Origin of the sequence: Rhodococcus sp. SJ-3 (assembly GCF_051918125.1) — a bacterium.
GTDB lineage: Bacteria > Actinomycetota > Actinomycetes > Mycobacteriales > Mycobacteriaceae > Rhodococcus.
Genome location: NZ_CM123306.1, coordinates 2,403,877 through 2,460,266, shown reverse-complemented (window position 1 = coordinate 2,460,266; position 56,390 = coordinate 2,403,877). Strand labels below are relative to the sequence as shown.

56 protein-coding genes and 1 tRNA gene (2 of these 57 only partly in view) are annotated in these 56,390 nt (G+C 64.9%); 21 read left to right on the top strand and 36 right to left on the bottom strand.

The genetic code is table 11. The annotated features are described in order from the left end of the window. Positions 1 to 311: the 5' portion of a Fe-S protein gene (locus ACTDXD_RS11325; RefSeq protein WP_440127115.1), read on the bottom strand. Its footprint begins 43 nt before the window's first position; only the first 311 of its 354 coding nucleotides appear in the window; its start codon is at positions 309 to 311; the stop codon falls past the left edge of the window. A gap of 144 nt (positions 312 to 455) precedes the next feature. Here ACTDXD_RS11325 and ACTDXD_RS11320 point away from each other — a divergent pair, with 144 nt between their 5' ends. Further along, the gene (locus tag ACTDXD_RS11320; RefSeq protein ID WP_440127114.1) at positions 456 to 1,532 is read left to right on the top strand and encodes an NAD-dependent epimerase/dehydratase family protein; all 1,077 of its coding nucleotides are present in this window, start codon (positions 456 to 458) and stop codon (positions 1,530 to 1,532) included. Between the two features lie 459 nt (positions 1,533 to 1,991). On the opposite strand, the gene ACTDXD_RS11315 is transcribed toward ACTDXD_RS11320, so the two are convergent. From ACTDXD_RS11315 to ACTDXD_RS11305, 3 genes are all read right to left on the bottom strand, one after another. Further along, positions 1,992 to 2,264: a GlsB/YeaQ/YmgE family stress response membrane protein gene (locus ACTDXD_RS11315; protein ID WP_440127614.1), complete on the bottom strand. Its 273-nt coding sequence runs from the start codon at positions 2,262 to 2,264 to the stop codon at positions 1,992 to 1,994. A 189-nt stretch (positions 2,265 to 2,453) separates the two neighbouring features. After that, on the bottom strand, positions 2,454 to 3,317 hold the full coding sequence (locus ACTDXD_RS11310) for an RNA polymerase sigma-70 factor (RefSeq protein ID WP_440127113.1): 864 nt from the start codon (positions 3,315 to 3,317) through the stop codon (positions 2,454 to 2,456). Then, positions 3,314 to 3,886 (bottom strand): carboxymuconolactone decarboxylase family protein, encoded by a 573-nt coding sequence (locus tag ACTDXD_RS11305; protein WP_440127613.1) that lies wholly within the window; start codon positions 3,884 to 3,886, stop codon positions 3,314 to 3,316. Before ACTDXD_RS11305 ends, ACTDXD_RS11310 begins: the two co-directional genes overlap by 4 nt. A 302-nt stretch (positions 3,887 to 4,188) precedes the next feature. Here ACTDXD_RS11305 and ACTDXD_RS11300 point away from each other — a divergent pair, with 302 nt between their 5' ends. After that, complete coding sequence (locus ACTDXD_RS11300) at positions 4,189 to 4,581, top strand: hypothetical protein (protein ID WP_440127112.1); 393 nt, start codon at positions 4,189 to 4,191, stop codon at positions 4,579 to 4,581. 30 nt (positions 4,582 to 4,611) lie between these two features. Here the strand turns inward: ACTDXD_RS11300 and ACTDXD_RS11295 are convergent, their stop codons facing one another. Together ACTDXD_RS11295 and ACTDXD_RS11290 are read right to left on the bottom strand one after the other, a co-directional pair. Then, on the bottom strand, positions 4,612 to 5,883 hold the full coding sequence (locus tag ACTDXD_RS11295) for a hypothetical protein (protein ID WP_440127111.1): 1,272 nt from the start codon (positions 5,881 to 5,883) through the stop codon (positions 4,612 to 4,614). Between the two features lie 48 nt (positions 5,884 to 5,931). Next, the gene (locus ACTDXD_RS11290; protein WP_440127110.1) at positions 5,932 to 7,503 is read right to left on the bottom strand and encodes an MFS transporter; all 1,572 of its coding nucleotides are present in this window, start codon (positions 7,501 to 7,503) and stop codon (positions 5,932 to 5,934) included. Between the two features lie 185 nt (positions 7,504 to 7,688). Between ACTDXD_RS11290 and ACTDXD_RS11285 the strand changes: the two genes are divergently transcribed. Then, positions 7,689 to 8,336, top strand: a complete 648-nt coding sequence (locus ACTDXD_RS11285; protein ID WP_440127109.1) for a PaaI family thioesterase — start codon at positions 7,689 to 7,691, stop codon at positions 8,334 to 8,336. A gap of 10 nt (positions 8,337 to 8,346) precedes the next feature. On the opposite strand, the gene ACTDXD_RS11280 is transcribed toward ACTDXD_RS11285, so the two are convergent. Further along, positions 8,347 to 8,988 (bottom strand): dihydrofolate reductase family protein, encoded by a 642-nt coding sequence (locus tag ACTDXD_RS11280; RefSeq protein ID WP_440127108.1) that lies wholly within the window; start codon positions 8,986 to 8,988, stop codon positions 8,347 to 8,349. 193 nt (positions 8,989 to 9,181) lie between these two features. Between ACTDXD_RS11280 and ACTDXD_RS11275 the strand changes: the two genes are divergently transcribed. Continuing rightward, complete coding sequence (locus tag ACTDXD_RS11275) at positions 9,182 to 10,477, top strand: hemolysin family protein (protein ID WP_440127107.1); 1,296 nt, start codon at positions 9,182 to 9,184, stop codon at positions 10,475 to 10,477. 114 nt (positions 10,478 to 10,591) lie between these two features. Beyond that, entirely contained in the window at positions 10,592 to 11,677 is a 1,086-nt protein-coding gene (locus ACTDXD_RS11270) for an alpha/beta hydrolase (RefSeq protein WP_440127106.1), read from the top strand. A gap of 8 nt (positions 11,678 to 11,685) precedes the next feature. Here ACTDXD_RS11270 and ACTDXD_RS11265 read toward each other — a convergent pair whose 3' ends face one another. Next, complete coding sequence (locus ACTDXD_RS11265) at positions 11,686 to 12,036, bottom strand: hypothetical protein (RefSeq protein WP_440127105.1); 351 nt, start codon at positions 12,034 to 12,036, stop codon at positions 11,686 to 11,688. A gap of 161 nt (positions 12,037 to 12,197) precedes the next feature. On the opposite strand from ACTDXD_RS11265, the gene ACTDXD_RS11260 reads away from it, so the two are divergent. Further along, complete coding sequence (locus ACTDXD_RS11260; RefSeq protein ID WP_440127104.1) at positions 12,198 to 12,674, top strand: polyketide cyclase; 477 nt, start codon at positions 12,198 to 12,200, stop codon at positions 12,672 to 12,674. A gap of 37 nt (positions 12,675 to 12,711) precedes the next feature. On the opposite strand, the gene ACTDXD_RS11255 is transcribed toward ACTDXD_RS11260, so the two are convergent. Next, the gene (locus tag ACTDXD_RS11255; protein WP_440127103.1) at positions 12,712 to 12,900 is read right to left on the bottom strand and encodes a ChaB family protein; all 189 of its coding nucleotides are present in this window, start codon (positions 12,898 to 12,900) and stop codon (positions 12,712 to 12,714) included. Between the two features lie 103 nt (positions 12,901 to 13,003). On the opposite strand from ACTDXD_RS11255, the gene ACTDXD_RS11250 reads away from it, so the two are divergent. Beyond that, positions 13,004 to 13,534: a putative immunity protein gene (locus ACTDXD_RS11250; protein WP_440127102.1), complete on the top strand. Its 531-nt coding sequence runs from the start codon at positions 13,004 to 13,006 to the stop codon at positions 13,532 to 13,534. A gap of 89 nt (positions 13,535 to 13,623) precedes the next feature. Here the strand turns inward: ACTDXD_RS11250 and ACTDXD_RS11245 are convergent, their stop codons facing one another. After that, positions 13,624 to 14,127 (bottom strand): NADPH-dependent FMN reductase, encoded by a 504-nt coding sequence (locus ACTDXD_RS11245; protein WP_440127612.1) that lies wholly within the window; start codon positions 14,125 to 14,127, stop codon positions 13,624 to 13,626. A 192-nt stretch (positions 14,128 to 14,319) separates the two neighbouring features. On the opposite strand from ACTDXD_RS11245, the gene ACTDXD_RS11240 reads away from it, so the two are divergent. Beyond that, positions 14,320 to 14,757 (top strand): carboxymuconolactone decarboxylase family protein, encoded by a 438-nt coding sequence (locus tag ACTDXD_RS11240; RefSeq protein ID WP_440127101.1) that lies wholly within the window; start codon positions 14,320 to 14,322, stop codon positions 14,755 to 14,757. A 40-nt stretch (positions 14,758 to 14,797) separates the two neighbouring features. Here the strand turns inward: ACTDXD_RS11240 and ACTDXD_RS11235 are convergent, their stop codons facing one another. After that, a complete protein-coding gene (locus tag ACTDXD_RS11235) occupies positions 14,798 to 15,277 on the bottom strand; it encodes a nucleoside deaminase (RefSeq protein WP_440127100.1) in 480 nt (159 codons plus the stop codon). A 113-nt stretch (positions 15,278 to 15,390) separates the two neighbouring features. Here ACTDXD_RS11235 and ACTDXD_RS11230 point away from each other — a divergent pair, with 113 nt between their 5' ends. After that, complete coding sequence (locus ACTDXD_RS11230; protein WP_440127099.1) at positions 15,391 to 15,762, top strand: hypothetical protein; 372 nt, start codon at positions 15,391 to 15,393, stop codon at positions 15,760 to 15,762. A 205-nt stretch (positions 15,763 to 15,967) separates the two neighbouring features. Here the strand turns inward: ACTDXD_RS11230 and ACTDXD_RS11225 are convergent, their stop codons facing one another. After that, complete coding sequence (locus tag ACTDXD_RS11225) at positions 15,968 to 16,120, bottom strand: hypothetical protein (RefSeq protein ID WP_440127098.1); 153 nt, start codon at positions 16,118 to 16,120, stop codon at positions 15,968 to 15,970. A 15-nt stretch (positions 16,121 to 16,135) separates the two neighbouring features. Between ACTDXD_RS11225 and ACTDXD_RS11220 the strand changes: the two genes are divergently transcribed. Beyond that, entirely contained in the window at positions 16,136 to 16,930 is a 795-nt protein-coding gene (locus ACTDXD_RS11220) for a hypothetical protein (RefSeq protein WP_440127097.1), read from the top strand. A 125-nt stretch (positions 16,931 to 17,055) separates the two neighbouring features. On the opposite strand, the gene ACTDXD_RS11215 is transcribed toward ACTDXD_RS11220, so the two are convergent. From ACTDXD_RS11215 to ACTDXD_RS11200, 4 genes are all read right to left on the bottom strand, one after another. Beyond that, on the bottom strand, positions 17,056 to 17,607 hold the full coding sequence (locus ACTDXD_RS11215; protein WP_440127096.1) for a PIN domain-containing protein: 552 nt from the start codon (positions 17,605 to 17,607) through the stop codon (positions 17,056 to 17,058). Position 17,608: 1 nt separating this feature from the next. Beyond that, positions 17,609 to 18,043: a helix-turn-helix domain-containing protein gene (locus tag ACTDXD_RS11210; RefSeq protein WP_440127095.1), complete on the bottom strand. Its 435-nt coding sequence runs from the start codon at positions 18,041 to 18,043 to the stop codon at positions 17,609 to 17,611. Positions 18,044 to 18,182: 139 nt separating this feature from the next. Further along, entirely contained in the window at positions 18,183 to 19,568 is a 1,386-nt protein-coding gene (locus ACTDXD_RS11205; RefSeq protein ID WP_440127094.1) for an FAD-binding protein, read from the bottom strand. 41 nt (positions 19,569 to 19,609) lie between these two features. Beyond that, entirely contained in the window at positions 19,610 to 19,747 is a 138-nt protein-coding gene (locus ACTDXD_RS11200) for a hypothetical protein (RefSeq protein ID WP_440127093.1), read from the bottom strand. Positions 19,748 to 19,991: 244 nt separating this feature from the next. Here ACTDXD_RS11200 and ACTDXD_RS11195 point away from each other — a divergent pair, with 244 nt between their 5' ends. Next, complete coding sequence (locus ACTDXD_RS11195; protein WP_440127092.1) at positions 19,992 to 20,843, top strand: hypothetical protein; 852 nt, start codon at positions 19,992 to 19,994, stop codon at positions 20,841 to 20,843. A 233-nt stretch (positions 20,844 to 21,076) separates the two neighbouring features. Here the strand turns inward: ACTDXD_RS11195 and ACTDXD_RS11190 are convergent. Next, a tRNA-Leu gene (locus tag ACTDXD_RS11190) sits at positions 21,077 to 21,159 on the bottom strand. A 203-nt stretch (positions 21,160 to 21,362) separates the two neighbouring features. Between ACTDXD_RS11190 and ACTDXD_RS11185 the strand changes: the two genes are divergently transcribed. From ACTDXD_RS11185 to pknB, 7 genes are all read left to right on the top strand, one after another. Then, on the top strand, positions 21,363 to 22,703 hold the full coding sequence (locus ACTDXD_RS11185; protein ID WP_440127091.1) for an FhaA domain-containing protein: 1,341 nt from the start codon (positions 21,363 to 21,365) through the stop codon (positions 22,701 to 22,703). Between the two features lie 156 nt (positions 22,704 to 22,859). Continuing rightward, positions 22,860 to 23,321 carry an FHA domain-containing protein FhaB/FipA gene (locus ACTDXD_RS11180; RefSeq protein ID WP_054713680.1) on the top strand — a complete coding sequence of 154 codons (462 nt, stop codon included), beginning with the start codon at positions 22,860 to 22,862 and terminating at the stop codon, positions 23,319 to 23,321. Then, positions 23,318 to 24,814 carry a PP2C family protein-serine/threonine phosphatase gene (locus ACTDXD_RS11175; protein WP_440127090.1) on the top strand — a complete coding sequence of 499 codons (1,497 nt, stop codon included), beginning with the start codon at positions 23,318 to 23,320 and terminating at the stop codon, positions 24,812 to 24,814. Before ACTDXD_RS11180 ends, ACTDXD_RS11175 begins: the two co-directional genes overlap by 4 nt. Next, complete coding sequence (locus ACTDXD_RS11170; RefSeq protein ID WP_169689110.1) at positions 24,814 to 26,262, top strand: FtsW/RodA/SpoVE family cell cycle protein; 1,449 nt, start codon at positions 24,814 to 24,816, stop codon at positions 26,260 to 26,262. Before ACTDXD_RS11175 ends, ACTDXD_RS11170 begins: the two co-directional genes overlap by 1 nt. Continuing rightward, entirely contained in the window at positions 26,259 to 27,743 is a 1,485-nt protein-coding gene (locus ACTDXD_RS11165; RefSeq protein WP_440127089.1) for a peptidoglycan D,D-transpeptidase FtsI family protein, read from the top strand. Before ACTDXD_RS11170 ends, ACTDXD_RS11165 begins: the two co-directional genes overlap by 4 nt. Before the next feature lies 1 nt (position 27,744). Then, positions 27,745 to 29,331, top strand: a complete 1,587-nt coding sequence (locus ACTDXD_RS11160) for a serine/threonine-protein kinase (protein WP_440127088.1) — start codon at positions 27,745 to 27,747, stop codon at positions 29,329 to 29,331. Beyond that, the gene (gene pknB, locus ACTDXD_RS11155) at positions 29,328 to 31,247 is read left to right on the top strand and encodes a Stk1 family PASTA domain-containing Ser/Thr kinase (RefSeq protein ID WP_440127087.1); all 1,920 of its coding nucleotides are present in this window, start codon (positions 29,328 to 29,330) and stop codon (positions 31,245 to 31,247) included. The genes ACTDXD_RS11160 and pknB overlap by 4 nt, the downstream gene beginning before the upstream one ends. A 78-nt stretch (positions 31,248 to 31,325) precedes the next feature. On the opposite strand, the gene ACTDXD_RS11150 is transcribed toward pknB, so the two are convergent. Both ACTDXD_RS11150 and ACTDXD_RS11145 read right to left on the bottom strand, forming a co-directional pair. Next, positions 31,326 to 31,988 carry an aminodeoxychorismate/anthranilate synthase component II gene (locus ACTDXD_RS11150; RefSeq protein ID WP_169689341.1) on the bottom strand — a complete coding sequence of 221 codons (663 nt, stop codon included), beginning with the start codon at positions 31,986 to 31,988 and terminating at the stop codon, positions 31,326 to 31,328. A gap of 22 nt (positions 31,989 to 32,010) precedes the next feature. Then, positions 32,011 to 32,736, bottom strand: coding sequence for a DUF881 domain-containing protein (locus tag ACTDXD_RS11145; RefSeq protein ID WP_440127086.1), 726 nt, complete (start codon positions 32,734 to 32,736; stop codon positions 32,011 to 32,013). Between the two features lie 104 nt (positions 32,737 to 32,840). Here ACTDXD_RS11145 and crgA point away from each other — a divergent pair, with 104 nt between their 5' ends. Continuing rightward, complete coding sequence (crgA, locus tag ACTDXD_RS11140) at positions 32,841 to 33,107, top strand: cell division protein CrgA (protein ID WP_440127085.1); 267 nt, start codon at positions 32,841 to 32,843, stop codon at positions 33,105 to 33,107. A gap of 85 nt (positions 33,108 to 33,192) precedes the next feature. Next, positions 33,193 to 33,663 carry a PH domain-containing protein gene (locus tag ACTDXD_RS11135; RefSeq protein WP_440127084.1) on the top strand — a complete coding sequence of 157 codons (471 nt, stop codon included), beginning with the start codon at positions 33,193 to 33,195 and terminating at the stop codon, positions 33,661 to 33,663. Here ACTDXD_RS11135 and ACTDXD_RS11130 read toward each other — a convergent pair. Both ACTDXD_RS11130 and ACTDXD_RS11125 read right to left on the bottom strand, forming a co-directional pair. Further along, positions 33,648 to 34,574, bottom strand: a complete 927-nt coding sequence (locus ACTDXD_RS11130) for a rhomboid family intramembrane serine protease (protein ID WP_440127083.1) — start codon at positions 34,572 to 34,574, stop codon at positions 33,648 to 33,650. The two genes, ACTDXD_RS11135 and ACTDXD_RS11130, sit on opposite strands and share 16 nt — an antisense overlap. 11 nt (positions 34,575 to 34,585) lie before the next feature. Next, positions 34,586 to 35,113: a peptidylprolyl isomerase gene (locus ACTDXD_RS11125; protein ID WP_440127082.1), complete on the bottom strand. Its 528-nt coding sequence runs from the start codon at positions 35,111 to 35,113 to the stop codon at positions 34,586 to 34,588. Positions 35,114 to 35,228: 115 nt separating this feature from the next. Between ACTDXD_RS11125 and ACTDXD_RS11120 the strand changes: the two genes are divergently transcribed. Beyond that, on the top strand, positions 35,229 to 35,687 hold the full coding sequence (locus tag ACTDXD_RS11120) for a hypothetical protein (protein ID WP_440127081.1): 459 nt from the start codon (positions 35,229 to 35,231) through the stop codon (positions 35,685 to 35,687). Positions 35,688 to 35,689: 2 nt separating this feature from the next. Here ACTDXD_RS11120 and ACTDXD_RS11115 read toward each other — a convergent pair whose 3' ends face one another. The 15 genes from ACTDXD_RS11115 to ACTDXD_RS11045 form a co-directional block, all read right to left on the bottom strand. Further along, complete coding sequence (locus ACTDXD_RS11115) at positions 35,690 to 36,367, bottom strand: response regulator (protein WP_440127080.1); 678 nt, start codon at positions 36,365 to 36,367, stop codon at positions 35,690 to 35,692. After that, on the bottom strand, positions 36,364 to 37,491 hold the full coding sequence (locus ACTDXD_RS11110) for a sensor histidine kinase (RefSeq protein WP_440127079.1): 1,128 nt from the start codon (positions 37,489 to 37,491) through the stop codon (positions 36,364 to 36,366). Before ACTDXD_RS11110 ends, ACTDXD_RS11115 begins: the two co-directional genes overlap by 4 nt. After that, on the bottom strand, positions 37,488 to 37,829 hold the full coding sequence (locus ACTDXD_RS11105; RefSeq protein WP_440127078.1) for a hypothetical protein: 342 nt from the start codon (positions 37,827 to 37,829) through the stop codon (positions 37,488 to 37,490). The genes ACTDXD_RS11110 and ACTDXD_RS11105 overlap by 4 nt, the downstream gene beginning before the upstream one ends. A gap of 385 nt (positions 37,830 to 38,214) precedes the next feature. Beyond that, the gene (locus ACTDXD_RS11100; RefSeq protein ID WP_440127077.1) at positions 38,215 to 40,050 is read right to left on the bottom strand and encodes an acyl-CoA dehydrogenase; all 1,836 of its coding nucleotides are present in this window, start codon (positions 40,048 to 40,050) and stop codon (positions 38,215 to 38,217) included. Positions 40,051 to 40,187: 137 nt separating this feature from the next. Continuing rightward, the gene (locus tag ACTDXD_RS11095) at positions 40,188 to 41,192 is read right to left on the bottom strand and encodes an enoyl-CoA hydratase/isomerase family protein (protein ID WP_440127611.1); all 1,005 of its coding nucleotides are present in this window, start codon (positions 41,190 to 41,192) and stop codon (positions 40,188 to 40,190) included. 60 nt (positions 41,193 to 41,252) lie between these two features. Continuing rightward, the gene (locus tag ACTDXD_RS11090; protein WP_440127076.1) at positions 41,253 to 42,311 is read right to left on the bottom strand and encodes an LLM class flavin-dependent oxidoreductase; all 1,059 of its coding nucleotides are present in this window, start codon (positions 42,309 to 42,311) and stop codon (positions 41,253 to 41,255) included. Beyond that, positions 42,304 to 42,951 carry an acyl carrier protein gene (locus ACTDXD_RS11085; protein WP_440127075.1) on the bottom strand — a complete coding sequence of 216 codons (648 nt, stop codon included), beginning with the start codon at positions 42,949 to 42,951 and terminating at the stop codon, positions 42,304 to 42,306. The genes ACTDXD_RS11090 and ACTDXD_RS11085 overlap by 8 nt, the downstream gene beginning before the upstream one ends. Beyond that, the gene (locus ACTDXD_RS11080; protein ID WP_440127074.1) at positions 42,948 to 46,001 is read right to left on the bottom strand and encodes an AMP-binding protein; all 3,054 of its coding nucleotides are present in this window, start codon (positions 45,999 to 46,001) and stop codon (positions 42,948 to 42,950) included. Before ACTDXD_RS11080 ends, ACTDXD_RS11085 begins: the two co-directional genes overlap by 4 nt. 5 nt (positions 46,002 to 46,006) lie before the next feature. Then, positions 46,007 to 50,392, bottom strand: a complete 4,386-nt coding sequence (locus tag ACTDXD_RS11075) for an amino acid adenylation domain-containing protein (RefSeq protein WP_440127073.1) — start codon at positions 50,390 to 50,392, stop codon at positions 46,007 to 46,009. A gap of 16 nt (positions 50,393 to 50,408) precedes the next feature. Further along, a complete protein-coding gene (locus ACTDXD_RS11070) occupies positions 50,409 to 51,326 on the bottom strand; it encodes a TauD/TfdA dioxygenase family protein (RefSeq protein WP_440127072.1) in 918 nt (305 codons plus the stop codon). Between the two features lie 8 nt (positions 51,327 to 51,334). Further along, on the bottom strand, positions 51,335 to 52,249 hold the full coding sequence (locus ACTDXD_RS11065) for an SAM-dependent methyltransferase (protein WP_440127071.1): 915 nt from the start codon (positions 52,247 to 52,249) through the stop codon (positions 51,335 to 51,337). Then, positions 52,249 to 52,455: an MbtH family protein gene (locus ACTDXD_RS11060; RefSeq protein ID WP_247848495.1), complete on the bottom strand. Its 207-nt coding sequence runs from the start codon at positions 52,453 to 52,455 to the stop codon at positions 52,249 to 52,251. The genes ACTDXD_RS11065 and ACTDXD_RS11060 overlap by 1 nt, the downstream gene beginning before the upstream one ends. Next, positions 52,452 to 53,228, bottom strand: coding sequence for a thioesterase II family protein (locus ACTDXD_RS11055; protein ID WP_440127070.1), 777 nt, complete (start codon positions 53,226 to 53,228; stop codon positions 52,452 to 52,454). The genes ACTDXD_RS11060 and ACTDXD_RS11055 overlap by 4 nt, the downstream gene beginning before the upstream one ends. Next, positions 53,225 to 55,588 carry an alpha/beta fold hydrolase gene (locus tag ACTDXD_RS11050; protein ID WP_440127069.1) on the bottom strand — a complete coding sequence of 788 codons (2,364 nt, stop codon included), beginning with the start codon at positions 55,586 to 55,588 and terminating at the stop codon, positions 53,225 to 53,227. The genes ACTDXD_RS11055 and ACTDXD_RS11050 overlap by 4 nt, the downstream gene beginning before the upstream one ends. After that, on the bottom strand, positions 55,581 to 56,390 hold the 3' portion of the coding sequence (locus ACTDXD_RS11045) for a cytochrome P450 (RefSeq protein WP_440127068.1). Its footprint extends 393 nt past the window's final position; only the last 810 of its 1,203 coding nucleotides appear in the window; its start codon lies beyond the right edge, outside the window; its stop codon occupies positions 55,581 to 55,583. Before ACTDXD_RS11045 ends, ACTDXD_RS11050 begins: the two co-directional genes overlap by 8 nt.

The window sequence follows — 56,390 nt, the reverse complement described above, 5'->3', positions numbered from 1 at the left end:
CCGACGGCGTAGAACAGTGGACGCGGCGCAGGCTCGCCAGAGCGTCGCTGGCGGGCACTGCCCATGCCGATGACACCCCCGAGAATCACGAGGACCACGAGTTTGACGCCGAGCTTCGTGTAGTCGAGTTCGATTCCTGCAGGCCACGGCGCGGCCAATGCGAAGCCGGTGACGAGCGACAACAGTAGCCCGTAGTCCATCACGCGGGTCATACGGAATCGCCGGGCCACTGTTTCGGTGACCCATCCGCCGAATGTGACTGCGAAGCCGACGATATGAAGAAGTACAACAACGTCGCGAAGCAGATCCATTCGAATATCCTTGCATTATTGGTGGGTATGACTCGGCCAGAGCATCTTCGGCTGTGACATATACAGGACAGTCAAGACCTGCGGGGAGGGTAGTGGTTCATCAACACCACTGGTTGACGCAGGCCATCGCGGGTACCCGGAACCATGACCGAAGACCCGAAAGCCAACCTGCCGAACAAACACGTCGTGGTGACCGGCGCGACCGGGAATGTCGGCACCGCCGTCGTCCGAGCGCTCGGCACCGACCCGAGTGTGGGCTCGGTGCTCGGTGTCGCACGACGTGACACCGACTGGACTGCACCCAAAGCACAATTCGCGGCCGTCGACATCGCCGTGGACGATCTCGATTCGACATTGCACGGCGCCGACGCCCTCGTGCATCTCGCCTGGCTTTTCCAGCCGACGCACAAAGCGGAGGCGACGTGGTCCAACAACGTGCTCGGCACGATTCGAACGTTGACCGCGGCCGCAGCAGCGGGGGTATCGACCATCGTGGTCGCGTCGTCGGTGGGCGCCTACTCCCCGGGTCCACGGGATGATCGCAGGGTCGACGAGAGTTGGCCCACGCACGGGTGGCCCGGCGCAGCGTATCCACGAGAGAAAGCGTATCTGGAACGGTGGCTCGACGCTTTCGAGCTCGGCCACCCCGATATCAGAGTGGTGCGCATGCGGCCGGGTTTCATCTTCCAGCGCGGGTCCGCGTCGGCACAGCGGCGGATCTTTGCGGGACCCTTCGTGCCGGGCTCACTCCTGCGCACCATCCCTGTCGTCCCCGACATGCCCGGGCTACGCATGCAGATCGTCCACGCCGATGATGTCGCCGAGGCCTACCGACTCGCCGTCGTACGCCCCGTCCGCGGAGCGTTCAACATCGCTGCAGAAGATTCGGTCGACGCGCGCACTCTGGCCGATGTACTCAGCGCACGTGTCGTCGCTGTCCGCCCGGGACTCGTACGGTCGGCAGTCGCCGCCGCGTGGCACGCCCACATCGCGCCGGCCGAACCCGGATTGCTCGACACCGTACTGCGCCTGCCATTGATGGATTGTGCCCGCGCGCGTGCTGAACTCGGCTGGTCCCCGGCTCATGCGCCTGCTGACATCCTCGATGAGTTCGTCGAGGGGCTGCGCGCCGGTGCCGGACTTCCCACCCCGCCTCTGGCGCCCGACTCGCCGCGGGGCCGGATAAGGGAAATCGCCACGGGAGTGGGCGTCCGTCCCTGATCCACTTCGTTGCCGACACGCATCGGCCACAGCGGTCGAATCAACCGCTGTGGCCGATGATCGTGCAGATCGACACTCTCAGAGGAAAACCCTCCGATTCCCTCTAGCGGAGTGCGATTACTGCAGCGTTCCGAGTAGCTGTGCACTACCGCTGGAGAGCGTACCGAGAATGGCATCGAGGTTGTCGATTACTGCCTGCAGGATTTCGGTCATTCTTCCTCCTCGTGTAGATACGGACTCGGTCCGCATTCATTTCTTCTGCATCAGGGCCGTTTCCCATCTGCACACATCGCGTACCCAGACCGTTCGCCCAATCACCTACACGACAGAAAAAGGAGGGTGATCTATTTCACAGACAATACAAGTTTCATTCGTGTTGCCACGCAGGTGCGCACTCCGGACAAGAAAATCGCCGTGGTCGACATCGAGTCGGCCACGGCGAGTTTCAGGCAGCAGAGATCAACGACGAACGCCACGCCCCGTGACTGCCTTGACGAGGAACAGCAGAATAACCGCCCCGAGCAAGCACGTCAGGAAGCTGAAGATCAGTCCGCCACCCTCGACGTCGACTCCGAGCAGATTCAACAGGAAGCCGCCGAGCAGTCCACCGATGATGCCGACGACGATGTTGAGGAGAATGCCCTGTTGGGCGTCGGTGCCCATGAATTTGCTACCGATCCAGCCGGCCAGGCCGCCGATGATGATCCAGCCGATAATTCCGAGTCCGAGCATCGCTACAAGTCCCTTCTCGTGCATCAAGGCAAGCGATGTCCGGCACAGATCCACTCCGTGCCGGACATCGACAGCGTCCTCGCTGTATACCCATCGAAGAGCGGACTACACCTGTTTGCGCAGATTTTCGGGTACGCGGTGTTCGTGGAGCACGAAGCCCGCACAGGTCGTGAGTTGCCCGGCGACGTCTCACCGCCGCAACTCCACCGTCTCGTTCATGCGTCCCAGTTTGTGCGGATTGGCGATCCCGTAGATGTGGGTGATCCTGCCGTCGGCAACCACCACACTCACCACGACCGTGGCGCCGTTCGCAGTCAGGCGTGCACCCGCCATGCCGTTGATCCGAGTGGCAGCCACCTCGAAACCCCGAAGCTTCGGGTAGCGAACCAGCAGCGAGGCGAGCCGCCGCGCTCCGACGACCGGCTTCTTCGATGCCGGCGCCACTCCACCGCCGTCCGCAATCGCGACGACATCCGGGGCGAGGACCTCCATCAACGCCTGGATATCGCCCGTCGTGACTGCTGCCAGGAACTTCTCGACAATCACAGACTGCTCGCCCGGATCGACCTCCATCCGGGGTCGTCGCGCGGCGACATGTCTGCGGGCACGGTGAGCGATCTGCCGGACCGATACCGGCGTCTTCTCCACCGCAGCGGCGATCTCCTCGTACGGAGTATCGAAAACCTCACGCAATACGAAGACCGCACGTTCTGCCGGTGCGAGTGTCTCGAGCACGGTGAGCATCGCGATGGAGAGGCTGTCGGCCAGTTCGAGATCTTCCGCAACATCGGGGGTGGTCAGGACAGGCTCGGGCAGCCATTCTCCGATGTACTCCTCGCGTCGCCGCGCCGATGTCCGCAACTGGTTGAGCGACAGACGAGTGACGATCCGGACCAGGTAGGCGCGGGCGTCGCGTACCTCTGTCCTGTCCGCGGCATCCCATCGCAGCCATGCTTCCTGGACGACGTCCTCGGCGTCGGCTGCCGAACCGAGCATCTCGTACGCGACTGTGAAGAGCAGGCCGCGGTGGGCGACGAACGGATCGTCGGTCATGACTTCGACGCTACGGCGAGCGGCTCGAGAGCGCAGCTCGCCGCATATTCCTCCGAACTCACACCGAGCGCGATGTTGGAGCGCGTCGCGAAGTTCGAGAACGCGATGTGGGCCGTCAACTCGACCAGTGCGGCCGGACCGAGTGTATCGAGCAGGCGGGCCGACAATTCGTCGGTGACGGTCGGCGGGGTAGCGCTCATCGCCTCGGCGTACTCCATCACGTCACGTTCGAGTGGTGTGAACACCTCGGACTCACGCCACCGCGGTGTCTCACGCGCCTTCTTCTCGTCGAGACCCTTGTTGTGTGCCTCGAAATACCCGTAATCGAGACAGAATTCGCATCCGACGAACGCCGCCGCCGCCATGTTGGCGAGCGACTTCAGATTCTCGTCGCACCGGTCCCATCGCTTGATTCTGCGGCCGACACCGAGACTGAAGTTCATCACCTTTCGGTTGTGCCACAACACGGCTACACCGTCGGGTACGTTGCCGACCATGCGTCGCGATATGGCCTTGACGAGTCCGCCGTAGAGTCCGGTCATTTCCGCCGGCGGGATTCTGGTGGTCATCATTCCTCCGATCGAAGTGGTGTCGACATGAAGACACCGGAGATGCCTCGAATGTGACACGCAGTTCGAAATTCGAAGGCTCGATGACGTAGTGCATCGTCGGGGCACCGAATGTGCCCGGCCGGTGTAATGAATTCTGCATCGTGCACGATGTGGAGGGCATGAAAATTTCACATCGATTGACTTCAGCTGCAGCTGCCGGACTCCTTGGCACTGCAATGTTCGTTGCGGCACCGGGCGTGGCCAGTGCCGCCGACCCATGCATGCTCGGGTGGTCGAATGTGGGACCGCGATCCTGCGCTATGAACGATGTCGGGACAGCGCCGGTGTTGACGTTGGGAAATGGCATCTGCGCAGGCATATTGAGCGCGTCCGGCACCGCGTACGACGGTCCGCTGTACGAGTATTCGAACGCGCCCGGTTCCACTCACTCCGTGGAACTGCGCATCACACAGGGGTTCTCACCACTGGGTGAGTGGGCGCCGACATTCCTGGCCTGCGACGTCACTGCCATCATCGATTGGCGAAATTTCGATACCGGGCAGAGCGGTTCGGTGAGCCACTTCGTTCCCGCGCGCCACTCGAGCACCACTCCGATGGTCGTGCAGGTACATACGGGTCCGGGGCGGGTCCAACTCACTCTCCGGACCGACCGGCCGAACATCCCCGTGTCGACCGAAGTGATCGTGCCCTGACGCCTGCAATACCGGGCGCCGGGCCATCCATCACACAGTGTTGTCCCGGCCCGGCCTCCGGTACTGCAACCACGCCATAGCGGCACCGCACGCAATCACCGACGCCACCGACGCAGCGACCGTCATCACCGTCCACGTGCTCGGCACATCTTCCGGAAAGGCCTGATTCGCTTCGGTGAGCGGGGTGTATGCGGTCCATCCGAACTGGATCATCAACGGCAGCGCCATCACGGCCGGCAGCGTCAGCGACGTCGCAGTCACAGTTGCGGTGGAGGGCAGGGACGAGACGATCGTGTATGCGGCAGCACACGGTAGGACGAAGATCGTCGATACGAAATGCATGTTGTCCCATGGTGCCCGCTCGAAGATCGCCGTCGCCGCGACGAGCGCCAGCACTCCGATCCCGACAAGCGGCACCGGATAGCGGCGGCCGAGCCACACACCGAGAGCCACCAGTGCCGACGGGATCAACAGGATCGGCCACGCGCCCGGGGTCAGCTCCTCTGCTGCACGAGCCGAGACGAGCAGTGCAGCAGCGGCGAGAAGCAGCTTTCCGGAGCGGTTCCGCAAGCTCAGTGCCGCGATGATCACGATCGGCACGATCAGGATGCCCAGAATCCATCGCCCCTGCCCGAAGTCACTCGTCGGCGTGTACAGGGCACGGTCGAACGACCAGTACAAGATGATTGCGACGAAAGGGATTCCGACTCCGGCCACCAGCTCACGCGTGTCCCACGCCCGTGCGTCGTCGCCCGTATCGATACCGCCGATCACCGCTGTCACGATCGTGAAGACAGCGACGGCAATCGCCGAGGTCAACCACACGATATTCGCTGGTTGCTCACTCACCTCGACGTACGCGGCCCAGCCGGGGGACGCGGCCGCAAACCTTCGGTATTCGGCGATCGGCGACGCCGTCAACAGACCGGCGACCACAGCACCGGAAAGGACGCTCTGCCGAGACAGCAGTTGTGGTCCCCTGCATATCGTCAACAGGCCACCGAGAATCAGGCCCGCGCCGATCGTCGCGGGATAGGTGTCGTAACGCCATGCTCCGGGCAACGCGACGATCGCCACGAGCAGAGTCCCTGCGAGGACCGCGATTGCCACCTGGGAGCGGCCACGGCACACCGTTGCTACGAGTATCGCCACGATCGAGCCCGCCGCGACCGCTGCGACATCGGAATCGAACACCGCGTTCGAGCCGAAGTCGATGTAGGTGTCGACGCTGGGCTCACCCAGTACGACACCTGATGCAACACCCCCGGCGACGATGAGGACGTATCGCAAGGCAGAGACCATGCCGCCACCTTCGCCGAACTGCCGGTTCGGGCACCGACGACACGCCGTTCAGGCCTCACGCGCATCCTCTGCGGCGTAACTCGCCAGTAGCTCGCGCTCGGCGTCGCGCTTCGGGAATGCGAAGAACACAAGTACCGCACCGAGGAGGACGATGGCGATCGCTGCCGCGTATGCGCGTGTGTCGCCGTCGAGGAATGCTGCTCGGGCTGCGGCGATGATCTGCTGCGCGTACTGCGGATACCGTTCAGCGATGTTCGCCGCACCCGCGAACGATTTCTCCAGTGCGGCCTGCGTCGGTTCGCTGACCGACGACGCCTGCGGATTCGCGGCAATCGTGGCTGCGAACGATGCCGAATACCCCGCTGTGAGCAGCGCTCCGAGAATCGACTGCACGATGGCGCCACCGAGGTCGCGCTGGAGATCGGCTGTTCCGGAGGCCATGCCCGCGCGCGACACCGGCACCGAGCCCGTCAGCGAGTGGGATGCCGGTGTGCCTGCCAGGCCGACACCTGCGCCGAGGAACATGAAACCCAGGGCAACAACCCAGTAGCGGGCATCGGCGTCCCACATCATCAGAGCCACCACCAATCCGAGCACGATTGCGACGTATCCCAGCAGCAGCGTGAACCGAGCCCCGTGCGACTCGACGAGCTTCGCCGACTGCGGCGCCACCAGCACCATCACCAACGCAGCGGGCAGCGCGGCCGATCCCGCGGCGAGTGTCGAATACCCGAGGACGTTCTGCAGGTACTGCTGGCTGATGTACATCGTCCCCATCAGCGTGCCGAACACGATGATGCCCGCAACAGCCGCGACCCAGAAGGTCCGACGCCGCGCGATCCGCAGATCGAACAGCGGATTCCGCGCCCGCAGTTGACGGATCACGAAACCCACACCCGAGGCGACAGCGATCGCGAGCGCAGACACGGCGACGGTGGTCATTCCGTCCACCGGAGCAAAGTTGATACCGATGACGAGTGATCCGACCAGGACTACCGACACGATTCCGCCGAGGTGGTCGACGGGGTCCGTCGACTCGTTGACATGGCTCGGCACGATCGCGATCGTGAGGCCGAGCGCCACGAGTGCCAGCGGGATCGTCACGAGAAACACCGATCCCCAGAAGAAGCCTTCCAGCAGCGACCCGGCGACGAGCGGCCCGAGCGCGGTGAGACCACCGCCGATCGACGACCACAACGCGATTGCTCGGGTCCGGCCCGCTCCGGACCACAGCGCCGTGATCAGCGCCAACGTCGTCGGATAGGCGAGCCCAGCCGACACTCCCCCGATCACCCGGGCCAGAAACAGGATCCCCTCGTTCGGTGCAAGGCCGGCGACAAGCGACGCGGGCACCGACAGCGCCATGCCGAGGAGCAGCATGCTCTTGCGTCCGTAGCGGTCGCCGATGGCGCCGAGATAGAGGACGGACGCCGCCAATCCGAGCGAGTATCCGACCGCGATGAGGTTGAGACTGGTCTGAGTCGCATCGAAGGCTTTCCCGATATCGGGCAGTGCGACATTCGCAACGGCGAGGTTCAGGTTCGCGACCGCCGCGACGAGGATCAACGATGCCAGCACCAATGGTGCGCGAGTGGGACGGCCCTGGTCGGGTGTGGTCACAGAACAATGGTGCGCGCACCGTGCGGTTTCAGGTTGCGGTTCGCGCCAGTTCGGCACTCCGGACAACCGTCGCGGTCAGCGCGAATGCTTCCGCTCCCGATCAGCGGAAGTTGCCCGGCGACCGTTGCGGTCAGGACCTACCGTCGGTCCTCGTACAGCGCAGGGATTGTGGAGAAGGGGTGACCATGGCATCGACTGCCTCGGCAGAGACCAACGAAGGTGTCGCGACCTGCGCCCCACCCACAGGCCATGTGATCGAGGAGGTCGCGGACGCAACGCGACGTCTCATGGCGGCGGTGTTGCGCACTGGACGCGACAACCCACACCTCGCCCGCATCCGCGACACGCTGCACGAGATCGCGGACACGCTCGACGAGCACTCCCCCGACCTCGACACGCGATTGGTCGAAATGTGGAAGGGAAACGGACCGACGCGCCACAGTCCTGTCACCGGCGTCGACAATCCGATCGCACCGCCGCTGCAGTTCCGGGGATACGACGACGGATCGATCCGCGGCGAAACCACGCTCGACCTGCCGTACCAGGGGCCACCGGCAAAGGTGCACGGCGGTGTGTCTGCGCTCCTACTCGATCACGCTCTCGGTAACGCGAACGACTTCGCGGGCGAGCGTGGCATGACAGCGCAGCTCACGGTCCGGTACCACCGCGTGGCGCCATTGTTCGAACCGCTGACGGTCGCTGCCCGTCAGGTGTCGCGCGACGGCCAGAAAATCCATACGATCGGCGAGATCAGCACGTCCGACGGGGAGGTCTGTGTGTCGGCCGAAGGGCTTTTCATCGCCGGGTATCTCGCGCGCCCCCGCGCGGAGTGATTCGTCCGCATCATTTCCGCCAGAACACGTGGTGAGTGACACCGCTCGGACTGGGTACGACGTCCAGGTGGAACCTGTCGCGCAACTCGTCGGGTGATTCCCAGAGCCGGAGACCTCGTCCGTACTTCACGGGCGACACGGCTACATGCATGGTGTCGACCAGATCGGCGTCGAGGAACTCTTTGATCGTGGTGACGCCACCGCCGAGGCGCACATCCTTCCCTTGTGCGGCCTCGCGTGCCTGCTCGAGGACGGTTGCCGGGTCGCTGTTCACGAAGTGGAACGTGGTGTCGCCGAGCGTGAACGACGGGCGCACATGATGGGTCATGACGAACACCGGCGTGTGGAACGGAGGCTCGTCGCCCCACCATCCGAGCCATTCGTGGTCGGTCCAGGGGCCACGTTGCGGACCGAACTTGTTGCGGCCCATTATCTCGGCCCCGATGTTGTGCGTGAAGTCGCGTGTGAAGTAGTCGTCGAGACCGCGGCTTCCACCGGGGTCCGTGCGGTTGGGCCAGCTCGCTGTGGCGCCGGCCCACGCGAACATGTCACCGTGGTCGAGGCCGAACGGATTCTCGAAACTCTGGTTCTCGCCCGCAGCGATACCGTCGCTGGACACGCCGAAATTCTGAACTCTCAGCAGCTGGCTCACCGTGATCTCCGTCTTCTCTTCCGATAGTCGTGACAGGTGAGACCTCCGGCGTCCGAAAAACTCATCGCACTACTGCGTCGAACGCGGCCCCCTGAACCGTGATTTTCCTACACTGGGACCACCGGCAAGGAGAGACGGACATGGACGACGCACCCGGACCTGCCTACTTCCGCCCCGGCCGGAAGCGGTCTGCATGACCTCCAACATCGCCGCAAACTTTGCCTTGGTTCTGATATTCGTGCTGATCGGCGGCGTATTCGCTGCCACCGAAATCGCGTTGGTGTCGCTGCGCGAGAGCCAGCTGCGTGAGTTGGCCCGGCGCGGCGGACGCGGCGAGCGCACCGCCGCCCTCGCTCGCGACCCCAACCGGTTCCTCGCCGCAGTTCAGATCGGTGTCACCGTCGCAGGCTTCTTCTCGGCTGCCTATGGCGCCTCCACTCTCGCTCCCGATCTCGCCCCGGCCTTGCAGCACTGGGGGCTGTCCGACACCGCGGCGAACGCCGTTGCCCTGATCGGTACCACCTTGGTCATCTCCTACCTGTCGCTGGTGCTGGGCGAACTGGTTCCCAAGCGCATCGCCCTGCAACGCGCCACCGGAACGGCACTGGCCGCTGCCCCCACCCTTGATCGATTCGCGACCGTGATGCGTCCGGTCATCTGGTTGCTGTCGGTGTCCACCGACGCCTTGGTGCGCGTGCTCGGCGGCGATCCGTCCCGCAAGAACGAGGACGTCACCCGCGAAGAACTCCGCGAACTCCTGGTCGGGCACGAAGCACTGCCCGAAGACGAACGCAGTGTGCTCCGGGAGGTCTTCGACGTGGGGTCACGCCGGTTGACCGAGGTGATGCGTCCACGTACCGACGTGGACTTCCTCTCTGCCCGCACCCCGATCCTCGAGGCCCGCAATTTCGCCCTGGACAAGGCGCACAGTCGTTTTCCTGTCACTGCCGACACGGTCGACGATGTGATCGGCTTCGTTCACATGCGTGATCTCATGCTCGCCGACGCGGACACGCACTCCGGTACCGTCGGTGACCTCTGCCGGCCGATCCTGGCTTTGCCCGGCTCCATACCGGCCTTGGCAGCGTTGACGATGATGCGGCGCGACAATGCTCAGCTCACACTTGTCGTCGACGAGTACGGCGGCACCGCGGGAATCGTCACTATCGAGGACATCGTCGAAGAGATCGTCGGTGAGATCGGCGACGAATTCGACCCCACCGACGACCCGGATTCGGCCGAAGCTCCTGCTCGGCAACCACCGTTGCATCAGGAAATCGACGGCCAGCTGCACATCGACGACTTCGCCCGCGATACCGCAATCACCCTGCCCGATGGGCCCTACGAGACCGTGGCCGGTTTCGTTCTGGATCGCCTGCAACACCTTCCCCGCCTCGGGGAGAGCCTCACTGTCGACGGCCACCGTCTGACCGTCAGCGAACTCGACGGCCGCAGGGTCGTCCGCTTGCACCTGACTCGGCGCCACTGACGAAGCGCCGGATGCGTTCGGTCGACCCGCGAGAGCACGGTGCGTGGTGCATCATGGCTGCATATCGATCCTCGGGCTCCTCGCGTGCCCGCCGGCACCAGCGAGAGGACCGCGATGCTCAGGACCGCCGTCGTTGCAGCAGCCATTGCAACGTTCCTGGCCGCAACCGCAGGTAGTGGCATCTCGTTCGCACAGGACCGCGACGCCACCGACCCGATCGTCACGGCGCAAGCGTTGCTTGCCGACCCGGTGTCGCCGGACGGATCCCGGATCGTCTCGAGCGAAATCGACGGACAGCATCTGACACTGCAGGTCTATTCCGCGGCGATGGACAAGAACATCCCGGTCCGGGTCCAGCGGCCACGGGACGCCTCCCAGGCCCGGCCCGTGCTGTATCTCGTCAACGGCGCCGGTGGCGGTACCGATGCTGCGACATGGTGGGCCAATACCGACGTCGGCGATTTTCTGGAAACACAAGATGTCAACGTGGTCATGCCCATCGGCGGCGCGTTCTCGTATTACACCGATTGGAAACGGGAAGATCCCAATCTCGGTCTCAACAAGTGGCAGACGTTCTTCCTCGACGAGCTTCCTCCGCTGATCGATGCCGCGCTGGGTACCAACGGCGTACAGGCCATTGCCGCGAATTCGATGACTGCCACCGCCGTGTTGCAGTACGCGATCGCCAAACCGGGCTTCTACTCCGCAGCAGCGGGTTACAGCGGATGCGCACAAACGTCGGACCCCATCGGCAAGGAGTTCGTCAAACTCGTCGTCGAGACATGGGGCGGCGGCGACGTGCGCAACATGTACGGCGAAGACGACGATCCGGCATGGGTGGAGAACGATCCGGTGGTCAACGCCGAGGGTCTGCGCGGAACCAAGCTGTTCATCTCCGACGCCACCGGCCTGCCCGGCCCGCACGAAACCCTCGGCAATGAGTTCACGGTCGTGGAACCGGATGCGAGTGTCGAGGATCAGGCGCTTGCGCTGGCGAACCAGGTCGTGGTCGGCGGTGTGATCGAGGCGGCCGTGCATTGGTGCACGACGAACCTGCAGAACCGCTTGAACGAACTCGACATTCCCGCGACGTTCGACCTGCAGCCTCGAGGTACCCATTCTTGGGGGTACTGGCAGGACGCTTTCCATCAGTCGTGGCCGCTGCTCGCCGATGCGCTGGGTCTGCCACCGGCACAGTGACCGTCCGATCAGCGCGTTCGGATCTCACTGAGGTCCGTGCCCACCGGGAAAGGCAGAGTGAACTCCTGCCCGACATCACCGACAGCATCGGATACCGCGGTCGTGACGATCACACGGTCGTCGTAGAGGTGCCTGATCCGCACCGTATGACCGTCGTAATGGAACCGGTTCATGAGGAATCGAAGACCACGGTCTTCGAGCACTTCCTCGGCCATCGTCCAGTCGGAGACCGGCTCGAGGGGTCGGCCCAGGCGGTCGATGGGAATCATCTCCGGCTCCTGTGACTCCAGGTCGATCCAGCCGATGACTTCACCGTCCTCGCGGCGGTGCGGAATCCAGTGGCTCGGAACAGCGCTCATACACCTCACCGTATCGGCATCGGCAGGTGTCCGTTGATCGCAGTGCGTTCCATTGCCACATCGGCTTCATTCGATTCGTCGACAGTCTGTACGTCCAGCAGCGTGAAGCCACTGTGACGTAGACAGGTGCACATTCGTCGTCGATCTGACAACATCCTCGAGTGACCAATGAGCGGATTGAAGTACAGCGCACCATCAAAGCCGATCCCGCGTCGATATTCTCGGTGCTCTGTGATCCCCAGGGACACGTTGCCATCGATGGTTCCGGAATGTTGATGGATGCAGAAGGCGACGTCGTGCGGGCCGTCGGCGACAGTTTTGTCGTGCACATGGATCGGGAAGCTCTCGGCGACTTTCCGATGGGCGAATACGACGTGACAGTGAATATCGAGACTTTCGTTCCGGACCGTGAAATCGCCTGGACCATCCTGGGGACCATTCGCCCGCAGATCGGGCACATCTACGGGTACCGCATCGAACCGGCCGAAGGCGGCTCTCTCGTGACCTCGTACTACGACTGGTCCGATATCGACCCGAAATGGCGTGAGGCGGGAATCTTCCCCGTCATCGCCGAAGGATCCCTGAAAGCAACCCTCGGTATCCTCGCGCGCACGGTACGCCGCGGATATCCGCGCTGATCGGGTCGTTCATCCTCGCCGAGGGCGCTGTCGAATATCAATCCTGCTTCGGTACCCAATGGTCGTTCTCGAGGTCGTACTTCTCCTTGACCGCCCCGTAGGCTGCGCGCTCGGCCTCCTCGCCCTCCCCGACCCGCTTGACCGCTGCTTCATAGGCGGTACCGTACAGTTCCTGCACCTCCTTCGACGATCGGCGGACCGTTTGCGGGAGTTCGTATCGATCCACTGGGACATCCCTTCGTCGACGACGGACATGCTGTCACCCATTGTGGGTCGGCCGGCGCCGGCGCGGTGCCGATCGGGCGAGTTCGACGAGGGAGGGCCGAGCCATGACGTCGGTGACAGGCGACTTCGAACTGACACACGATGAATTGCGTGTGGTTGCTCGCTACGTCGCCGAGTCCGCCCAGGAGGTGCTCCCCCGGTTCGAGGCCGTCAAGCCCGACGATCCTCGACCTCGCGCTGCCTTGGACGCTGCCTGGGAGTTCATCGGCGGTGCGCGCCGAACCAAACTTCAGCGCATCACCTCGATGGATGCGCATCGCGCAGCCGCGGACGCTCCCACCGAGGTCGCGCGACTGGCCGCACAAGCCGCAGGCGACGCCGCCGCCGCGGCCTATCTGCATCCCATCGCGAAAGCCCACCAGGTCGGGCACATCCTTCGGGCGGCAGCCAATGCGGCACGTATCGCAGAGATCGAGGCCGGCGACGACCCGGCCGTCGGACACGAGATGATCGAGAGAGCGCGCATGCGAGCAACTCCGGTGTTGATCGACGTCCTGTGCCGGTATCCAGCGGCACCGACAGGCAGAAGCCGTGCTGCACAACTCATGGCCGTTCTGGACGTCGCATTGCGCTGAAGCAGCGCGGATCGTCGTGCACATCGCTCAACACACTTATCCCCAGGTGTGGAAGAACGGACAAACGCGACCAAGTGGTCGAAGTGCGTTCAAGACGCCTCCGTGCGGACTGCCGCAGTCACCGCCGGCGACCAGCGTCCGGCGTACTCGGCGATGGAGTTGTCCGTCGTATAGGTCGAGTCGAGGAGATACAGCCCTGGCGCCGGTGTCGTCGCACCCAGTTCCACCAGTACCGGCTTGAGCAGCAGGTCTGGCGCCAGTGCATGCGCCGGGCCTGCGCCCAGCATGAGCGGCACCGCGACGACATCGCGCAATCCGTCGCCGGTGGCGAATTGATCGAGGAACAGTTTCAGCACACCGGTGTAGGTTGCCTTGAACGTCGGACTGGCGAACACCACCAGAGCGGCCTCGGAGACAGTCGACACAGCGGCGGCGACGTCCTCGTCACCCCACCCGAGAAGACCTGCACCGAGGCTGATCACGTCGATCACGTGGTCGGGTTCCCGGCCGGTCAGTGCGGTAGCGAGCCGAACTCCGGCATCGAGAGTTCGGGAGCCGGGCTTGGGATTACCCGCAACGACGACGATCGACATGTTCACCTTCCAATCCTTCGGACGCCACCTTCGGGAGACGAGGGCACCCGCCATCCTCCACTTCCACCGTGCTCCCCGGAACGTTTTCATTCGCCTCGAATACAAATCGGCCCACAGCACACCGGCGATTCGGCTAGTTTGTCAGCGCAGTCCCGGCGCATTCTCAGCACAGCACGAACACGAGGGCGACAGATGAGCGACGTGAACCTCAGCAAGCAACATCCGGCTGCGTACGAGCAACTGGCGAGTCTCAATGAGCAGGCCGAAACCGCAGTGAAAAACGCGGGTCTGGATCCGCTCCTGGCCGAACTGGTCAAGATCCGAATATCGCAGATCAACGGTTGCGCATTCTGCTTACGGATGCACACGCGCGACGCGCTCGACAAGGGTGAGACGAGCGACCGGCTGGCCGTGGTCGCGGCCTGGTGGGAGTCTCAGTACTTCACAGCTCAGGAGCGGGCCGCGCTCGCCCTCGCCGAGCAGGTCACCCGGCTGCCCGTTCCGGAGACGGACGCCTGGGACGACGGATCGTTGAACGCCGAACAGGCGTCAGCGGTGAGCTGGCTCGCGATCGTGATGAACGCGTGGAATCGGGTGGCGATCACCAGCCACTACCCCGTGGCGCCCTGATGTCTGCAGCGCAGACGATTCCCGAACTTCACCACACTTTTCACTCACCGAGGTGGCATCGGCGATGCAACCGACGGATCGCGTCCTCCAGTTCCGGTGCCGGACCCTCGACGATGACGCCGGGCGCAACCTCGTGGATCGACAGGGGCTGCACCGGCGCCGCAGGAACGCCCATGTCCTCGAGCCACCCGGTGAGCTGCCGGGACGATGCGACGTAGACGATTCTGCCGAGACCGACCCACCCGTGCGCAGCTGCGCACATCGGGCAGTGTTCTCCCGAGGTGTATACGGTTGCGCCCGCACGACTGTCGGGCGTCATGTTCTCCGCCGCCCACCTGGCAAGTGCGAATTCAGGATGCCGAGTGCGGTCGCCGTCGGCGACTCGGTTGCGATCTTCCGCCAGGACTCGACCATCCGCGCCGACAAGTACGGATCCGAATGGCTCGTCGCCGGCCATCAGTGCTTCCTCAGCGAGTTCGATGCATCGATGCAGGTGTGCAAGATCAGCGTCGTTCACCACTGTAGTTACCCCTTCGTCGCACTCGATGGTGCCCGAGGACCACCGTAGATGCCACTGGGATACTCGGGTAGAACCACTCAGGACATCGCGTCGACAGCACCGACAATGAACATATGACCTCGATGAGCCACAGCCGCGGCGGCGAAGACCCGCACAGCTCCGCTCCCGCCACGATCGATACCGCCGTGACCGTTCTGTTCGTCATCGTGACCATAGTTTTCGCGGCCGTCGCATTCTTCGTGTCTCTGCTCTTCCCGATGGGGATGGATTCGTGCGGCCCCGACGGTTGCCAGGAGGGTTACCTCACCGCCGCATTCGCAGTCACGTGGGGAGGAATCGCTGTGGCCTGCATCGGCACTGTCGCGGGTATCGTCCTTGCCGCGCGACGACGAACACGCATGTGGGTGTGGCCGCTCCTCGGTGCCACGACGATCACGGTGGTACTGATGGTCGGCCTGAGCCTCGCCGAGCGCGCGGGCGCGTGACCGCCGGAAGATCTTTCGCGCCAGCAGGCGGGTGACGCGACTGGCGATGACTCGGTCGAACATCCGGCCGTTGGCAGATCAGGAGTGCGCTTTTCGGCACATACATCTTCGTGCCGCCGCATGGCATCTCCCAGTGCGGAGACACTTCCTCACCGCTACCCGGTCGTCATATCCCGATAGACCATCTCGGCCAACGCTTCTGACCTCACATCAGGATCTGCTGTTTGAGTTGTTCAGCGATCTGCGCCAACTCGCTGATGCATTGAGGAAGGGTTTCCACTACGCGGCGGACTTTTTCGTCATCGGCGGCGATGAGCGGCGCCGCCCGACCAGCTGTGGCCACCGAGATCAGCGCCACGGCTCCACTTCACCGATGTACGACGAAGCCGACGCATCACCGCAGGATACTCCCGCGTGTGGTTTCCGCAGCCACCCCGGTCGTCGCGCTGAGATCAATCCGGTAGCCGATTCGCCCGCCCCTCCCAAGAAGAGGTGGACAGTACCGACCGCCGCAACATCCGAGGAAGCACTTGCCAAGCAGCGGTGTCGCGATAACGCCTATCGCAACGATCTGTACAGGAGGCGGTACGACCCGAGCGTCCGGCCGATCAACGAGTACGTCGACACGTTGCGGGCCGAGCGTCGCGTGTCCATTCCGTATATCGCGCCGACCTACGGTGGCGTCGACGCGCGGTTGCTCACGCTCATGCAGGACCCGGGCCCGAAGACCGACCCGACCAATATCGACGGATCCGGCATGATCTGCCTGGAGAACGTCGACCTCACGGCCGCTCGGCAGAAGTTCTTCTTGGATGAAGCCGGCATCCACATTTCGGAGATCGTGTCGTGGAATGCCTACCCGTGGCCGAAGCCGCACCCCCAGACCGACCGATCGGACCGTGAGGCAGCCGAGACGCTGCGCGGATTCCTCCTGCTGATCCCGAACCTCGAGGTTGTGATCCTCAACGGCACTGTTGCCAAGCGTATTTGGTGTGTCCTCAAGGAAATCGACCCGGCGTGCATGGCAGGCATCTCGTCGTACCCGACATTTCACACGAGCGAACGAGCGGTCAATCCAACCCAGAGGTCGCTCGAGTACATCGCCGAGGTCCACAAGGACCTGAGCAACAAGTACGCAGCCGCCACCCGCCAGTTGCACAGCGTGTGAGTCCATCGATCCTCACACGCCGGAATGCGTCGACGGTGCCCCTAGGAGAAACACAATGTCGACGGCTCACCCTCCACCAGATCTTGCCGTGGAACCATCGTGCTCGTGGGCGCGCATCGTGGGTCTCAGCGGCGCAACGCAGCTGCGGAGATCGGCAGGCCCGCTGCTGCGAGACGGTCGCATACGTCGGCGGGGGTGCTGGGCGGGTTGCGCCACGCCGCGGCAGTCGCGCTGATCGCCTGGTGCACCCGCGCACCGTCGAGCGTGAACAGATCCATGACGAACTCATCGGGGTGCAGAGCTTCCATGCCGAACTGGGAAAGTTCGGTATCGGGGAAGTCGCGCAGGTTCGCGGTGACGATTACCTGCGCGCCGCAGCGGATCGCCGCGGCGAGTACATGCCGGTCGTCCTCGTCGGGCAGCGTCAGCGCCGGGATGAGTGTCTCGTACCCGGTGACCACGCAGTCCGGCACCGCTCGGTTCATCAGCTCCCGCAGCCTGGCCAAGGTGTCGGCAGGGATGTCCGGTCGGTCGGCGGCGAGATTGCGGAACGTCTCGTCGAGAATCCGGTCGGTCCACCTGGCGTGCACCAGTCCGGTCTGGGCCAGGCGAATCAGCACGTCGCGAAGCACGTTCGGGTACAGCACATTCGCGTCGTAGAGCACGGTGAAGGTCACGTCAGTACAGTCCGAGGTCCTCGGACAGCACGGCCAGCTCGTCCGCAGCCCCACGCGCGTCGCGCTGCTGGGTACGCCGGTACTCGAGAAGCGACGACGCCAGGATCCGGCGATGCCGGCCCACCAGTCGATACCGGATAAGGCCCTGGTCGAGGAGCTTGATCACGTGCGGGCGTGAGACGTTGAGCAGCTCGGCGGCCTGCTGGGTGGTCAGCTCCGCATGCGCAGGAACCACGGTCACGCCCTGGCCGGCCGCCATGTTCGCCAAGACGTCTTTTATCAATTCCAGAGCCGCACTCGGCAGGTGAACGGACTCTGTTGTCCCGGCGACGGTGACGTCAAGCGTGCCGGGACCAGGTTTGATGTCCCGCAGGGCATTGAGCGCCTGTCGTGCCTGTTCCTGCTCCACGGCACTGGGATGTTCGATCGCGGACATGCACACCTCCTCCAAATGAAATATACGCAGCAAGTGAAATAAACGCAAAGGTGGGCAATCTTCGACTCGCGAGTCCGCCCCGGCGGAAGTCGGCCTGGCTCGCTGTGGCGGATTCCTGAGTGTGCTGTTTGACGATCGCCTAACAGGAGACCAGGCGGAGTCGGCGTGCCTGGTCGGAGACGAACACGCGCTCGGGGTCGATACGATCCCTGGTCGTCCGCCATTCATCGAGCCGCGGGTACATCCGCGCAATGCGATCCGGGGTGCTGCGTGAGTCCTTCGCGAAGTAGAGACGGCCGCCGAGATCAAGGACCCGTTCGTCGAGTTCGTCGCAGAACCTGCCCAGGCCCTCGCGGATCGGGAAGTCGAGGCTGAGCATGTAGCCCGGCTCTGGCCACGACAACGGGGCCGGATTGCCTTCACCCATGCGCTTGAACACGTTGAGAAACGACCGGTGCCCTGACTCGGCGATCAGGCGGATGACGTCCCCGAACGGCTGTTCGGCGCCGAACGGGACCGAGAACTGGTACTGGAGGAACCCTCCCGGGCCGTACGCCCGGTTCCATTCTCCGAGCAGATCCAGCGGGTGATAGAACTGCGTCAGATTCTGGATTGTGCCCCGGCCGTGCTTCGGGTACATCCGGTACGCGGCTTCGGCCGCGATCCTCGTCGTTACCCGGTTGACCATGCCGCTCGGGAAGATATCCCGGACGGTTAATAGTTGGGGGGCGTTGAACCGCAACGGATCCCGGCGAAGCTTCGGCGGCAGTTGGTCTAGCGTTGCCAGCGACCCGCGGGTAAAGCCCGCCCGGCCCAGCTTCCGGCCGGTGGAGATCGTGTCGGGAACCGACATCGAGTAGTCGTAGCCCTCGTCGGATCCGCCGGTCAGCAATTCCATCGTCTCGTCGAGGGTCGCGGTGCGATCGTGGTCAGCGATGAAATACGCGGTCTCTGTATGCTTCATCCGTACACGTGCCCGCACGACGATGCCGGTCAAACCCATCCCGCCGACCGTGGCCCAGAACAGATCCCCGTCTTCACCGGTGGGCGTCAGCGTGCGGATGGACCCGTCGGCGGTGAGCAGATCGAGGGATTCGACGTGGTTGCCGAAGCTGCCGTGCGAGTGGTGGTTCTTGCCGTGTATGTCGGCTCCGATGGCACCGCCGATCGTGACTTGTCTCGTGCCAGGCAGCACCGGGACCCACAGGCCGTGTGGGAGAACGGCTCGCATCAGGGTGTCAAGACTGACTCCAGCCTCGAGATCAACGATTCCCGAGTCGGGGTCGATGCCGTGGATGCGGTCGAGGGCGGTCATGTCCACCACGAGGCCGCCAGCGTTCTGGGCGGGGTCGCCGTAACTGCGCCCGAGGCCGCGGGCGATGACCCCGCGTGGGCCTGCCCTACGTACGGCCTGGGTGATCACGTCGAGGTCGGGGGTCGAGAGTACGTCTGCTGGTGTCGCGGCACGCCTACCCCACCCGCTCAGAGAACGCCGTTCGGTTCTGAACTCGGTCGTCACGGTCACCCGGCCCACGATAACCACACCACGCTGCACCACCACTGGGCTCAGGCTTGGCAGATCGTGACGCTCGTGGCAGGCAGTGGTCCGATGAACGTTTCAAACCGTCCGCCCAGCACGTCGAGGTCTATCCAGATGGGCTTGGGCAGCTCGTACACGGCTGCAACGGACGCCGGATCTCTCATGGGAGTCGACCGTAGCGTTCACGAACTGTCGCCGGTACCTCGGTGATGCGGCGGAGGTCGTGACCCCGGCACGGCAGATACATTTGTGGTCTAGCGGTTAATGGCGTCGCGACTGCAGTCAGACAGTGCGTCGCATGGGAGGTCGAGTGAAAACGGTCGTCCTACAGCCGGCTTCCAGGTGTGCACATCACTGCACCACCGAGCTGCGCTTCGTGGTCGACGAGTCAGCTGGCTGCGTCTTCGTATGACGTCGGAGAAGCCGAGCGAGAAGCGGGCACGATTGGCCCTTGAATACGTGGGTTACGAGCTGGGCCGGGTACTGGAGGAGGGCAAGAAGACGCCCGATTACCGAGGGTCGCATCAGGAGTCTCCTGGAGAAGTAGTGGTCGAGGTTAAGGAGGTGACGAGCCAGGACTACCAGCAGCTACGGAAGGAATGGGACCGCCGGGGCAGTCACTGGCCATCGGAGGAGCTCGAGGGGCTGTGGATGGTCATCATTCCGACCTTCAACACGAGCGACGAACTCGATCGCGAGAGGGTGCATCGTGCGCAACCATCTGTGAAAAATCTCGCCGAGCAGCTGTTGCCACATCTGAAAATGCTCGAGACATACGGCATCGATAACTACTTCAAGTCCGATCCCAGGACTAAGGATGCGAGTAGCGCGATCTATCGCCTAGTTCGTGGCGGTCATTGCAGCAGAATGGACCCCATCTCGGGTCCGCCTGGTTTCGGGAGGGGCGTCATGCTAGCCGGTTTGGGGATGGAGCACCAGCACTCCGTCGATCCGGATCTGATGGTTGAGACGCTGAATCAGTGGATGACGATTAGGGGCAGGAATCTGCGGGAGTCGCTCGCCGGTGAGCAAGGGGAGAGGCACGGATTCCTCGTAATCGACGCGTTGAGGATGCCGGCGACACGCTGGGCTGCCGAACGAGGTCTCGACTTCAGACCCACGATTCCGCCTGACCTGCCTGAAGAGATCGACGTTCTGTGGGTCCTTGTCAACGAACTGCTGCTTCGCTTCGACCGCCAGACAGGCTGGCAAGCTCAGCTCATATCAGCAGTAGACTACGAAACTTTTGTTGCAGAGTAGCTGCCGGGTTCGAGGTTCCACTTCTCCATCCGCCGTGACTCGTTATCGGCGAGCAGTCGTGCGTCGCAGGTACGCCAGCACGGGAGTCTTCTTGAGGACAGGGTGCGGAACACACCGCATTTCCCGCAGCCCGTAACGCGTCAATCCCCGGACTACTTGCCAACAAAAAACGAGGTCACGATCTCTTTCGAGTTCGTGACCTCGTTCGTCGCAGTTCGTGGAACTGCTCACTGTGGGCGAAGGGGGACTTGAACCCCCACGTCCCGAAGGACACTGGCACCTGAAGCCAGCGCGTCTGCCATTCCGCCACTCGCCCGAGCAACGCAGAAAACAGTAACACAGCGCCTACCGAATCACCGATTCGCGAGGTCAGAGCAGCTTTTCGGGCTCCGGCCCCGTACCTCGACATGTCAGGTTGAACACGCGGAGTAATCCGCCCGGTCGAATCCGAGCAAAAATGGATACCATGCAGTAGCGAGATCTGCACCCACGACACGCTGGACCGGAAAGGGGGTCGTCATGGGTATCGCCCAACGCTTCGAGCGAAAGCTGCAGGCAGCAATCGGCGACGCGTTCGCCCGCGTCTTCGGTGGTGGCGTCGTCCCCCAAGAAGTCGAAGCTGCCCTCCAGCAAGAGGCCACCGACGGCGTCCAGCAGCTTGATCGTGGCCACACGCTGGCCCCGAACAAGTACGTCATCACCATCAGCGACTCCGATCACGAGGCCTTGGCGGCGGATCGGGACTTGACTGTGAAGGCGTTCGCGCGTCACCTTGAGGACTTCATTCGCGAACAGGGATGGCAGACATACGGTGAGATCCAGGTTGTATTCGAGTCGTCTTCGGCACTGCACACCGGGCAGTTCCGGACACGCGGCTCGGTCGACCCTGAGGCAGGGCGTCCACAGACGCACGTCCCGTCACAGCGGACCCCGCAGAACCGTCCAACAGTGACCCCCGAACCAGGAGTTGGCTCCATGACGCAGAACCCCGGCTACGAACCAAGCCGTGACCCCGCCGAGGCGGAAGCACAGTACGCACGAAACGGTCACGCGCACGGCGGCCAGGATCAGCGCTACGCACAGGGCTACAACGGTGGTTACGCCCCTCAGGGCGGCGGGTACGACGACCAGGGCGGTTACGACCAGCAGGGCGCGTACGGCGCCCAAGGCTACGAGCAGCCGGCCTACGACCAGCAGAACTATCAGCAGGCGTACGACCAGCAGGGATACGGCGCCCAGGGCTACCAGCAGGACCAGGGTGGCTACTCACAGGACCAGGCATACGGCCAGGACCAGGCATACGGACAGCAGGCCTACAGCCAGGACTACGGCCAGCAGGGCTATGCCGATCAGGGCTACGCCGATCAGGGCTACCAGCAGCAGGGATACGCAGCGGGCGCCGGATACGACCAGGGCTACGCAGACCCGGGTTACCAGCAGCAGGCGTACGGCCAGCAGGGTTACGCCGATCAGGGCTACGCAGATCCCGGCTACCAGCAGGCCGATCAGGGCTACCAGCAGCAGGCATATGCGGGCGGCGGTTACCAGCAGCCTCCCGCCGCAGCCGGACGTGTCCTGACCGCGACCCTGCAGCTCGAAGACGGCAGCGGCCGCTACTACCAGCTCCGCGAAGGCAGCAACATCATCGGACGCGGGCAGGACGCTCAGTTCCGCCTCCCCGACACGGGTGTGTCCCGCCGCCACATCGACATCCGCTGGGACGGGCAGGTCGCGATGCTTTCCGATCTCGGTTCGACCAACGGCACCACCGTCAACAGTGCTTCGGTTCAGGACTGGCAGCTCGCCGATGGCGATGTGATCCGCGCAGGCCACTCGGAAATCCTCGTTCGTATCCTCTGACCAGCGGAAAAACCGGCTCACCGGATCCACAGATCTCATCCGCAGCACGAGCTGCGGATCTGATTCTGCATGGAGTCGGTCGATGTCCGTATTGTGAGTGACCGCACCGAACCGGACGACCGCGCGCCGGTCGCACATGCCGAAGGAGGACATGCCGTGCAGGGGCTGATTCTGCAGCTGAGCCGGGCAGGTTTCCTTCTGCTCCTGTGGCTGTTCGTTTGGGCAGTGCTGCGAGCATTGCGCTCGGACATCTATGCCGGTTCTGCGCGACCACTACCGCGCTACTCCCCCAAGCAGTCGGTATTGCCGTCGCTCGGCCGCAACAAGACCGCCAAGTATCTGGTCGTGACACAGGGTGCCCTCGCGGGCACGAGGATCACGCTCAGCACGCAACCGGTGATGATCGGTCGCGCCGACGATTCGACACTCGTGCTCACCGATGACTACGCGTCCACCCGGCATGCGCGACTATCTCCGCGCGGGTCCGATTGGTACGTCGAAGACCTCGGCTCGACGAACGGAACGTACTTGGACCGAGCGAAAGTCACCACTGCTGTCCGCGTACCCCTTGGCACTCCTGTGCGCGTGGGTAAGACCGTGATCGAGCTCCGCCCGTGACACTTGTACTGCGCTACGCCGCCCGCAGCGACCGCGGCCTCGTTCGCTCCAACAACGAGGACTCCGTCTACGCCGGTGCGCGCCTGCTGGCCCTGGCCGACGGAATGGGTGGTCACGCCGCCGGCGAGGTCGCCTCGCAACTGATGATCGCCGCGCTCGCACATCTCGACGACGACGAGCCGGGAGGAGATCTCCTCGGCAAACTCGACGACGCGGTGCGAGAGGGCAATGCCGCGATCGCCGATCAGGTCGAGGAAGAACCCGAACTCGACGGCATGGGCACCACGCTCACCGCCATCCTGTTCGCAGGAAGCAAGCTGGGCCTGGCGCATATCGGCGACTCCCGCGCTTACCTGCTGCGCGACAATCAGCTCACCCAGATCACCCGCGACGACACGTTCGTGCAGTCACTGGTCGACGAAGGTCGCATCACTGCGGAACAGGCGCACACGCATCCGCAGCGCTCGCTGATCATGCGCGCGCTCACCGGGGCAGAAGTGGAGCCGACCCTGACGGTGCGCGAAGCGCGCGCCGGGGATCGTTACCTGATCTGCTCCGACGGCCTGTCCGATGTGGTGAGCGACGAGACGATCGCGAACACCCTGGGCGAGGGCGGCCACGACGAATGCGCCGACCGGCTCATCGAACTTGCATTGCGCAGCGGCGGCCCCGACAACATCACCGTGGTGGTCGCCGACGTCATCGATCTCGACTACGGGCAGAGCAACCCCATCGTCGCCGGAGCAGCATCGGGTGAGGACGAGGACGAAGCTCCCCGGCCGAACACCGCCGCCGGTCGCGCCGCCGCCATGCGGCCGCCCCGCGCCACACCCAAACGCGTCATCAACAAAGCGCCCGAAGAGCCGAAGAAGCGTCGTAGCCGCTGGTGGGCTCCGCTCATCGCGCTCGTGGTGCTCGGTCTGATCGCCACAGGTGGGTACTTCGGTCGGCAGATGATCCAGAACAACTACTACGTCAGCGCCGATGACGCGCGTGTCACCGTGCTGCGCGGACTCCCCGGCAACATCTTCGGTTACTCGCTGCAGGAACCAGCACGTATCGGGTGCGTGACCGACGAGGGTGAGCTGACCCTTGTGGATCCGGCCGACGCGCAGTGTCGCGTGATGATGGTCGACGACCTTCAGCCCGCCGCGCGAGAGCAGGTTCGTGCCGGTCTTCCGTCGGGGACGCTCGACGAGGCGAGCGTGCAGATGGCCCGCCTCGCGCAGCAGGATCTGCTTCCGGTGTGCAAGGTCGAGGAGCCGGCTCCTGCCCCGGCCCCGGAACCCACACCATCTGCGCCCGGCGAACCCACACCGGGAGCACCCGTGCCCGGTGAGGCACCTGCCCCGCCTGCCGAGCCCGTCCCGAATGAGGCAGCACCCGCACCCGGTGAACAGGCGCCCGAAAACGGCGGAATCGAAACGACGGCGGCGCCGGAACCGGCGCCCGTACCCCAGGTCCCCGGCCAGAACTGCAGGGTGGGCGCCTGATGTCGGTGACCCATGGTGCGGGGGCTTTTCCCAGCCCCCCGGGTGGTTTCGCTCCGGCCCCTGCTCAATCCACGAAGCGCAACACCGAACTGGGACTGCTGCTCGTCGCGATCGGCATCACGACGGTGTCGATGATGCTCGTCGAGGCCTCTCTCGAGCAGGCGCTCACGCTCGATCTCGCGAAGTACGGACTCGCGTATGCCGGGTTGTTCCTCGTCGCGCACCTGGCGGTGAGGCGGTACGCCAAGTACGCCGATCCACTGCTGTTGCCGATCGTCGCGTTGCTCAACGGTCTCGGCCTCGTGCTGATCCACCGGCTCGACCTGGCCGACCAGGAAAACGCGCGCTACATGGGTCTGCCGATGCCGTCGCCCGACGCGAACCAGCAGGTGCTGTGGACCGCGATCGGCATAGCCCTTTTCATCGCTGTCCTCGTGTTCCTCCACGACTACCGGCTGCTTGCCCGCTTCAGCTACACCCTCGGGTTGATCGGGCTGATCGCCCTCGCGATCCCCGCCTTGCTGCCGTCGCAGTTCTCCGAGGTCAACGGCGCCAAGATCTGGATCAGGCTCCCGGGCTTCAGCATCCAGCCAGGTGAATTCGCCAAGATTCTGCTGATCATCTTCTTCGCCTCCGTCCTCGTGGCGAAACGTGATCTGTTCACCACGGCAGGCAAACACTTCCTCGGCATGGATTTTCCCCGTGCGCGAGATCTCGGCCCGATCCTCGCCGCGTGGATCATCTCCATCGGCGTCATGGTCTTCGAAAAAGACCTGGGCACCTCGCTGTTGCTGTTCACCACCGTTCTGGTGATGCTCTACATCGCGACGGAACGCGTGGGCTGGCTGATCATCGGATTTTCGCTGCTCGCGGTCGGCTTCGTCTTCGCGTACCAGATGTTCGGTCACGTCCGCGTCCGCGTCCAGACGTGGGCCGACCCACTCGCCGACTACAGCAACACCGGATATCAGATTTCGCAGTCGCTGTTCGGTCTGGCCACCGGCGGTGTCGCAGGCACGGGTCTCGGCAGCGGGCGGCCCGCCCAGGTGCCGTTCGCGAAGACCGACTTCATCATCGCCGCGATCGGTGAGGAACTCGGCCTGATCGGGCTCGCCGCGATCCTGCTGCTGTTCCTCATCCTCGTCATCCGCGGCTTGCGCACCGCTCTCGCCGTGCGCGACAGTTTCGGCAAACTCCTCGCCGCCGGTCTGTCGTTCACCCTCGCCGTCCAGTTGTTCGTCGTGGTCGGCGGTGTCACCAAACTGATTCCCCTCACGGGCCTGACCACGCCGTTCGTTTCGTACGGCGGGTCGTCGCTGCTCGCGAACTACTTGCTGCTCGCTCTGCTGATGAAGATCTCGCACGCCGCACGCGAACCCGTGCAGCCGCGTAAGAAACCGATGACGCCCATCGCGGAAGCGCAGACGGAAATGATGGGGCGCGAATGAACACTCCGCTCCGCAAGGTCGCGATGGCCGTGATGTTCATGGTTGTCGCCCTGCTCACCAACGCCACCTACGTGCAGGTCATCAAGGCAGACGATCTGCGCACCGACCCGCGCAACTCACGGGTGTTGATCGACGAGTACTCACGTCAGCGCGGTCAGATCTCGGCTGCCGGGCAGGCGCTGGCCGTGTCGATCCCCACCGACAGTCGCTACAAGTACCTGCGTGAATATCCGTCGACACCCGCGCAGCCCATGAGTCCGCTCGCCTACGCGCCGGTCACCGGGTTCTACTCGATGCAGTACGGCAGCACTGGCCTCGAACGCAGCGAGGACGAACTGCTCAACGGCTCCGACAACCTGCTGTTCGGTCGTCGGCTGTTCGATCTGGTGTCGGGACGCAACCCACGCGGCGGCAATGTGGTCTCGACGATCGATCCGGCCATGCAGCAGGTCGCGTACGACGAACTCACCTCCAAGGGATACACCGGGTCGGTCGTGGCCATCGAGCCTGCGACCGGCAAGATCCTCGCGATGGTGAGCACGCCGAGCTACGACCCGAACCGGTTGTCCGGCCACGACGGCGCCGCAACGTCGGCGGCGTGGGACGAACTGAACGCAGACCCCGACAAGCCGATGCTCAACCGAGCAATCTCTCAGACCTACCCGCCGGGTTCGACGTTCAAAGTGGTGACGACGGCGGCTGCTCTCGACTCGGGTGTCACCCCGGACGATCAGTTCACTGCCGCCCCGAACATCACCCTGCCCGACAGCACGACCACCCTCGAGAACTACGGCGGCGCTGCCTGCGGCGGCGCTCCCACAGTGTCGCTTCGCGAAGCATTCGCGCGCTCGTGCAACACCGCGTTCGTAGAGATGGGCATCAACACCGGTCGTGAGGCCCTGGTCGACCAGGCGGAAGCTCTGGGCATCGGAGAGACCATGGATATTCCGTTGCCTGTCGCGGAGAGCACCGTCGGGCAGATCGCCGACGGGGCTGCGCTCGGGCAGTCCACCATCGGACAGCGCGACGTCGCGCTGACTCCACTGCAGAACGCGGTCATCGCCGCGACCGTCGCCAACGGCGGCGTGCGCATGAAGCCGTATCTCGTCGAACGTCTGGAGGGGCCCGATCTCGCACTCCTCGCGGAAACCAAGCCCGAATCCCTCGGGCAGGCCATCGACCCCTCGGTCGCGGCAACACTGACCGATCTGATGATCGGCTCCGAAGAATGGTCGGGTGGACAGGGTGCGATTCCCGGTGTTCAGATCGCGTCGAAGACCGGCACCGCCGAGCACGGCAGCGACCCGCGCAACACCCCACCTCACACGTTGTACATCGGGTTCGCACCCGCTCAGCAGCCCACAGTGGCGGTGGCCGTGATCGTCGAGGACGGTGGTGATCGCGCTCTCGCCGCTACCGGTGGTTCGGTGGCTGCGCCTATCGGACGGGCCGTGATTTCGGCCGGAATACAGGGAGGCTGACATGGCTTTGTACAGCGGCGCCATGGTCGCCGACCGCTATCGCCTCACGCGACTGATCGCCACGGGCGGTATGGGTCAGGTCTGGGAAGGCCTGGACACACGGCTCGACCGTCGTGTCGCGGTGAAGGTTCTCAAGGCCGAGTTGTCGCACGACCAGGACTTCCTGACCCGATTCAGGTTCGAAGCGCGCACCACGGCGCAACTCAATCACCCGGGCATCGCCGGGGTGTTCGATTACGGCGAGACGACCGACGAGGAAGGACAGTCCGTCGCCTATCTGGTGATGGAGCTGGTACACGGCGAGCCGCTCAATGCGGTCCTCTCGCGTGTGGGCAGGCTGTCGTTGCCACAAGCCCTCGACATGCTCGAGCAGACCGGCCGGGCTCTTCAGGCCGCGCACAATGCGGGTGTCGTGCATCGCGACGTCAAGCCCGGGAACATCATGATCACCCCGACCGGCCAGGTGAAGATCACCGACTTCGGTATCGCGAAGGCAGTCGACGCATCGCCCGTCACGCGTACCGGGATGGTCATGGGCACCGCGCAGTACATCGCGCCGGAGCAGGCTCTCGGGCAGGAGGCGACATCGGCGAGCGATGTGTATTCGCTCGGGGCCGTCGGCTACGAGGTGCTGTCGGGACGGCGCCCGTTCCTTGGCGAGAGTGTCGTCACGGTCGCGATGAAGCACGTGCAGGAAACTCCCGCGCCGCTGCCCGCCGATCTCCCGCCCGAGGTCCGCGACCTCATCGACATCGCGATGACGAAGGACCCGAAGTACCGCTACTCGAGCGGTGGCGAATTCGGCGATGCCGTGTCGGCCGTGCGGTCCGGCCGGCCCGCGCCGCCGCCGGGCAATGTGCCGCCCGTGACGAGCGCCAATCGAGTGTTGCCTCCGGGTGTTCCTGGGGCGACCACGACGGTGCCCATGCAGTCGTCTCAGCAGACGCAGCAGTATGCGCCGACCGCGTACACGCAGGGGCCGTACACCGGGTCGTCGCAGCCACCGACGAGCGGCCGACCTCCCTATGCTGCTGCGGCCGCCGCTTCGGGCGGAGGTGACGGCGGTGGCGACCGGAAGGGGCCGAGCCCCACCGCGCTCGCGTGGGCCGCAGGCGTGGCGATCGTACTTGCGCTGGTGACGCTGGGCGTAGTTCTGCTGACCAACGGTGAGGACGAGCCCGACACGGGGCCGTCGCCGACCACGCAGATCACCACGACGAGGCCACAGCCCACCACGACGACGCGTCCTCCGCAGACCACGACGACCTCGGAATGGACTGCCCCACTTCCGGTCCCGACCCAGCCTCCGACATTCGAGCCGACGACAACGACCGAGGCTCCGCCGACGGTCCCGCCGACCACCACGGCCGAAGTTCCGACGCAGACCACCCAAGCTCCCACCACGACCACCGCGACACCGACAACCACCGCCGCGACCACCACGACGCAACCTGCCGAAGGCGGGGAAACGCCGCCGGGCGATGCTTCAGGTGACGGAGAAGGCGACGGAGGTACGGGAGGCGATCAAGAGCCCGCAGCCAGCAACGGTACGAACAACGCACCGCCGGACACACAAGGAACGTCATGACGACACCGCGCAAGCTCTCCTCACGCTACGAGCTGGGTGAGATCCTCGGCTTCGGTGGCATGTCCGAGGTGCATCTGGCACGGGATCTACGACTCGGTCGTGACGTGGCAATCAAAGTTCTGCGCGCCGACCTCGCCCGCGATCCCACGTTCTACCTGCGGTTCCGGCGCGAGGCACAGAACGCGGCGGCACTGAACCACCCGGCGATCGTCGCCGTGTACGACACCGGTGAAGCCGAAACGGAAGCCGGCCCGATCCCGTACATCGTCATGGAGTTCGTCGAGGGCGACACGTTGCGCGACATCGTGCGCGGCGAGGGCCCGATGGCGCCGAAGCGGGCGATGGAGGTGATCGCCGACGTGTGTGCGGCGCTCGACTTCAGCCACCGCAACGGGATCGTGCACCGTGACGTCAAGCCCGCCAACGTCATGATCAACAAAGCCGGCGCGGTCAAGGTCATGGACTTCGGCATCGCCCGCGCGATCTCCGACGCGTCGAGCCCGATGACGCAGACCGCCGCCGTGATCGGCACCGCTCAGTACCTGTCTCCCGAGCAGGCGCGGGGCGAGCAGGTCGATGCGCGCTCCGACGTCTACTCGGTGGGCTGCGTGCTGTTCGAGATCATGACCGGCGAACCCCCGTTCAAAGGTGATTCACCCGTCGCGGTCGCCTACCAGCATGTTCGTGAAGATCCGCCGCTGCCGTCGTCGGTGAATCGGCAGGTTCCCCCCGAGCTGGATTCGGTGATCCTCAAGGCGATGGCGAAGAACCCCGCCAACCGTTACCAGTCCGCGGCAGAGATGCGGAGCGACCTGATCCGGGTCCTCAGCGGCCAGCGTCCCAGCGCGCCGATGGTGATGACCGACGAAGACCGCACCACTTTGATCGATTCGGTCGATCAGAACACCGGCAGGCATTACCGTCCCGCTGCCGCAGCGGGCGCTGCAGGCGGGGTCGCTGCAGGCGACGAGTCCGGAGGTGGCGGCGGTTCGACGTTGCGCAAGGTCCTCTTCGGCGTCGCGGCCGTTATCGTCGTGGGCATCGTCGGCGTGTTCCTGTGGTCGCTGGGCCCCGGCTCCACTGCGGCGCAGATTGCCGTTCCCGACGTCCGTAATCTCGCGGCGAGCGAGGCGGAGAGCCAGCTGCAGGACAGTGGCTTCCGGGTGGCTCTGCAGGAGAAACCAGACGCGGTGGTCGCCGAAGGCAACGTGGTGAACACCCGGCCGGTACCGGGCAGCCAGGCCGATGAGGGCTCGACCGTCACCATCGAGGTGTCGAGTGGCCCCGAGCAAGTGCAGATTCCGCGACTCGACGGTCTTTCGCAGGAGAAGGCCGCGCAACAACTCGATTCGGTCGGGCTGCGGCTCGACCCGAATGTGTTGCGGGCGCCGTCCGACGAGGACGAGGTCGACACCGTAGTCGAGCAGAACCCGTCGGCGGGCGCGAACATCGACCGCGCCTCCATGGTGACCATCACGCTCGGTTCCGGGCCCGAGCAGGTCCGTGTCCCGAACGTCGTGGGGCAGGCCCAGGAAGTGGCCCGAGGCAACATCGAGGGCGCCGGATTCGAGGTCGTCGTCGAGCAGGTCGAGTCGAGCGAGGAGGCAGGCACGGTGGTGTCGACCAACCCGGCGGGCGGCGCTACGACCGATCGGGGTGGCACCGTCACGATCCAGGTTTCCGACGGCGACCGGATCGAGATGCCCGTGCTCACCAACCGTTCGGTGTCACAGGCGCTGTCGGCGCTCCGCGCGGCAGGCTGGACCGGCTCGGCTGCTCAGCTCGTGCAGACCCGTGAGGCCACACTCGATGCCGGTCTCGTGGGCACGATCATCACCCAGCAGCAGCCGCCCGGTTCGGAGATCTCCAAGTCCGACACCGTGAGCGTCGGAGTCGGGGTTCTCGGAATCCGATAGCGCGAACGTCACGCAGCGCGGCGGCCTACTCCATGGGAGGGGCCGCCGCGTTGTGTGAGCGCCGTGCGTATGGGGGCGTCAGGCGGCACCACCGTCGAGCGCCCGGGCCATTTCACCCTCGAGCTGCGCGACGAGCGATTCTTGCGGCGCCCGACCACACACGGCGAGCCAGTTCGCCAGCATGCGATGACCACCCTGGGTGAGTACCGACTCCGGATGGAACTGCACACCGTGAATGGGCAGTTCCGCATGCCGCAACGCCATGATCACACCGCTGTCGGTCTGCCCGGTGACGACGAGCTCGTCGGGCATCGTTTCCGGGAGCACCGTCAGCGAGTGATAACGGGTCGCGGTGAACGGGTCGGGCAGGCCCGACAGGACACCGGCGCCGTCATGATGCACGAGGCTGGTCTTCCCGTGCAGAAGTTCCGGGGCACGATCGACGGTTCCGCCGAATGCAACACCGATCGACTGGTGACCGAGGCACACGCCCAGCAGCGGCGTGCGTGCGGCGGCGCAGGCCTTGACGAGGTCGATGCTGACTCCGGCGCGTTCGGGGGTGCCGGGGCCGGGGCTGAGCAGGATGCCGTCGAACTCGTCGACGACCTTCTCGAGCGCGCCGGGCGCGGTCAGCCTCTCGTCGTCGTTGCGCCACACTTCTGCTCGTGTTCCGAGCTGACCGAGGTACTGCACGAGGTTGAACACGAAGCTGTCGTAGTTGTCGACGACGAGAATGCGCATGGTGAGCAGAGTACTCACCGAGTTATCGTGCCGCGGCTCCACCGGTGTAGGCGGGGACAGTGAGTTCGGAACCGACCTGCTGCGTGAAGCCCAATCCGTAGCGCGTGGAGTACTGCTTGTACAAGCGCACTCCGGGTTCGGCATCGAGCGACGCCGCAATCGCGGCGGGGTCTCCCAACGCCGTGATGACATACGGGGGCGAGTAGGTGCGGCCGTGCAGTAGGAGGGTGTTGCCGATGCAGCGGGGCGCCGAGGTCTCGACGATCCGCTGATCCTGCATGGAGATGGCTTCCGCTCCGCCCGCCCACATCGCGTTGAGCACGCTCTGCACGTCCTGCTGGTGCACCACGAGATCGTCGGGCGAGGCGCCTGCCGGATACCGGCCGTCGGCATCGCGCGGTGCATCGGTCAAGGTGACGGTGACACCGGCGCCCTGCCGTTCGGTCAGTCCCGCAGGATCCTCGAGTGCGGCGATTCGGTCGAGCACTGCAGCGACTTCGTCGTCGTCGGTGGCCGCACTGCTCTGAAGCTGTGCGACCTGCGTGGCCAGCGCGTCACGGGTGGCAGCGAGATCATCCGATTCGGCCTGCGCGACACGAACGAGGTCGGACAGGCGCGGCGAGTCACTCGCGCGCAGTTCACTACCGTCGGAAACACCGCGGGTGGTGCCGAGCAACAGCCCCGCGACGAGGCACACGACAAGTGTCGCGGACGCCCAGGCCAGAGTGCGCAGCCGACCGTTCGACACGTCGAACCTCCCTTTCGGCTACTGCGTTAGCGTGTACAGCACAGGTAGATGCCCAACCTACTCTGCCGGCCTGCAGGAGGCGGAGTCGTACCAGCGAGGACACCATGCCCAAGTCGAAGGTCAGGAAGAAGAAGGACGACGCGGTCGAGAGGTCGGTCAGCCGTACTCCGGTGAAAATCAAGGCCGCGCCGTCGAGCTCCATCTACGTCTCGGTGATGCTCGGTCTGATGATCATCGGATTGCTGTGGCTGATCGTGTACTACCTCGCCGCAGAGCACATTTCCTTCATGAACAGCCTCGGTGCGTACAACTTCCTCATCGGTTTCGGCTTCATGGTGGCGGGTCTGGTCATGACGATGAAGTGGCGTTGACGACCGCCGATGACGCTGGATTACACAGCTGTAATTAATCCCCACCTGTGGAGAACCCTGTGCACAACTGTGCGGACGTAGTGGCATGACCGATCGGGCTCCACTCGAATGGTCGACCCCGCCGGTCGCCGTCGCAGCCCTCTCAGCCGGCGGAGTGGTCCTTGCAGTGGCGGCGGTGTTCGCTGTTCCCGACGCAGTTGGCCGGATTCTCATCGGATTCGCTGCGCTACTCGTTCTTTCGATGGCGTTCTCGGCTGCCCGCCAGCGGCCCCGCCTCGAGGTCCTCAGCGACCCCGACGGACAGGCATCGGGAATTGCGACCACGCGCCTGTCCGGTCGTCGCGAATTCCCGCGCGCGACACTGCACCGGGTGCGCATCGTGGAATACCCACGACTCGGTCGGCGGGTCCCGATGCTCGAAATCGACACGCTCGAACCCGGAACCGGCGACGAACGGCTGATGATCTTCGGTCGCTGGGATCTGGGCACGGACCCGCGCGACGTGTACGACGCGCTTGCGGTGCACGGACTGGCGCCCGATCACACTCCCAACTGAGAGCGCAGACGCAGCACTGCGAGCACCACCAGTACGAGCGAGACCAGCACCACCGCAGCGAGCGCGATCCATCCCGTACGGACGATCTTGATTCGGTCGGTACCGGCGCCCATGTACTGCGGGGCGTAGAGCAGAGCTGCCGTCGCCGCAGCACCCGCAACCAGGCCGCCGAGGTGTCCCCACAGGGAGATGCCGGGGATCGTGATGCTGATGAAGACGTTGAGTGCCACCACCGCAAGCACCGGCGCTGGGCTACGACGCAACCGCAGCAGGATGACGGCCTGGGCTCCGAGCAGACCGAACACGGCACCCGACGCCCCCACAGTGACAGCATCGGGTTGAAGGAACATCACCGCGGCGGAACCACCGACGATTGACACCGCATACACGGCGAGATAGCGGGCACGCCCGAGTACCAACTCGGTGTCGCGGCCGATGATCCACAACGCGAACATGTTGACCGCGAGGTGTAGCAGGCCGTAGTGCAGGAAACCGCTGCCGAGCACCCGGATGTAGTCGCCATCGGCCGCGATCATGGGCGGCCACAGCGCCCAATCCAAGAACAGGCGCGATGCCTGCTCGTTGTTCATCACGCTGCCGGACTGCGCGGCGGTGATCCCGAAGATCACGACGTTGAGCGCGATGAGGATATAGGTGACCAACGGAGTCGGCCGATTGGTGCGCATCGGCGCACCGGCGACCGTTCGGGCCTGCGGTGCGGAGCGTTGCGCGGTGGCGACACACTCGACGCACTGATGCCCCACCGACGCGGGACGCAGGCACTCGGGACAGAAGGGTCGGCCGCACCGGGTGCAGGCAAGCAGCGTGGCGCGGTCGGGGTGACGGACGCACCGCGGCTGGGACGCGGGGCCGCCCCCCTCGGCCGCCGGGCCCCAGCCGGGGTTCGTCATAGTTTTCTCTTTCAGGCGACCGTGATGCTGTTGATCACGACGTCGTCGGTCGGGCGGTCGCCACGATCGGTCGCGGTGGTCGCGATGGCGTCGACGACCTTCTTCGACTCTGCGTCGACGACCTCACCGAAGATGGTGTGGCGACGGTTCAGGTGCGGGGTGGCACCGACCGTGATGAAGAACTGTGAGCCGTTGGTGCCCGGGCCGGCGTTCGCCATCGCGAGGAGGTAGGGACGGTCGAACTGCAGCTCGGGGTGGAACTCGTCACCGAACTGGTAGCCCGGGCCGCCGCGACCGGTGCCGGTGGGATCGCCACCCTGGATCATGAAGCCGTCGATGACGCGGTGGAAGACCGCGCCGTCGTAGAACGGGCCGGTGGTCTCGCCCTTTGCGTTCTGGGTCTTGTATTCCTTCGAGCCGTTGGCGAGGCCGACGAAGTTCTCGACCGTCTTCGGCGCATGGTTGCCGAACAGGGAGATGACGATGTCCCCGCGGTTGGTGTGGAGGGTGGCGGTTGCTGTCTGGTTGGGTGAAGTCACACCCCCATGTTGCCATCCTTGTGTTGTTCGGCGCGGCACTCCTCCTACTGTGATGATCCTCCCGCGCTCCTGACGGAAGGATCAACCGGTGTGGCAGTGTGGAGCCATGTCGAGTGTGAGCGAGTCCCTTTCCGGTAGTGCTTTCTCCGAGTCTGTCCGCGACCTCGTACCTCCGATCGACGACACCACCAATCTCGTTGGCGCGCTTCGTGTCGCCGGGGACGGTGCTGTGGCGTTGGCTCAGGGGTCGGCAGCAGCCGGCCTCGTCGTCGCCCGCAAGGGTGTCGAGGTGTCGAGGGAGCTCGCTGCTCACGCACGTCGCGCACGGGAAGAGGCGTCTCCGCTGATCAAGTCGGCCGCGGAGAAGGCGCTGGCCGACAAGGGCGCCGCAAAGAAGGCCGCACCCGAGTCGGGTGGCAGACGGCCGGCACTGCTCATCGCCGGCGTTCTCGGCGCCGTCGTCCTCGGTGGCGTCGTCTTCTATCGCAGTCGTCGCCCGTCCTTCCCGCCCGTCGCGCCGGAGCCGCCGCGGTTGCAGCCCGGCGTGGCCGACAACGAGCCCACCGGCGCCTGAGTTCACCGGTCCCCCGGCGCGACGATTCCCCTCTCGTACGCGTAGATCACCGCTTGCGTTCGATCGCGCAATGCCAGCTTGTCGAAGATGCGGCCCACGTGGGTCTTGGCCGTTTGCTCACCGATGAACAACTCCGCGGCGATCTCGGCGTTCGACAGTCCACGTGCCAGCAACACGAGCACTTCGTTCTCGCGCGGTGTCAGTTCTGGTGAGGTGGGCACGCGCGGTGAGTCGCGGGGTAGTCGGGCGAACTCGCCCAGAAGACGCCGGGTGACGCTCGGCGCGAGCAGTGCGTCGCCCGCTGCAATGATGCGCACCGCGTCGGCGAGTGCCGTGGCGGACGCATCTTTGAGCAGGAACCCGCTCGCTCCCGCCTGCAACGCCTGATACACATATTCGTCCAGGTCGTATGTGGTCAGCACGAGGACTTTCGTTGCCGGGACATCGGCACACACGCGGCGGGTCGCCGCGAGGCCATCCATCTCCGGCATCCGGATATCCATCAGCACGACATCGGGCTCGAGTGCCGCCGCCGTGGCCACGGCCTCGGCCCCGTTCGCGGCCTCACCGACAACCTCGATGCCGGCTTGCGCGCCGAGCACGACGGACAGTCCTTCCCGGACCATGCGCTGGTCGTCGGCGATGACGACGCGCACCGCAGACGCCGTGTTGCAGGTCATCGCACTCCTTCTGCAATGGGCAGGACGGTCTCGACGACGAACCCGCCCTCCGGTTCGGGGCCGGTCTCGAGCCGGCCGCCCAGTGCAGCGACCCGCTCGCGCATCCCGATCATTCCCTGCCCGGCCCCCGAGACGACCCGAACCGGTTCGCGGGCGGGTCCGTTGTGGATCCGGAGACGCAAGCCGTCGGATCCGTAGGCGAGACACACGTCGATCGTTGCGCCCGGCGCGTGCCGAACTGCGTTGCTCACCGCCTCCTGCACGATCCGGTAGGCGGAGAGTTCGACGCCGGCCGGGAGCTCCCGGAGGTCGCCGACGACCTGGTCGCGCACGTCGACCCCGCCGTCACGGACCCCGTCGAGCAGCCTCGGCAGATCCGCGAGGCGCGGCGACGGTGTCATCTCGTCGGATCCCGATCTCAGCACTCCCAGGATCCGGCGCATCTCCGTCAGCGCCTCCGTTGCGCTCGAGTGGATTGCGTCGAGCCCCGCGGTCAGCTCCGGTGGTGGATCGGTCACCCGGTATCGGGCGGCTTGTGCCTGGATAGCGACGACCGACATGTGGTGGGCCACCACGTCATGCAACTCCCGCGCGATTCGTGCGCGTTCCGACAACACCGCAGCGCGCTCGCGATCGTGTTCGGCTGCATCGCGTTCGACGGCGAGCGTGCGGCGCGCATGCACCGCGGCACGGATCGCTCCCGCGGCGACGAGGACGACGGCTGCGAGGACCAGCGTCTCCACCGCTTCTCCTGCAGCACTTCCCATCACCGCGAGTGCAACGGTCGCGGCAGCGAGTGCACACCACATCGCAACAGCCGATCGTGGACTGATCCGCACCCCAGCGGCAGCGAGGACCACGAAGTGACTGTTGATCATCGCATCCACCCAGAGCCCGTCGCCGACGACGACCGTCGCGCCGAGTGTCGCGGCGAATGACAAGCTCCACCCCGCCCACGGACGGAATGCGGTCGACACCAGCGCCGTCGCCTGCAAGAGGGCGAAGATGGTCGCGGACCGATCCGGCATCGTCGTATCCGAGGTGAGGGTGTGGAGGAGCACGACGAACAGAAAGATCGCGGCGGCCGGAACCACCACGATCATCCAGTGTGAGCGCGAGATCATGTATCGCGCGTGTCGAACAGCACCGCCGCGACCACGCACGCCGCGGCCGTGTAACCGAGCAGGATCAGCAGGGACGCCCACCCTCCCAACGATCCCATCAGTTCCGGTGCTGCGTCGGCGCTCTGCGACAGCTTGATCAGTACGGCGGACGGTGCCGCACCCGTCACCCAGGGCTGCAGATCGCCTAGAAGGGGCCCGAACAGTTCCGGCAGGATCAGAATCGCGACGACCATCACCACCGCGCCGGCCGAGGAACGAACCACCGTTCCGCACACCGTTCCGAGCACCGCGACGGCCGCGAACGCCACGGCGATGCCGAGCTTCTCTGCACTTTGCAAGCTAGCGCGCATTTCCCGGACAGATGAGGCGAGGATTCCTGTCTCGAACTGCAAACTGTGCGAAAGGGGCGCTCCATGCTTGGCAGAGTCAGGGTGCTGTCTTCCCTGCTACGAGTCGGTGAGGATCTCGACCACACGGGTTCCATCACTGGCGACAATGACGGAGGCGACGACGGTGCCTTCGAGTCCGAGCTTCCGTGAACTACCGTTGGGCATGCTCACGACTCAGTCATTGCTGGATTCGTGAAGAACACCCAGTTCACGAGGAAATGAGCCCGCGATGATCACGACCCGATCCGGGAGTCGGAAAAGCCACTGCAGGACCGTTCCGAGCGGTTCAGCCCCGGTCCCAATCACCTGGAGAGCAAACTGGTAAGCAAAATGGTCAAAACGCGGCTTCGTCGAGCTTCATGATGTCGTTGTCGAGGTCCGACAGGATGGTGCGCGTCGCGGTGAGCTCGGGCAGGACGTTCTTGGCGAAGAAGGACGCGGTGGCGACCTTGCCCTCGTAGAATGGCTTGTCCTTGTCGGAAGCACCCTCGTCGAGCGCCTTGATCGCGATCTCGGACTGGCGCAGCAGCTGCCAGCCGATGAGCAGGTCGCCGACGGACATCAAGAAGCGCACCGAACCGAGTCCCACCTTGTACAGCTCGGTGGGCTGCTCCTGCGCGTCCATGAGGCAGCCGGTCAGGACCGCAGCCATTCCCTGGACGTCCTCAAGCGCTGTCGCGAGCAGCGCCCGCTCGGCCTTGAGGCGACCGTCGCCGTCATCACGGTCGATGAACTTCTTCACCTGGCCTGCCACGTGGGCCAGCGCGACACCGCGGTCACGGACGATCTTGCGGAAGAAGAAGTCCTGCGCCTGGATCGCGGTGGTGCCCTCGTACAGGGAGTCGATCTTGGCGTCGCGGATGTACTGCTCGATCGGGTAGTCCTGCAGGAAGCCCGAGCCGCCCAGGGTCTGCAGGCTCTCGGTCAGGTACTGGTAGGCCCGCTCCGAGCCGACACCCTTGACGATCGGCAGCAGCAGGTCGTTGATGCGGTGCGCGACGTCGCCCTCGGCGCCGGAGACGTGCTTGGCGACCTCGACGTCCTGGTGGGCGGCGGTGTACAGGTACACGGCGCGCATGCCCTCGGCGTACGCCTTCTGCAGCGCGAGCGCACGGCGCACGTCCGGGTGGTGCGTGATGGTCACGCGCGGTGCGGCCTTGTCCGTCATCTGGGTCAGGTCGGCGCCCTGGACGCGCTGCTTGGCGTAGTCGAGTGCGTTGAGGTAGCCGGTCGACAGGGTGGAGATGGCCTTGGTGCCGACCATCATCCGGGCGTGCTCGATGACGTCGAACATCTGCGCGATGCCGTTGTGGACGTCGCCGACCAGCCAGCCGACGGCCGGGGTGCCGTGGCCGCCGAAGGTGAGCTCACAGGTCGCGGACGCCTTGAGGCCCATCTTGTGCTCGACGTTGGTGACGAAGACGCCGTTGCGCTCGCCCAGCTCGTTCTTCTTGAAGTCGAAGTGGAACTTGGGGACGAAGAACAGCGACAGACCCTTGGTGCCCGGGCCGGCGCCCTCGGGGCGGGCCAGGACCAGGTGGAAGATGTTCTCGAACAGGTCGTCCGACGTGGCGGACGTGATGAAGCGCTTGACGCCCTCGATGTGCCAGGTGCCGTCGTCCTGCTTGATGGCCTTGGTGCGGCCGGCGCCCACGTCGGAACCGGCGTCCGGCTCGGTAAGCACCATGGTGGCGCCCCAGCCGCGCTCGACGATCTGGGCGGCCCACTGCTTCTGCTCGTCGGTGCCGTTCTTGAAGAAGACGTCCGCGAACGACGGGCCGGCGGCGTACATGAACGCGGCCGGCTGCGAGCCGAGCAGCATCTCCGCGATGGCCCACACCACCGCGCGGGGGACGGGCACGCCGCCGATCTCCTCGGTGAGACCCATGCGGTACCACTCGGCGTCCCACATCGCCTTGAACGACTTCTTGAAGGACTCCGGCAGGGTCGCCTCGTGCTTCTCGGGGTCGAACACCGGCGGGTTGCGGTCGGCGTCGGCGAACGCCTCGCCGAGCGGCCCCTCGGCCAGCCGCGCGACCTCGGACAGCATGTCCTTGACGGTGTCGGCGTCGAGGTCCCCCCACACGCCCTCACTCAGCGGCTTGTCCAGACCGAGGACCTCGAAAAGGTTGAACTCCAGGTCACGAACGTTGCTCTTGTAATGGCCCATGTCTACTGTATCCAAACCAATCTATGCGAATGAACCGATGTTGAGGTCACGACTCGGCTGCTCGACCCACCCGTAACAGAGATTCGTTCGGGCACTTCAGAAGCCGCCGCTCTGCCGGCGAATGCCACAGCTTGCGACTAGAAACCAGGATGATCCGATGACATGACGGACAGCGCTTTCCCAGCTTCCCCGGCGAACTCGCGGGCGACTTCCAGCGGACAGGAGAGAATCTGCGCTAGCTCTCGAGGATCGACATCGTCGGGAGTCCATGATGCGAGTGGACGCTTACCGAGAACTGCCGAAACGCCCGAGACGAAATCCGGGCGCAGTGCCATTCTCAGTGAGATGTCAGCTTCGTACTCCAGGCACTCATCGATCGAGTGCTCGTTGCCCCAGGACAGGAGGTAATCGGCGACGGCGACCGACGTTGGACAGAGCGAGCCTGCGCCTGAAGGCTGGAGTGCTTTGGTCGCGTCGGTGATACTAGAACCACCGTAGGTCCGAGGCGCTTTGATCTCCCCTATAGGTGCGCCGCGCCACAAGGCCACTTGGGTGGCCTCAAGTTCGGGTTCGTCAACGAGATGGTCGACGATCCCGCACTCCATGGCTCCCAATGCAGTAAGAACCAATGCTTCGCCGCCGAGCCGACGTCCCACACTCCCCGGCATCTGAGCGAGGAAGTGGCTAGCCCCCACGTCGGGGTAGAAGCCGATACGGGCCTCCGGCATAGCGAACGACGATGACTGGGTGGCGATACGAACGTCAGACGCCATACTCAGACCGAACCCGCCGCCGAAGCAAATGCCGTTGACCAGGCACACTACTTCGATGGGCGTCGATCTCAAGGCAGACAACACTCGTTTGTTGGTTTGAAAGTACTTGTGTACAAGTCCATATTGGCAATCGTGCGAGTACGCCGCCACGGCCTTGATGTCTCCACCGGCGCAGAAAACCCCGCTGCGACTGCTGGAGATCACGATTCTCTTGACGTTCGGACGCTCGTTGGCGACATCGAGAAGCCGTTCGATCTCACAGAGCATCTCCAGGCTGTGCGCGTTGAGACTCCGCGGACGGTCCAATACGAGACGCATCACTTGACCAACAATCTCAGCCCGAATATGTGGGCACCTACTGATCTGCATGTCTTCCACCCCCCGGCTTCCCTCTTCGGTGGACAACCCTCGGTACAGACGTGACGGACACTATTGCCCGAGTTCACGTCTGACCAGCGGGATGACACTACGCCCAAATTCGACAGCGCCGACATGGGTGTCGTAGTCGTTGAGTCCGAAGACCGTGACGCCAAGATCGTGGTACTGGCACAATGCGTCACAGATCTGCGACGGTGTCCCGACCAGCGCCGTGTTGTTGCCCGCCCCGCTGACTTCCGCGAGCGGTCCGGCCCAGAAGCACTCGTCGTGCCACTCGGCCTTGTCCAGCACCTCGAGAGCGTGGGCCGCGCCCGCCGTCTCCGGCGTCCGTCCGGCAGCCCACCCACCGAGCTGCTTCTTCATGCGAGCGAGAATGTCGTCGGCGCGCCGGCGGGCGGCGGCGGCGGTGTCCCCCAGAATCGGGCGAAACTGCATCTGGATCTCCGGCAAGTCTTCCCGCCCGATCTCGTCGCAGTAGCCCCGCAACCGGTCGACGAACACCTTCGTCTCCGCGAGGGGCATACCCCACAGCGCATGCCTGTCAGCATATTTCGCTGCCATCTTCAGGGCAGCTTCGGACATCCCGGCGGTCGAGACGGTCGTGCCGTTCGGGTCGGTGCACCGCACGTCCGCGTAGAAGTTGTCGACGGTGAAGTACTCGCCGGAGTGGCTGAACGGCGCGGGCTCGGTCCAACTGCGACGGCAGATGTCGATGAACTCGCCGGCTCGCGCATACCGCTGGTCCTTGTCCAGGAAGTCCCCCTCGGCCGCCTGCTCGGCGGCATAGCCGCCGGCGATGATATGCAGGCGGGCGCGCCCGCCGGTGATCGTGTCCAACGTAGCGATCTTCTTCGCCATGTAGGTCGGGGCGCAGGTGTTCGGCCGCACCGCCACGATGACGTTGATGGACTTCGACAGCGTCGCCGCGTAGGTCGCGACGATGCCCGGGTCCACGGTTGCCGAGTTGTAGTGGAAGATCATCCCATCCCACCCGTTGTCTTCGTGCGCGGCCACGATATTCTCGGTGTAGGTCCGGTCGAACACACCTCCCGAGCGGGAGTTGACCTCCGATGCGTCGTGCGTGACACCGACTCCGAGGAACTCAACCATGTGATTCTCCAATCATTTCCAGAAGCGGCGAGGCCTGGAACCCGCGAGCCACGGCGAGCATCTTCGCAACGGCATCGACCGACGAGTTCGCGAAGAACTCACGTGGATCGATACGCGTGGCAAAGGTCGCGTTGACCGACAGCAACAACAGCTGCATGTCGCGGGAACTGCCGCCGAGTTCGAACACTTTCGAGGCGGTCTCGATCGACTCCCCGCCGAGGACGTCGCGATAGAGACGCTGCAGGGCGGAGCGGACCCAGTCATCCGGGAAGATGACGTACCCCGAACTCGTCACCACACACTCGACGGCGACCGACTGATTCAATGTAATTGTTGCACAGTGTGAATTGCCTCCGTTCGTCGGCACGACCCGAACCGACGGTGACGTCAACACCCCTTTGTCGACGGCCACCTCACGGGTGAGCGTCAGCAGCCGCCCACCCCGCAGTGCCCTCGGTTCGAGCAACCCTGACTCGATGTAGAGGCCTCGCTGCTCGTCGTCCGTCGCGTACACCAGCCCCGGCACCGCCGTCGGCCGCAGTCGCTCGGAACCGTCAATGCCGGCTTCGGCCAGTTCCGTCCGGCGACACGACGCGGCCCGGATCAGCAGGAACACGTCGTCCGAGACACCGGGGGTCATCGAACCACCTCCATGAACGTCGAGGTCGGCGTCTTCAGGTCGTCGAGAGTCATCGATGCGCATTTCAGGAAGGCCTCCACCATGTCGTCGATCGTCGTTCGGTCATACAGATCCGCGGCGTACTGCAGTTCGAGCGTGATGCCGGCGTCGTGCTCCGCGTGCTGGATGAAGTTGAAGTACAGGTCGTAGGGGCACCGAGTGGTCGGCAGGACGATCCGGCGCAGCTCGACGTCGCCGATCTCCAGGTAGTCCTGGTAGTTGTTCTGCAGGGCGATCGCCAGCGGCGAAGCCGTCTCGGTCTCGTCCAGGTGCTGCGTCTCCCGCAGGATCCGGACCGCCTGCTCGAAGGGATAGCGCTGGTGGCCGAATGCTTCGATGTCGGCATCGGCGAGCGTGCGCAGATTGCCACCGACGGTCTCGCGGTCGTCGAGCGCGGCCTTCAGCAGCAGGTTGTTCGCCAACATCCCCACCACTTGTCGATCCCCGCTGGAATGGCGATTCTCGATGGGCACGGTGGCGAGTGACGACGTCCCGAGGCCGCGCGATGCGAGCGTCATGGCGACGGCACCGTGCAGGACCGTGAACAGCGACCCGCCGACCGCGTCTGCGATCCGGCTTAGCTCGTCGACCCGAGACCTGTTGATCGGGACCGTAATCGCCTCTCCGACATAGCTGCGTGGTTCCGTCCGACGGCGCGCACCGGCCGGCGACGGACCGACTTCTGCGAGATACCGCGTCCAGAAGGTCCGATCGGCCTCGGAGGCCGGGTGCTCGCCCGGCAGCTGAGCGAGCACCGCGGCGGCGGTAGTTGCGCCTGCCCCTTCGAGTTCCGCGCGCACCGTGTCGATGAGGACCGGCATCGAGGCCCCGTCTGCCGCGACGTGGTTGACCACCACCAGCACCCGGTCGACCAGGTCGTCGCGGTCGGTGAAGAGCACGACTCGGATCGGCAGATCCGATTCGAAGTCGAAGTTCTGGTGGATCATCGTGATGATCTCGCTGTCCGGCAGTCGTCGGGGAACGATGCGGAGGTAGTCGGACGCCGCGATCCGGTCCGCCTCGACAACCTGCTTGTGCGGCCCGTCGAAGTCCTCCGTGACCAAGGAGCGGAGGTTCGGGTGGACCGCCAGTACCCGGTCGAAGGCGCGCAGCAGGCGCTTGGCCTCGAGGCGACCGCTGACCTGCCCGTAGTACCAAAGATTGAAGGCGCCGTTGGTGTTTCGATACCTCTGGGTGAACCACATCGACAGTTCCGCCTCCGACATGCGGTTCGCCGCGGGCGGAGCGACCTCCTGTTCCCCGGTACCGAGGTGCGCGTCATCGGTCAGCAAAGCGCTCAGCCCTGCGGGGGTTCGGGCCGCGAATATGGCAGTGGGCTCAAGGTACCTACCGGTCCTGGCCGAGATCGCCTCGCTCACGGCGAGTGCGGCCAGGGAGTGTCCGCCTAACTCGAAGAAGTCATCCGACGGACCGACCTCACCACACTGCAGAACCTCACCGAAGACCTCGCACACCACCCGCTCGACATCCGAACCGGCACCCGCCACACCGGCACCGGCCGCCCGATCCCCGTCCAGCGGCACCTCCCCCAACGCCCGACGATCAACCTTGCCACTGGTCGTCAACGGAATCGTATCGACCACCACCACCCGATTCGGCACCATGTAATCCGGCAGACGCGCCCCGATCTCCGCACGCACACGATCCGGACAGACCTCGACGCCGGCATCAGCAGTCACGAACGCGACCATCAACGACGCCGACCCGACACCCCGCTCCACCACCACACACCGCTCGACCCCCGGCAACCCCACCGCGACGAACTCGATCTCCCCCGGCTCGACCCGATGCCCACGAACGTTCAACTGAAAATCGGACCGACCCACATACGAGAAGCCACCATCGAGCCCCACCCGCACCAGATCACCCGTCCGGAACATCACCTCCCCAGACCCGAACGGACACGGCACGAACCGCTCCGCCGTCAACCCCACCTGACCGAAATACCCCACCGCGAGCTGCGCACCCGCCAAATACAACTCACCCACACCACCCGCACCCACCGGCACCAAGTCATCCCCCAACACGAACCCGGTCATCCCCGGGAGGGGCTCGCCGAGCATCGTGAGCGATTCCGCGTAATAGACGTTGGCCGATGTCTCGGTGTTCCCGTAGGTGTGCACGATCCGGACCGTCGACTGTTCCTCTCCGAGCGCATCCGTTAGCCACTGGCTGCAGGGCTCCCCACCGACGACTGCGATCCGCAAAGATTGCGGGAGCGACCCGTTCGATCGGATCATCGCCTCGAGCAGCGAGGGCACACTGAGCACAACCGTGCCGTTGTGCGCCCGGATCTCCTCCACCAGCCGGGGCGGATTCCGGATCGCTGCGTCGGACGCCACATAGAGGTTCATTCGATGCCGCAGCGCCGTGAAGATCTCGGCCAGGCTCATCGTGAAACTGAATGAAGCACGCGCGGCGACGGTATCTCCCGGCCCGACGTTGTAGTCGGGACCTCCGAGAACGTCGTGGTTCATGCGATCGGCGAACCCGCTCCGGGTACAGGCCACGCCCTTGGGCGCGCCGGTCGATCCCGAGGTGAACAGCAGGCACAGCAGGTCACCGGTGAACGGAGCAGGACTCGCCGGAGGATGCTTCGTCGGCGCGACGAACGCTGACACCCGATGAAGGTCCAGGACGGACAGGTCGTCCCGGTCTGTGACGACTGCCCGGGCACCACTCGCCACGGCGATCTCCCGTACCCGCTCCTCCGGGGTGGCCCGGTCGAGGGGGACGAAGACGATTCCCGCATGCACGCAGCCCAGCAGCACCGTCAGGGTGGCCAGATCTCGGCGAGCGGTGATCAGGACGATGTCGTGCTGTGGGGTGAATTCCTGCTGCAGCCGAGTGGCAGTGGTCCGTACCGACCGGACGAACTCGTCCTGGTCGCAGGATGTGTTCGAGTCCCCGACCCAGCCCGCCTCGGGCCAGTTTCGTTCGAACAGAACCTCGTTCAGGACGTCGCCGGTGGTTTCTCGAACGGTGTGCATCGCGTTCATTCCTGCTTCTCCCCAACGAGCCGCGATACCTGAGTCGACGGCGTGCAGTCCGACAGTGCGCACAGCACCTGCACCGTCGATTCACCGAGCCTCCGGATGCTGTCCTCATCGGTCTCGGCGCTGTCGTACTGGATCAGGAGCCGGGCGGGCAGCCCACTTGAGGTCTCCAGGAAGTAGGTGAGCGGGAACTTCGTGATTCCGTTGTCGGCGAGGCCGGCGTGCGTGATCTGCGTGCCGGTGTCGTACTGCCAGGCGTCCGTCAGTTGTGCCCAGACACCGATCGCCGGTGCGCGTGCCGCTGCGCCCGATCGGTAGAGCTCGGAAACGACTGCGGCGTAGGGGACTGCGGCGAACTCGATCGCGTCGGCGACCGCGGACCGCGTCTCGGCCACGGCGTCGGACACGGGCCGGCTCTCGTCGAGGGATTGCGGGACGAGCACGGTGTTCAGTGCATATCCCAGGTTGTTCCGAGTCTCCGAGACGACCACTTGAGATTCGCGCAGTGACACCGCGGTTCCGATCGTGAAGGTCGTGCCCAGCTGCGCCGCGGCCAGCGCCGCCCGAATCGCGACGTTGAGCAGAACGAAGAGCGTCGTGTTCCGGAGATGGACCGGCTGCCCGATCTTCTCGCTCATGGCAACGGGGATAGGTACGACGACCGTTCGCCCGGACTGGGCGGCGGATCCAGCATGCGCAGTCGCGCCGAACGGCACGTCAGTCTGCGCGAGTGTCTTCCTGATCCGATCGGCGTAGTCGGAGGCGATCAGTTCGGCAGCGCCGGGCGGTTGGACGAAGTCGACGTACGAGCGCTTGTGGTTCGGCGCCGGATGCTCGCCGGAGGCGATGGCATGTTCGAACACCCACCGCACCGAGACATCGTCGAAGTGGAGGTGGGAGAAGAGGAACACGGCAATGTGGTCCCCACCCGCTCCATCGAACGTGTATACCTCGAGCGCCGGGATCTCGGGTCGTGCCGCCGCGGCGGCACAAACGTCACGGATCGTCTGGTCGACATACGGTGCCGGATGCGGCCACGGAGTGACCCGCACGTCCGGCAACTGCCGGGAACCGCTGCCGGCCGCGCCGAGCACGAAGACGTCCCGCAGGATGCTGCGTCTGTCCGCCCGCGCCAGCGCCGAGACGCGCTCCAGCGCACGCTCCCGGGCGGCGGGATCCGACCAGTGCACGACCAGCGGGATCTGGTATCGCAAACGGCCACTCGGTGTCCCGAGCATGACCGCCAGCGTCGAATTGTAGCCGTTCAGCGCGCTACCGCCGGCGACGTCCCCGCGCGCCGTCGACGAGGCCGGGGTGCCCGCCTCGTCCGGTGCGTCGATCACCAACGCCGCGAGTGCCGACGGTGTGGGGTTCTTCAGTACGGCGGCCGGCGGCATTCTCCAACCCCGCCGCTCATCGAGGAGTCGCGACACCCGCAGTGCGGCCAGGGAGTGTCCGCCTAACTCGAAGAAGTCATCCGACGGACCGACCTCACCACACTGCAGAACCTCACCGAAGACCTCGCACACCACCCGCTCGACATCCGAACCGGCACCCGCCACACCGGCACCGGCCGCCCGATCCCCGTCCAGCGGCACCTCCCCCAACGCCCGACGATCAACCTTGCCACTGGTCGTCAACGGAATCGTATCGACCACCACCACCCGATTCGGCACCATGTAATCCGGCAGACGCGCCCCGATCTCCGCACGCACACGATCCGGACAGACCTCGACGCCGGCATCAGCAGTCACGAACGCGACCATCAACGACGCCGACCCGACACCCCGCTCCACCACCACACACCGCTCGACCCCCGGCAACCCCACCGCGACGAACTCGATCTCCCCCGGCTCGACCCGATGCCCACGAACGTTCAACTGAAAATCGGACCGACCCACATACGAGAAGCCACCATCGAGCCCCACCCGCACCAGATCACCCGTCCGGAACATCACCTCCCCAGACCCGAACGGACACGGCACGAACCGCTCCGCCGTCAACCCCACCTGACCGAAATACCCCACCGCGAGCTGCGCACCCGCCAAATACAACTCACCCACACCACCCGCACCCACCGGCACCAAGTCATCCCCCAACACGAACCCGGTGACCTCCGGAAGCGGCCGGCCGATCGACACCGAGCGGGCACCGTGGCTTCCGTTCCGGATGTCGCCGAGACCGATGGGGTAGGCAGTCGAGTGCACCGTGCCTTCGGTGATGCCGTACATGTTGAAGGCCGCAGTCCGGCGCGCGAGGATCTCGGCGACGTCGCTGCGCAAGGTCAGGCGGGCACCGCCGAAGACAATGCGGCCGCTCACCCGCGCGATGCGCTCGATATCGGCCACCTCGAGCGCGTTGAACGCGTCGGGGGTGATGTTCAGGACGTCGACACCGTGCGTCTCGACAGTGTCGGCCAGCGTGTCCAGGCTGCGGCGAGCGGCATCGTCCGGAACGACGAGACTGCCGGCCGACAGCAACGCCCCGAGCATCTCCCACACCGAGAAGTCGAAACCGAAGGTGTGCTGCGCCAGCCACACCATGCCGGGCCGTGCGTCGATGGTTCTGAGCGTCGGCTCGATGAGGGCACGCGTCGAGCCACCGCCGACCAGCACCCCCTTCGGTGCTCCGGTGCTGCCGGAGGTGAAGATCATGTAGTGCAGGTCGCGGATACGCTCGAGCATCGCCGGTACCTGCGCCTCGGACGCCGTGCAATCCGGGGAGTCCTGGTCGTGGAGGACGGTAACGACGCCCGGTGGAAGGTGACGTGCCACCAGCGCCTCGACGGAACCCTCCACGACCATCGCGGCCGGGTGTGCCGATTCCAGGATCGAACTCAGCCGCTGGTCGGCCATCGGGAGCGCCACCGGGACGTAGACGGCACCGAGCTGGGCAACGGCCAGCGCTGCGGTCGGGAACGTCGTGCTGTGTGGGGCAGCGACCAGGACCCGGTCGCCCGCACCGATGCCCGACTCGGCCAACCGGCGTGCAAGCTCTGCCGCTGCGCTGCACAGCTGTCCGTACGTGAGTGTGCTGCCGTTCCCCACCAGCGCGACCTGCGCAGGCACGGCGGTCGTCCGACGCGCGACCGGAGCGGACACACCGTCTGCCGCCGACTCGGCCGGTCCCGTTGCCGTGGCCGTGAAGTCGGCGAGAACGCCGGACAGTGTGGCGGAGAACGACGCCGCGTCGCTGGGTTCCAGCGCGTCGGCGTTGCAGTCGATGTGCAGATCCACCCCTGCTGCCGCACTGGAATCGAGCACCGTGATCTCGATCCCGTGGGCTGCTCCCGTGGACATGCTAATCGGAGGGGCCGAGCAGTTACCGAAGGTCAGTTCCTGGTAGTACGAGATGATGTTAATGATCGGAACCGTGTACATCCGCTCGCCGACGTGCTTGTCGAGCGACTTGCGGTACTGCTCGATTCGGAACCGGCGGCCGACGAGCGACGCGCGGAGGCGCCGATCGCACTCCTGGACGAACTGGCTCAGTTCGGAGTCGGCCGGGCGCCGTGGCAGGGTTACCGGAACCATGTTGGCAGCCATGCCAATTGCGGCTCTCGTCTCCTTCGAACGTCCGTGGGTCGGAATCAGGACCGCGAACTCTGTCATCTCGGGAAACTGGTCGCTGAGCGATTGGGCGACAGCGGCAACGTATACAGACTCGAGCCTCACTGACCATTCGGCTGCCAGTTCCTTCATGCGGTCCACGGTGGAGCGCGCGATCTTCCTCGTCGCCCGCGCAGGCATGGCCGTCGCGGCTGGGAAGTCGGACCCGCGGAACCACGGCAGAATGTGCACCGACGTCATTGCGGGCCAGTCCGGTTCGAGCTCCTCGCCGTTCGCGTCGGGTGCGTCGGCAACCAGGTCCGCGGGCCCCTTCAACTCGAACTCCGGCAGCGCGCCGTACGTGTATGCGGCAGCAATGGCCGCGATGTAGAGACCGCCGCCATAGGCGTCGACGATGGCATGGTGACCGCGCTCGAACAGGATTGCCCGCGAGGCGTCGAGCTTGTACACGGTAAAGTCCATGAGCGACGCGTCCAGTAGATCGCACGGCTCGGAGAGAGCATCAGCCATGTACCTCGAACAGGTCGCCCACGGATCCACCTCCGCCGACAGGTCCCGGACATGGATCTCGGGTCGAGCATCCAACGGGAAGTGCTGCCGCACTTCCCCGTCCCGATAGAAGAATCGGGTCCGAATAGCCGGCGTCCGGGCCACAACCTGCGCGACAGCCTCCGTCAATCGATCGATCGACAGGTCGACCAGATCAAAGTAGTCCCCCATCCAGTAGGGACTAGGGGCACCCTCCGCCAGAGCCAACTGACCGTAGACAACCTCCTTCTGCGCATCAAGCAAACACATGCCTTCGGCTTCGGTCACAGCATTCATCTCCGGATCACGCAGTCCTGGTCAGGGCGGTGGTGTGGTATCCGCTGGAGTTGCCACGGAGCAGGCGCGAGGCACGGCCGTCGAGTCCGACGGGTGGCTCACCCGCAACACTGAACCGTGTCATGCGGCGATGCTGCTGCCCGTAGTCGTTTACGCCGTAGTGCTGCGTGGTGCGATTGTTCCACAAGGCGAATTCTCCTACCTTCCAACGCCATCTGAGCGTGTTCTCATTAGCAGTGATACGCCGTTGGACAAGCTCGATGAGCGCTCGCGACTCGCCCTCGTCGAACCCGATGACCGACTTTGCGAATGCCCCGAGCAACAATGTGGGGTCACCACTGAGCGGGTCGATGGCGACGACAGGATGCTCGGTCTCGAGACGATTTGCCAGGAACATCTCGTAGCGGGCGATCATCTCCGGGTCGCCATCAACGGGCGGTTCGACCGCGGCGACATTGTTGTCGTGGATCGCGGTCAATTGGTCGACGAACGATCTGAACTCAGCGCTCAGCGAGGAGTAGGCGTGCCGGGTAAAGGCCCAAGCGGTTTCACCGCCATAGCTCGGCAGGATGTCGGCCCGCAGCAATGCGATGAGCGGGACGTAGTCGTTGAACGTACCGTCGGTGTGCCAGGCGTCAGCCTTGGAATACTGCGAATCGATCGGCAGCAGATGGTGGCTGATCTCTTCGGGATCCGGAAGGCGCAGCGACGGGTGGGCACTCGTGAGTGGTCCTAGCTGACGTGCGAAACGGAACATTCCGTCGTCGGAAATCTCTCCGTCCGGCTGACAGATCAGAAGGTCGTACTCGGTGAGCTGAGCAAGGATGTCCTCGGCGAACCCAGGTGTGCCGAGGTCCTCCTCGGTGAATCCCCGAACCGACGCACCACCGGCTCCACCCAGACGCTGAACAGTGAGGGTATGCATGTGGGCTCCTACTTCCTGCTGACGATAAATCGAGTGTCGAACTGCGGCGACAGGGCCGCTGCCCGCACCTGGATGTCGGTCTCGTCGAACCAATGCGTGTACACCTCTGTGCCGGCCGCGACCTCATTGCGCCACCCGCATCGGCCGAGAAAGTCATCCGGAGCGGTCCGCGGCTCGACGTGGATCAGAGTTGTCAGATCGGGGAGCGCCGCGTCGGCGTCGGAGCTGAATTGCTCCATGGGCGGGTTGTCGGTCTGCACTTCGGTGTCGCTGCTGATCGTCGCCGCGTACTCGAACAGCGCGGTGGATCCCTCGGGGCTGTGCTCGGCGATGGTGAGCAGCAGCGCTTCCTGCTCCGGTCCGTGCAGGTAGCCGAGCAGGCCTTCCGCAACCCACACCGTGGGAACAGTGGCGTCCCATCCGGCCTCCACGAGGCGGGGCAGCCAGTCGCCGGCGAGGTCTGCACCGATGAGGATCGGCTTGTGTGCCCCGTCAAACTGCGCGGATTCGAGCGCAGACGACTTGAAACGCGTGACCGGCTCGATGTCGACCTCGTACACGGCCTTGCCGTCGAGCAGTTCCAGACGCTCTGCGCGCGTGTCAAATCCGGCACCCAGGATCACCAGCTGTCGAGCCGAATCCCCGATGCTGTCCTCGATGAAACGATCGATGAATCGTGTCCGCGCAACAACGTGCCCGAGCATGGCGCGGGCCTTGATCGCGAAGTCCGTCGACTGCGCGAGCAACGCCTCACCCGACTCGAGGAAGGCTGTCCAGTAGGGCACTCCGGAGGCGCTGACGAACGCCGCCGAGTACGGGTCGTCTATGTCATGCGTCCCACGAACGGACGCGATGGCGCGGCACACGGCGACCATAAGCGCCGTGTCGGCCAGGCGGCTGTCGATGCGTTGTACGTCTGTCATCAGGAAACCCTCTTACTGTGCGGGAGAAGGACTGTGTCGGTCCAGTTGCATTCGACATAGGCGAGGCATGCGCCCCGCTGGTCCGGCCCGTGGACGGCCGTCCATCCGGAGGGAGTCGGCAGCCGCTGCGGCCAGATCGAATGGACCTGCTGGTCATTTACGACGACAAAGAAGCTCTCGGTTTCGTCGTCGAAGATGTTTGTCACTTGGTGCTCCTCGTGTCGGATGCTGGAGTGAAGCTGAAATGGCCTGCGACGGTTGCTGGATCCTCGAACAGGTAGAAGTGGCCACCGGCGAAGGTCGTGGCGACCAACCCGCCGGTCGTGTACTCGCGCCAGCCGAGCATCGCGTCCGGAGAAATCGACGCGTCCCGGTCGGAACTGAAAAGCTGCAACCGGCTACGCACAACCGGCGGCGTCGTGGTCATGTATTCGTTCACCGCCCGGTAGTCGGCGGCGATCATCGGGAGGTACGCCTCGCGGAACCATGCGGAGTTCAGCAGTTCGGCCGGAGTTCCGCCGAGCGCAACGATGTGCTCGAGCACCGCCACCGGCTCAGTCGGCAGCGGCCCACCGAGCAGTCCGGACATCGGCGGGGTCGCCGACGAAATGATCACTCCATCCGGCTGGTAGCCGCGATCTTCGAGCGTTGCGCACAGGGAATGTGCGATCAGACCGCCCATGCTGTGCCCGACGATCATCACCCGATCGAAGGCATCCCAGTGGAATGCTTCGGCGAATCCGTTTGCTACTCCGGCGATGTCCATCGTCCGGTCCCCGTCGTCTGCGAGGCGCCCGGGGTAGACGGCGCCGAAGACACGGGCCTCCTGCACGTGACCTGCAATCGCCCTGTAGGAGTTGTGGTCGCCGCCGGCGTGCGGCAGAAATACGACGGCGTCCCGGTCACGGCGGGAATCACCATCCGGCCGTGTCAGTTCGGCGAAACCGACTTGGGTGACACTCGTTGCGGAATCGGTCATGTGTGGGCCCTTCTCATCTCCGGTAACCACGCGGAGATGCAGTTAGCGATCTGCGGTGATGCATCCGGGGACAGCATCGAAATGTGGGGAGCAGCGACCGTCACCGACGCGATGGGACGGTCGGACAGCGCCGACCACGTGTCGATGGTGTATCCGGCCGCGCGGCTCTCGTCGGACTGAATGTGCAGCACGTCGAGGTCGGAGACGCCCACGGGCGACGGGCATCGGCGGTACCACTGCGAGTACTCGCCGAAGACCGGGTACGCGTTTCGGAACGCCGCTTCGACATCCACACTCTCCGCCGCGCTCGCCTCGAGGGCACTCACGTGATCGGCCGCGATCTCGGGATACGAGTCGACCAGGACGAGCCCGAGACCGGTGTCACCGGCGAGGGATCGCAGGTAGTCGGCGGCGTAGGCCGCGAGCATCCCGCCGGCGGACCATCCGATGCACACGATCGGTGTCTGGCCGCACTCGATCAGATGCTCATGGGCAGCGTCCACCGCACTGCGTGCTACGTCCCAGCCGTCGAACGGACGACCGACTGTCTGCGGTAGATCGATCAGCACGCTCGTGCAACCACCGAGCGCGGCTGCCAGATCGTGGTAGCAGGTCGAATTCCCGGTGGCGGGTGGAAAGAACAGGTACGCGGGCCCTGTACCTGAGTCGCCAACCGCGCGCGCCTGTACTTCTGCCGTGTCCCCGTCGGCGGCGCAGTGGTTCCTCGCGATCGCCGCCGGCGTCTGATGGCCGAGGATCTCCTCGACGGTGACTCGGTATCCCGTCTCGCTCGCGACCGTATCCGCGACCAGCAGCGCCAACAGTGAGTAGCCGCCCAGATCGTAAAACCGTGCGTCGGCATCGACGACAGTCGGGCAGGACAGCACCCGTGCGTAGCACTCGCGGAGCGCGTCCTCCAGCACCACCACGTCCGAGGACCTGTCACCGTTCCCAGGGTCCGGCACCGGACCCTGGGCGTCCTGCGGGACGGGTCGTCGCTCATCGTCACGGTCGAGTCCGGGCCACTGCGAACAGATCTCGTCGATACTCGAGCTCGACAGCCACTGCAGGACGTCCCTGACCCGGTCTCGCACATGGACGACCCGGTCAGTAGTACAGCGCGAGGGGTCGTATCTGATGACGAACTCGTCGGCGGTCGCGTCCGGCACCGCGCCGGTGGCGCGCCCAACGAGTGCACCCGGCTTGAGATCGAAGGACACCAGATGTCTGGTTCGAGCTGAGTCGAAGGGCCGGGGCACGAGCCGAGAGCCGGTCGACAGCCGTACCTCGCCGGGAAAGTCCCGGCCGTAGCTGAGCGCGACCGATGGTATTCCGGGGCCGAGGACGCTGCGACGCCCTTCCCCGCCGCCCGCCTCGGCAAGCACGGACGACAACGGCATGTACCCGAACCACATTGTCTGTGCATCGGATTCAGCGATCCGAACGAGGAAGTTCCCGAAATCGTCGACGCGGCGCCCGACGCGGAGCACGGACAGGTTGGAGTAGTTGCCGACAGCGTGGAGGGTGTCCAGCGTGTCGCGCAGATCTGTCGCGGTGACCAGCGGGGCGTCGAGCGGGATACCGACCGTGTCGAGCGCGGCGAGAACAACACCGTGGAACAGCGCGAACTCGCTGATGCCCAAGCGGCTGCAGATGTCCCCGATGGCGGCCGGGGCACCCCGCGGTATTGGAACCGCGATCTCCGCGGGTTGCGCCGAACCCGACGGACCCGACGGACCCGATCGTGCCGATGTCAGGCCCGAGAACGGATTCTCAGGTAGATCCGCCAGATGTCCGCGCCAGTGGGACCGTGCCTGCTGCGCCTCGACCCGGTCGAGACGCCGCGTGCCTGCCCGTTCGACGAATCTCCGGTAGATCGCGAGCCCATCGGACGTGTTCCGACGGGCAGTTCCTTCGAGTTCGGCGCGCAACGTGTCCAGGAAGATCCGGAGGGAGGTTCCGTCTGCCGCCATGTGGTGAACGAGTCCGAGGATCTCCGTCCCGAAACCCTCGTCATCCTCGAGTACGGCGAACCGCCATGCACGCCCACCACGGCTGATCGGCTCCATCGTGGACCGCAGTTCGTTCATCACCTCGGCTGCGGTGCCGGAGGTGCGGAGGAGAATCTCGCTGCGGTCCGCCGGCAGTCCTCGCTCGTAGGCGACCTCGCGGTGCGTGACGGTGAACTTGCTCAGCAGCACGCTGTGACTGTTGAGCGCGGCGACCACTGCGTGAGCCAGTTCTTCGACACCGTGACGGCCGAGGATCTCCACGGAGAAGGGGATCAGGAGAAGGTCGCGCAACTCATCGCTGAGCTCGTAGAAGGCCAGATCTCGTTCGTGGCCCACTGACTCATCCATCAGCCCGCCGCTTTCGTCTGGCCTGGAGGGGCAACCGGGAGTACCCGTTGATCCAGTTCGATCGGACATGCTCGCTCTCCGTGCTGCTAGGTCCGAGATCGAATTCCTGCAACAGCAGTTCGAAGAAGTACGCGAGCCCGAAGGCAGCGATGTGGGATCCGATGCAGTAGTGCGACCCGATGCCGAAGCCGAGGTGCTTTCCACGGCGAAGCGGGTCGAAACGATACGGCTCGGACACGACGCTCTCATCGCGGTTGGCCGACCCGACCCAAGCGACGACCCACTCCCCCTCGCCGACAGGCATCCCACCGAGTTCGGTGTCGCACACCGCACGTCGAAGAAGATGGTTCGTCGGGGTGACCCACCGCACCGCCTCGTTGATCAGCGAAGGCAGCGTGACCGCCCCTCCGCTCACGGCACCGAGCAGATCCGTTCGATCGATGAACCTGTCCACCAGGTGATTTGCAACTTGATTGGTGGTGGCATGGGCGCCCATCAGGAGGCTGTAACTGTTCGCGAGAATCGACTCGACCGGATCACCATGGGCCTCGATGTCACTCGCCGAGAGGTACTCGCCCAGGACCCCCGGCCCCGGGTGCCGCCGCTGCACATCGACCGCGTCGGACAGCGAGGCGAAAATGCCCGCATGAGCGACCCGTCGGGCGATCTCCGGCCGCAATCCGTTCGCGAACCCCGGATCATCGGGGAGAATGCTCATGAATACGAGGTCGCTCAGTTCAGTCCACTGATCACGCTCGACCGGAAGCAGTGGCCCGAACAGCGCCATCGGCAGACCCTTGGT

Bases quoted from the DNA above. Each gene is read 5' to 3' on its own strand.
- ACTDXD_RS11320 (WP_440127114.1), top strand. From the start codon at position 456: ATGACCGAAGACCCGAAAGCCAACCTGCCGAACAAACACGTCGTGGTG.
- ACTDXD_RS11315 (WP_440127614.1), bottom strand. From the start codon at position 2,264: ATGCTCGGACTCGGAATTATCGGCTGGATCATCATCGGCGGCCTGGCC.
- ACTDXD_RS11310 (WP_440127113.1), bottom strand. From the start codon at position 3,317: ATGACCGACGATCCGTTCGTCGCCCACCGCGGCCTGCTCTTCACAGTC.
- ACTDXD_RS11305 (WP_440127613.1), bottom strand. From the start codon at position 3,886: ATGACCACCAGAATCCCGCCGGCGGAAATGACCGGACTCTACGGCGGA.
- ACTDXD_RS11300 (WP_440127112.1), top strand. From the start codon at position 4,189: ATGAACGATGTCGGGACAGCGCCGGTGTTGACGTTGGGAAATGGCATC.
- ACTDXD_RS11295 (WP_440127111.1), bottom strand. From the start codon at position 5,883: ATGGTCTCTGCCTTGCGATACGTCCTCATCGTCGCCGGGGGTGTTGCA.
- ACTDXD_RS11285 (WP_440127109.1), top strand. From the start codon at position 7,689: ATGGCATCGACTGCCTCGGCAGAGACCAACGAAGGTGTCGCGACCTGC.
- ACTDXD_RS11275 (WP_440127107.1), top strand. From the start codon at position 9,182: ATGACCTCCAACATCGCCGCAAACTTTGCCTTGGTTCTGATATTCGTG.
- ACTDXD_RS11270 (WP_440127106.1), top strand. From the start codon at position 10,592: ATGCTCAGGACCGCCGTCGTTGCAGCAGCCATTGCAACGTTCCTGGCC.
- ACTDXD_RS11265 (WP_440127105.1), bottom strand. From the start codon at position 12,036: ATGAGCGCTGTTCCGAGCCACTGGATTCCGCACCGCCGCGAGGACGGT.
- ACTDXD_RS11250 (WP_440127102.1), top strand. From the start codon at position 13,004: ATGACGTCGGTGACAGGCGACTTCGAACTGACACACGATGAATTGCGT.
- ACTDXD_RS11245 (WP_440127612.1), bottom strand. From the start codon at position 14,127: ATGTCGATCGTCGTCGTTGCGGGTAATCCCAAGCCCGGCTCCCGAACT.
- ACTDXD_RS11240 (WP_440127101.1), top strand. From the start codon at position 14,320: ATGAGCGACGTGAACCTCAGCAAGCAACATCCGGCTGCGTACGAGCAA.
- ACTDXD_RS11230 (WP_440127099.1), top strand. From the start codon at position 15,391: ATGACCTCGATGAGCCACAGCCGCGGCGGCGAAGACCCGCACAGCTCC.
- ACTDXD_RS11220 (WP_440127097.1), top strand. From the start codon at position 16,136: ATGTACGACGAAGCCGACGCATCACCGCAGGATACTCCCGCGTGTGGT.
- ACTDXD_RS11210 (WP_440127095.1), bottom strand. From the start codon at position 18,043: ATGTCCGCGATCGAACATCCCAGTGCCGTGGAGCAGGAACAGGCACGA.
- ACTDXD_RS11200 (WP_440127093.1), bottom strand. From the start codon at position 19,747: ATGAGAGATCCGGCGTCCGTTGCAGCCGTGTACGAGCTGCCCAAGCCC.
- ACTDXD_RS11195 (WP_440127092.1), top strand. From the start codon at position 19,992: ATGACGTCGGAGAAGCCGAGCGAGAAGCGGGCACGATTGGCCCTTGAA.
- ACTDXD_RS11185 (WP_440127091.1), top strand. From the start codon at position 21,363: ATGGGTATCGCCCAACGCTTCGAGCGAAAGCTGCAGGCAGCAATCGGC.
- ACTDXD_RS11170 (WP_169689110.1), top strand. From the start codon at position 24,814: ATGTCGGTGACCCATGGTGCGGGGGCTTTTCCCAGCCCCCCGGGTGGT.
- ACTDXD_RS11165 (WP_440127089.1), top strand. From the start codon at position 26,259: ATGAACACTCCGCTCCGCAAGGTCGCGATGGCCGTGATGTTCATGGTT.
- ACTDXD_RS11160 (WP_440127088.1), top strand. From the start codon at position 27,745: ATGGCTTTGTACAGCGGCGCCATGGTCGCCGACCGCTATCGCCTCACG.
- pknB (WP_440127087.1), top strand. From the start codon at position 29,328: ATGACGACACCGCGCAAGCTCTCCTCACGCTACGAGCTGGGTGAGATC.
- ACTDXD_RS11150 (WP_169689341.1), bottom strand. From the start codon at position 31,988: ATGCGCATTCTCGTCGTCGACAACTACGACAGCTTCGTGTTCAACCTC.
- crgA (WP_440127085.1), top strand. From the start codon at position 32,841: ATGCCCAAGTCGAAGGTCAGGAAGAAGAAGGACGACGCGGTCGAGAGG.
- ACTDXD_RS11135 (WP_440127084.1), top strand. From the start codon at position 33,193: ATGACCGATCGGGCTCCACTCGAATGGTCGACCCCGCCGGTCGCCGTC.
- ACTDXD_RS11130 (WP_440127083.1), bottom strand. From the start codon at position 34,574: ATGACGAACCCCGGCTGGGGCCCGGCGGCCGAGGGGGGCGGCCCCGCG.
- ACTDXD_RS11115 (WP_440127080.1), bottom strand. From the start codon at position 36,367: ATGACCTGCAACACGGCGTCTGCGGTGCGCGTCGTCATCGCCGACGAC.
- ACTDXD_RS11110 (WP_440127079.1), bottom strand. From the start codon at position 37,491: ATGATCTCGCGCTCACACTGGATGATCGTGGTGGTTCCGGCCGCCGCG.
- ACTDXD_RS11100 (WP_440127077.1), bottom strand. From the start codon at position 40,050: ATGGGCCATTACAAGAGCAACGTTCGTGACCTGGAGTTCAACCTTTTC.
- ACTDXD_RS11095 (WP_440127611.1), bottom strand. From the start codon at position 41,192: ATGCAGATCAGTAGGTGCCCACATATTCGGGCTGAGATTGTTGGTCAA.
- ACTDXD_RS11090 (WP_440127076.1), bottom strand. From the start codon at position 42,311: ATGGTTGAGTTCCTCGGAGTCGGTGTCACGCACGACGCATCGGAGGTC.
- ACTDXD_RS11085 (WP_440127075.1), bottom strand. From the start codon at position 42,951: ATGACCCCCGGTGTCTCGGACGACGTGTTCCTGCTGATCCGGGCCGCG.
- ACTDXD_RS11080 (WP_440127074.1), bottom strand. From the start codon at position 46,001: ATGCACACCGTTCGAGAAACCACCGGCGACGTCCTGAACGAGGTTCTG.
- ACTDXD_RS11070 (WP_440127072.1), bottom strand. From the start codon at position 51,326: ATGCATACCCTCACTGTTCAGCGTCTGGGTGGAGCCGGTGGTGCGTCG.
- ACTDXD_RS11065 (WP_440127071.1), bottom strand. From the start codon at position 52,249: ATGACAGACGTACAACGCATCGACAGCCGCCTGGCCGACACGGCGCTT.
- ACTDXD_RS11055 (WP_440127070.1), bottom strand. From the start codon at position 53,228: ATGACCGATTCCGCAACGAGTGTCACCCAAGTCGGTTTCGCCGAACTG.
- ACTDXD_RS11050 (WP_440127069.1), bottom strand. From the start codon at position 55,588: ATGGATGAGTCAGTGGGCCACGAACGAGATCTGGCCTTCTACGAGCTC.